The sequence below is a fragment of the Erwinia sp. S43 genome, from assembly GCF_016624745.1.
Taxonomy (GTDB): domain Bacteria; phylum Pseudomonadota; class Gammaproteobacteria; order Enterobacterales; family Enterobacteriaceae; genus Erwinia; species Erwinia coffeiphila.
The window spans coordinates 344267-400916 of sequence record NZ_JACVTX010000002.1 but is presented as its reverse complement, the minus strand read 5'-3'; the positions used below and the strand labels follow the sequence as shown (position 1 = coordinate 400916).

The window sequence follows — 56650 nt, the reverse complement described above, 5'->3', positions numbered from 1 at the left end:
AGATCACTCACTACAGTGGATAGTGAATTGACGATCTTCTCTCTACAGTGGTTAATTAATCAGGATTTGCGGCCCTTGCGGATCTTCTCCAGCAGCTCCAGCTCTTCACGGGAGAGCATCACCATCTCCCCTTCTTTCTCTGTGCTGTCCGGGATGTCATCAAACTCGTCTTCGCCAATGTCAGGCAGACTGAGCGGGATGTCCGCCGGGCGCAGCTTTGGCCGTCTGTAGTGGATAACAAAGTACACCACCTTGCCGCGCTTCACTTCGGTATAGTCGAGGTAGCCAATTTCTTTCAGCTGCTCCATCGCCTTACGCACCGTGGCATTCTGCGTGATCGTTCGCGAGGTCAGATTCAGCCTTGCCCGCAGGCGGGCCATAGAGATCGGTGCCGGTGACGGCGGCAGGCTTTCAATAAACGTATAGAGTGCCTGCGCGGACTCTTTACGCGAAAGTTCATTGATCGCCCTGAGCTGCAGCAGCACCTTTTTATCAAACTGATACAGCTCAAAGATCTTCGGATCGGCCTGGAGCGTTACCGAGTCATTTTTGGTGCTGTACTTCGCCGACTGAACCAGGTGAGTCACGTAGTACTCCCCTTCCTTGCTACTGAAAGCAATGGTGTTGGTCGCAATGCGCGTCAGAGACGCATCCAGACGGCTTCTGAGCCGCGCAGAGGACCTTACCGAGGGTATCCCACAGAGTTTGGCAAAATCGATGAACGGCAGCGTTACGCTGTCTCCCAGCACCTTGTATTTAGCAAACGCATGAATGATCCCGACCCAGGTCTTAAAATCGTTGTCCATATCCAGTCGGGCACCGGTGATCTTTATATTCTCATACCCTTCCGACTTGACGATCGACAGCTGCTTTAACTCTTCCGTGACGTCCATCGTCGACATCTGGTTCTTACGCCCGCGCGCGGTGGATTTCAGCGTGGGAACAAACAGCCCCAGCCGCATCAGTGCCACGGGCTGCACGGTATTGTTGGTGTTAGGCGTGAGGTTGATAACTTCGCCGGTGCGTTTATCCGTTTCACTGAAAGCGTCGGCTATCATTTTGTTTTCTGGATCTTTATCCGGCATTTTTCACATTCCGTAAACTCACAGGCGAGGATCGCGATTACTGGTTACAGTGGATACTAACACTCACTATAGCGGATGTTCTACTCGCTACAGAGGTTTTATTACTTATCACAGTGGTTAGTTTACTCACCACAGTGGATAACAACCCCCTCCAGGAGCAGGTGTGGCGCGGCCTGAGCGCATGCAGGGATCTTTATGGTTCTTATAAGGTTCTTTATGGATCTTGTTACTGGATCTAAGCAGTGGATAAAATTACGTTATTTCAGGTCTGAAAACTGTGGAAAAGATCCGGTAACTGCCGATCCAGATTTACCTGCTCACTTAACAACCCTTTACTGGCGCATTTCTGCACGAAAACAGACTTATCAGAGTTATTCACCGTGATTTTTACCCTTTCCTCACTACAGTGGTTTTGATCTACTCTCTTCAGCCGTTAACCGACTCTCTACAGCGGTTGTTTTACTCACCGTAGCGGTTATTTTACTCCTTACAGTGGATAACGATCGGGTCTGAGGCCAGACAGGACAAGGGCTGTGAGGGTGCGGGGATCTTCTTGGATCTATTTATGATCTATTCAGGATCTAATTATTGGATCTGGCCTGTGAATAACGGGGAAAAAATGCACAGTTCTGGTGTGAATATGAGTATAACAACGATCTTTTCTTTCAGTCATCCATTTAGAGATAAAAGCCACCTTTATGTTGATAATTATCTTCGTATGTAGGATTATTGATTTTAAGACGATAAGCTACATAAGTGGAGACATTGATGAATATGGATTCGCATCAGACTGAAAAGATCGCCCAGCGGGCAGGTAAAATGCTGACTTCTCTGACTGAACACATTCAGGCACAGAAAGAAGAAATGCGTGAGAACGAATACTTTCAGGTCTACGCCAAAGCCGCACTGGCAAAACTGCCTAAACTGACTCGTGCAAACGTTGATTACGCCGTCAGTGAAATGGAAGAAAGCGGTTATGCTTTTGACAAACGCGCTGCAGGATCGTCAACGAAGTATGCGATGACTATCCAGAATATTGTGGATATCTATCAGCACCGTGGCGTTCCTAAATACCGTGACCGTCATGCAGAAGCGCTGACCGTATTCGTCGGCAACCTGAAAGGCGGCGTGTCAAAAACCGTCTCCACCGTTTCTCTGGCACATGCGATGCGTGCTCACCCTCACCTTCTGTTTGAAGATCTGCGCATTCTGGTTATCGATCTCGATCCTCAGTCTTCAGCTACCATGTTCCTTAACCACACAAGGGCTGTGGGTATTGTGGAAACCACTTCCGCACAGGCGATGTTACAGAACGTCAGCCGTGAAGAGCTGCTGGAAGAATTTATCGTCAGCTCAGTCGTGCCCGGTGTCGATGTACTGCCCGCCTCGATTGACGATGCTTTCATTGCTTCCGGTTGGGAAGGTCTGTGTAGTGAACATCTGCCAGGCCAGAATCCGCACGCCGTTCTGCGGGAAAATGTCATCGACAAATTAAAGTCAGATTATGACTTTATTTTTGTTGATAGTGGACCCCATCTTGATGCGTTTCTGAAAAATGCCATTGCCGCTGCGGATCTGTTAATGACTCCGGTGCCACCGGCGCAGGTTGATTTTCACTCAACGCTTAAATACCTGACACGTTTGCCAGAGCTGGTCAGCATTATTGAATCCTCCGGCTGCGGTTGTCGCCTGCTCGGCAATATTGGTTTTATGTCCAAACTGTCTAACAAACCGGATCACAAAGTTTGTCATAGCCTGGCAAAAGAGATTTTCGGCGGCGATATGCTGGACGTTGCCCTTCCCCGCCTTGATGGCTTCGAACGCTGCGGCGAATCCTTCGATACCGTTATTTCTGCCAACCCGGCGACCTACATCGGCAGCAGCGAGGCGTTAAAAAATGCCCGTGCCGCAGCCGAAGACTTCGCCAAAGCGGTCTTTGATCGCATTGAATTTATTCGCATTAACTGAGGTGCCTGATGAACATTAAACGAAATACTATCGGGCGCACCTTCAGTGCGCCGGTATTAAACAGCGAACCGCAAGCAGAACCGGTCAAACAGATATTTACGCTGTCATCAGGCAAAAAAGCCGTTTTTACCCGCGTTACCGTTGCGGCAGCGGATGTCGCCAGCAAAACGTTCGTGGTTCAGGAAACCAACGGACGTGACCAGGCCGCGCTGACGCCTGAATCCCTTGAAGGAATTACCCGTACGCTGCGGCTACAGCAATTTTTCCCGGCGATTGGCGTGCGCAAAGGTGAGACGATTGAGATCCTTGATGGATCGCGCCGTCGTGCATCTGCCATTCTGTGTAACGTCGGGCTGGATGTACTGGTCACCGATGTACCGCTGACCGCTGCCGAAGCCCGGAACCTGGCGCAGGATATTCAGACCGCGCGCGAACACAACATTCGCGAAGTTGGCCTTCGTCTGCTGGCGCTGAAGGAAAGTGGACTGACTCAGAAAGAGATCGCCGAGGATGAGAACCTGTCACAGGCAAAAGTGACCCGTGCACTGCAGGCTGCCAGCGTTTCTGCTGAGCTGCTGTCCATTTTCCCGGTGCAGTCTGAGCTGACCTACGGCGATTACAAGAACCTGCTGGCTGCGGAAGAGATGCTGGCCACCATGGATATTTCCATACCCGAACTGCTGGATAATATTGGCAGTGCGGTAGAAAACATCCGCGCTCAGACATCTCTGGCTGAAGATGAAGTGAAGAATAAAATCATCGCGGAAATCAGAAAGGAAGCAGCCTTACTGGTGATGACCCCGGAGAAGGATAAGGTTATCACCACGCCGCTGTGGGACTTCAGCGACAAGAACCGCTATGCGCGTAAAAAGACGCGTGGACGCACCTTTAGCTATGAGTTCAATCGCCTGCCAACCGATCTGCAGAGTGCGATAGACAGCGCCATCGCTGCGGTACTGGCTAAGCATTTGAAGAACTGATTTTCATTCTTCCCTGCATCGGCAACTCCAGAGAGGGTCAATGATGCAGGGTGTTTCTACTGATTTCCCGTCATTGAATTTCACGCCTTTCTCCCCATCGATTTCACTATTAATTTGCTGTTTTTAAAGGAATTTCACTTTGAATTTCACGGTGAAATCTCCATGATTTCACTGCCTCAAACCTCAAACCTCAAACCTCAAACCTCAAACCTCAAAGAACAAAGAAGATAGAGCTGAGTATCAGGTATCAGGTATCAGGTTTTTAATATTGAGGTACTAAGTATCGAAAACCAAGAATTGAGCATCAAGCGTAAGGATTCAGGCGCAGATTTAATTATAAGTTCTTGCATGTAAAAACATAAAAATTAACTGCCTGACTGAGTAAGCGTATAGCTCCAGTAAACGAGTAAATCGTATTACGCCATGGCTTATCTTATGCCGCTCAGAACTCTTCCCGCATTGATAAATGTACCCCCTTGCAAGCTCCGAAGGATGGAAATATTAACGTTAAAAAAGCACTAGCGTGCATAGTAAATTGAGCGGGTTGAGCGAACATACTGAGGAGCTGAGGAGCTGAGGAGCTGAGGAGCTGAGGAGCTGAGGAGCTGAAGAGCTGAAGAGCTGAAGAGCTGAGGAGCTGAGGAGCTGAGGAGCTGGAGGGATAAGTTTGCGATCGCAGGAGGTATTATGCCGAAGAAAGAAGATAAAAAAGAGAACCGGAAGTAGGTTAAACCAACCGGAACTGCCTCCTGCCTGAGAGGTTGTCGTGGCTAAGCAGGGGGCAATATCCGGCTGGCTTTTAAGGGTTGAGAGCGCACAGTTCGTTCCAGTAGCTAAAGCGAATATGGCGCTTCAGTTCCCGGCTGAGGTTAAACAGATTCACGAATCCTCCTCTGTTGACTAGCGTTTAGCACTATCGCGACGCGGTCTGACAACCACGTCTGCAATCTGAGTGTCTTCTGAAACGTCAACCACCAGACGAACCGCCGCCGCAACGGATTCCGGCGTGCTGTAAGCCAGGGGATCGATAGCGGCAAAATCACCGGCACGCTCGCGGCTTTTGCGGTTCATTGGGGTGTCGGTCGGGCCTGGTGACACTGTCGCAACGCGCACGCCGTTTTCGCTCTCTTCAGTGCGCAGGGCATGGGCCAGGGCATTCAATGCAAATTTACTGGCCGAATAGACCGCGTGCCCGGCGAGTGCCAGCGTGCCGGAACCTGAATTGATAAACACCACCTGGCCCTGCTCTTTTCGCAGCAAAGGCAATGCCAGTCGGGTCAGTTCTGCAGGGGCAAAAAGGTTGATAGAAAACTGTTTCTGCCACTGCTCGGGAGTGGCCTGCTCCACGCTCAGCCTTTCCGAAATCGCCGCTGAATGAACCAGTACGGCAACAGATGACAGGCGATCGGTAAAGTTTTTCAGAGCCTGATTATCGAGAAGGTCCAGCTCTACGGCTTCGATATGCTGGATTTGCTGTAGCTCAGCCAGCGCTTCAGCCGAGCGCCCGATGGCGTAAACCTGATGGTCGGTTGCCAGATCGCGCGCGATGGCCAGGCCGATACCACTGGTAGCTCCGGTGACAATCGCCACCGGACGGGAAGATGCAGTCGTCATATTCACTCCTTGTCATAAATGACAGTGACGCTACCATTCACACCGGCTCAGAGCGAGAGACTTATTCTGCTTTGGATACCCGCCAGGCGGGAATGATATTGCCCGCTCAGCACGGGCTAAAACCGGCGACCAGCGTATCGATCGCCAGCCGTAGACGCTGTGGCATTGCGGCGGTTTTTAACCATACCGCAGAGATGGGTAGCCCTTGAGCCTGGCTCTGCGGAAGCAGCTCAATCAGTTCACCATCACGGATATGTTCACCGACCAGCCACTGCGGCAGCTGCGCAATCCCGTATCCGTCCAGTACCGCACGGTAAACTGCGCTCAGCGTGCTAAACCGCAGGCCCTCTTCGGGCTGCCACCAGAACGGTTTTCCGTCGCTGTCTTTTAGGATCCACGACTGGGTACGTCCCTGCTCCGGCAGCGTAATATGCCGATGTTTTGCCAGTTCGCTGAGCGAGGCCGGTATGCCAGAGGCCTGAAGATAGTCCGGTGAGGCACACAGCTGCATCTGCTGTACCCCAAGCTGGCGGGAAGTGAGATCGCTGTGATGACCGGGGCTGCCGATGCGCACAGCCAGATCGATTCCCGATTCTGCAAGGTCCACTCGCCGGGTGGAAAAGTGCATATCAAGCGTGAGTCCGGGCCAGCGACGCGTCAGCGGCAGCAGCAGCGGCATCACCTGCTTCTCGCCAAACAGCGGCGGAGCGGCGACCCGCAGGCAGCCGGTGGGGACGGAGGCGTGCGCGGTGAGTCGGTTTTCTGCGGCATCAAGATCGGCAAGGATACGCAGACAGTCCTGATAAAATCGCTGACCCTCGCTGGTTAACGACAGCGTGCGCGTGGTGCGTAAAAAGAGCTTAACCTGCAATCGCGCTTCGAGCCGGGCTATTGCCTTGCCTACCGTGGACCGCGACTGACCAAGCTGCTCTGCCGCCAGGCTGAATCCGCCCGCCTGTGCCGCCTGTACAAACGCCCTGATACCACTGAGTCTGTCTCCGGGGATCATGGTCACCTCTGGGTTATGGACGACATCAATTCGCCAGTATGACGAATTATCAGCGCAGATGGCGAAAAAAATACACGTTAACCTTGTGCTGACCGATTTCGCTTCACAGGAACGCACAATGACCGATCGAATAAACCATACGCCCCGACAACAGATTGGATTAATCACCGGGATCTGCATCGCCAGCTTCGCCGGCTGTCTTGACTTCACTATTGTTAATACCGCTCTGCCCGCCATCCAGCAGCATTTCCCTGCCGGGCTTGACGGTGTGCAGTGGGTGATGACGCTGTTCGTGATTGCGCTCTGCTGCTGTATGGTACTGGCCACCAGACTGGCCGATCGCTATGGGAAACGCGAAGTGCTGTACGGCGGCATGCTGTTGTTCACCCTGGCTTCACTGAGTGCCGGGCTGGCAGTCAGTCTGCCGATGCTGGTCGTCAGCCGGTTGATTCAGGGAGCCGGTTGCGCGGTGCTGTATACCGCAACGGCGGCGATACTGGTTGAGTCGATAGCAGAATCACAGCGCGGGCGGGCGCTGGGTCTGCTGTTTGCCGCCAACGGATTGGGTCTGACGCTAGGGCCGGTTGCGGGCGGCGGGCTGGTTGCGGGCGGCGGGCTGGTTGAGCTGCTGGGCTGGCGGGCGGTGTTTCTGATCAATGTTCCACTGATGGCGTTCAGTTATTTTTGCTGTTTAGGAAAGATAGCCGTGAAGCCGGGTTCGAAAACCCAGTCTGTCGATTATCCGGGCTGGATAATGCTGATCGGCGTACTGCTCCCGCTCCTGTTGCTGACGGTCTATATCAGTCACTGGGGGCTGTTCAGCCCTGCTTCGTTGCTGCTGCTGGCGGTCTCACTCATATCGCTGTTGCTGTTTAACCGCTATGAGCGCCGGGCTACCAGTCCTCTCATTCAGCTGGGTGTTCTCAGGAATCGACTGTTCCGCCGCGCCTGCGGGCTTTCCATTCTGCTGGCAGTGTTCTACTGCTCTGCCTTCCTGCTGATGCCGTTTAAGCTGCTGGAACTGTATTCACTGAGCGCGGCGCAGCTGGGCGTGATGCTGCTGCCGGTGACGCTGGTGATGGCACTGGTCTCACCGCTGACGGGAAAGTTAAGCGACCGCTTCGGCCCGTGGCCGGTGCTGGCGGCGGGATTTGTTATGCTGGCATTGTCGGGGATTTTGCAAAGTCGATTATCCGCACCGCCGTCGCTCTCGATGACCGTTGTGGCCTTTGTGCTGATGGGCGCGGGCTGGGGCGCAATCCTCGGGCCATCCGTTGCTGCCGCACTGGCTGCGCTGCCTGAGGCGTTGCACGGTCAGGGAATAGGGATTTCATGGACGCTGCACAATCTTGGCGGGGCGCTGGGTTTAACGATCGCCACGCAGATCTATCAACGACTGGGAACGGAAACCGGTTACAGCTGGGTCATGGTTATTTTGGCGCTGTTGTCACTACTGGGGGCGGGGCTGGCATTTGTTTCATGGCGCAGCACCCGCCGGAAACTGGCTGATGCTGCTACCGGTGCTGAGTAGGAACTCAACCGGAGATAGTTTTCGCCGCAAAGCGCTTACGTAATTTTTGCAGCTTAGGCGGGATCACGGCCAGGCAGTAGCGGTTTTCCTGGCCTTCACCGGCCCAGTAGTCCTGATGATAATCCTCTGCCGGATACCATGGCGCGTCATCTTCAATCGTGGTGACGATGGGATCGCTGTGATCGGCCTGCGCACGGACAATCGCGGCGCGGGCTTCTTCTTCCTGAGCCGGGTTCGTCGGGAAGATAGCAGAACGATACTGCGTGCCGATATCGTTACCCTGGCGGTTCAGCTGGGTTGGATCGTGTGTGGCAAAGCTGATATCCAGCAAATCGCCATAGCTGATCTGCTGCGGGTCAAAGCCAATACGGATGGCTTCGGCATGGCCGGTGTCGCCATTGCACACCTGACGATAGGTCGGGTCGACCGTATGGCCGCCAATATAGCCGCTCTCAATAGATTCGACGCCAGCGATCTGTTTAAACACGGCTTCGGTACACCAGAAACAGCCGCCTGCGATAGTTGCGTATTCAGTTGCCATTATTTTACTCCTTCAGGGAAATCCCCGTTTATCAGCCTTTCTATATAAGAGCAGCCAGCGTCATTTACAAGTCAGCGGCCACGCTTTTTTCACTCAGCCTGGCCGACTGGGGAAAAATCTCCAGCTGCAGATGTAATGCATTGCAGGCTCGCAGCAGGGTATCAATATGACACACCCCGGTTTTTTCCAGGCGGGAAATAGCCGACTGCGTGGTGCCACAGATCTCGGCCAGATGCTGCTGGTTGATGCCCTGTGCACTGCGAACACTGCGGATAACGATGCCAAAGTCGGCGGGCGTTCTGATTTTCATTCGCACTCATCCTGCTGTGGGTGAGTACACATTATAGCAGTGATGCGATAAAGCGAATTTATAGCAGTACCGCTATATAGAGTGAATAATCGTAAAAAGATAGCCATTACGGGCTTTCTGCTTAGTTCATTTAGGAATGGGTTATAACGGTTGGTTATTGGCTGTGGTGCGGTGAAGCAAAGAAAATGGAGCTAATTTATAACATATTGATTTATGTCAATACAGTGTTAAGAAAGGTGTATTTTGAATAACTCACTGACCGCACTGCTGGCCGAAACGCTTCTCTCCCGCCATCCCGGAGACGCGGAGCGGCAAAACGCCCGTGAAGGCGCGAAGGATTATTTTGCCTGCCTGTTCCCGGTACTGTACGGCAGCGTGGTCGACAGCGGACTTGAGCCGGTTATCCGGGTCTTCCCCGCGCTGCATTCAAAGGAAAACCTGGCTCTGCAGCTGGGCTACATCAGCCACGCGCTGGATTTCGACGACTATCATCCTGCTTTTCGTGGCCATCCGACCACGGTCGTGCTGTCAACGCTGCTGGCGCTGAGCAAGGCCTCCCCGACGGTGAGTATTGATGCCTTCCTCGATGCCTATGTGGTGGGCGTCGAGCTGGCGGGCAGACTGGGTAAAGCCATCGGCACTCGGCACTACAGCGCCGGTTTCCACAGCACCGGTACCCTCGGCACCATTGCCGCCGCCGGTGCGGCCTGTCGCCTGCTGAACCTGAGCGTCCGCACCACGCAGATTGCCCTCGGCCTGGCGGTTACTCAGGCTTCCGGTTTACGCAGCCAGTTTGGCTCTGCGGCAAAGCCGCTGCACGCCGGACTGTCGGCGCGCAGCGCGGTGAACAGCGTGCAGCTGGCTCAGGCTGGTTTTGGCGGTCAGCCGGATGGCGTGCTGGAAAGCTTCCTGCAGATCCTGGGTTTCGATGCCGCACAGCCGGAACAGCTGCTGGCGGAGTGGGGCAATCCGTGGCGCATTATCGCGCCGGGCCTGGAATTTAAACGCTATCCCACCTGCGGCGGCACGCACAGTGCGGCTGAAGCGGCGTTCGTTTTGCGTCAGCAGCTGGAGGAAAGAGGGCAGGGCGCTGTCGCTCAGATCATTGACCACATTGAGGTCAGCTTCCCTCCGGGGGCCGATACCGCGCCGAATATCATCGCACCGAAAAACGGCGTGGAAGCGCGCTTCAGCCTGGAGTATGTCATTGCCGATGCACTGATCAACGGATCGGTGGCGCTGGAAAACTACACCGAAGCGCCGGTAAAGGCCGATATCGCCGAACTGGCGGCGCGCGTCAGTCGCCACCCGGACCCGACGGCACCTGCCGATGAGCTGGACCCCGATCGCCGTTTCCATCGTGTGACGCTGTTTCTTAACGATGGCAGCCAGCTCAGCCACTGCGTCACCCGGCAGGAAACCGCTGCCGCCTATACCGACGTGGAGGCAAAACTCCGCAACAGTCTCAGCGCGCTGCCTGCGCTTCTGGCGCAGGGCGTGTTTAACGATGCACAGCTTGGCAGCGACGCCGCACTGCATCGTCTCATTTCATTGCTCAGCAAATAACGAATAAGGGTTTCTCATGTCCGTAGAAAAAACCGCATCACGCCAGCTGCGCCTCGGCCTGTTTGTCCAGGCGCTGGGCCACCATGTAGGTGGCTGGCGCGCAGAAGGCGCTAAAGGCTCGCCGACCGACGTGGACTGGTTCACCTGGATCGCCAAAAAAGGCGAAGAGGGCCGTTTTGATATGTTCTTCGTCGGCGATGCGCTGGCCACCAGCGTTCACCGCCTGCCGTCGACTATGTCGCGCCTGGAGCCGCTGACGCTGCTCTCCGCGCTGGCGGTGCAGACGAAACACATCGGCCTGGCGGCGACCGCCTCCACCACCTTCGATGAGCCGTTCCACCTTGCGCGCGCGCTGTCCTCCGTCGACCATATCAGCCGTGGACGCGGTGCGTGGAACGTGGTGACCTCGTTCTCTACCGATGCGGCACGCAACTTCAGCCGCACCGATCTGCCTTCACACGCAGAGCGTTACGACATTGCCCGCGAATTCCTCGATGTCACCTTCAAGCTGTGGAACGGCTGGGAAGAGGGCGCTATCGTGCGCGAGAAGGATACAGGCCGTTACTCTGACGAAGCCAAAATTCATGCCGCGAACCACAAAGGCAGATACTTCCAGGTGCAGGGCCCGCTGAACATCGCCCGTTCACCGCAGGGACGCCCGGTGATCATCGAAGCCGGTTCATCCCCTGCCGGGCAGAAACTGGCGGCAGAAACCGCCGAAGTGGTGTTTACCGCCGCGGCATCGCTGGAAGAGGGCCAGGCCTTCTACCGTAGCCAGAAACAGTTCGTGCGTGAAGCCGGTCGTCACCCGGACCATCTGCTGATCCTGCCGGGCGTGATGCCGATCGTCGGCCGTACCCGCGAAGAAGCGCAGGAAACCTGGAACCAGCTGAACGAACTGGTGGATATTGATAACGGCATCGAACAGCTGTCGGCGCGTTTCGGCGTGGATATGACCGCTTATCCGCTGGATGGCCCGGTGCCGGAGATTGGCGGAACCGAAGGCGGCCAGAGCCGCGTTAAGCTGCTGACCGAACTCGCCGCGCGTGAAAATCTGACCCTGCGCCAGCTGGCCGCCGTAGCGGCCGGTTCGCGCGGTCACCGCGTGATTGTCGGTACGGCGTCTGATATCGCTGATGACTTCCAGCAGTGGCTGGAGCAGGAAGGGGCGGACGGCTTCAACATCATGCCAGCCGTGCTTCCAAACCAGCTGGAGCTGTTTGTGGAGCTGGTGGTGCCTGAACTTCAGCGCCGTGGCCTGTTCCGTACCGAATACCAGTTCTCTACCCTGCGTGAAAACCTCGGCCTGCCGTCGCCGGAAGAAAATTTTGCTGCCGTGCCCACACTGGCGACTGAGAAGGAATAAACCATGAAAAAAACATTACTGACCGCCGCCGTTCTGAGCCTCTTCCCACTGACCTCTGCGCTGGCCGCAGACCAGGACGTGGCCTTCAGCAGCAGCGTCAAGCCAAAGGCGGATGCTGCCCTGCACGCCACGCTGCCCGCCGATATCCTGAAGAAAGGCTTTATCGTCGCGGGTACCAACCCGAACACGCCGCCGACCACCTTCTATCAGGCGGATAATAAAACCCTCGCCGGGCGCGAAATCGACATCGTCAGCGCGGTGGCCGATCGTCTGGGGATTGCGGTTCACTGGCGCGATACCGGCGGCTTTGACAACATCATTCCTGGCCTGAAGTCCGGGCGTTACGATCTGGCCGCGTCTAATATCGACGCCAATAAAAAGCGTTTGCAGCAGGTGGATTTCGTCGGCTATTACAACGCCTCCAAGCTGGCGCTGATTTCGCGTAAGGATGCTGAACTGGGGCCGTTTAACACCTTCCAGGAACTGTGCGGTAAAACCGTCGGTGCCGGTGCGGGCACCTCGCAGGTGACGCGCCTGCAGCAGGCGAGCGATGCCTGTAAAGCCGATGGTAAACCGGAAATCACCATCCCGATCTTCCCGGATCGCCCGGCGGGCGTGCAGGCGGTGATCAGCGGCCGCGTGCCGATGTTCTTCGGCCCGTATGAAGGCCTGCGCTATCAGGCCAGCCACGTGAAAGCGCTGGCGCTGGCGGGCGAGATCACCATCGAAGACACCATCGTGTCGATTGCCCTGCCGAAAGAATCGCCACTGGAAAAACCGGTTCAGGCAGCACTGAACTCGCTGATCGCGGACGGTACTTATCAGCAGATCCTCGATAAGTGGGAAATCGGTTTTGGCGCGGTGAAAAGCGCCGGTCTGAATGAAGAGATCGCCAAATGAGTCTGCGGCCTGACGAAGACAGCGCAGGCCTGCGGATAGTCGGGCATCGTCACTACGGGCGCTGGTTCAGCGCTCTGATCGTACTGCTGCTGGTGGCGCTGATGGGATCGTCGGTGGTCAGCAATCCCCGTTTCGAATGGGACGTGGTGGCGGAAAATCTGACGGAAGCGTCGATTATCAGCGGCGTGCTGATGACCATCAAGCTGACGGTGATCTCGGTGCTGTTTGGTTTCGCGGGCGGGACGATTCTGGCGCTGATGCGCCTCTCTGCCAACCCGGTGCTGGCGTGGGTCAGCTGGGTCTATACCTGGTTTTTCCGCGCGGTGCCGATGCTGGTTCAGCTGTTCCTGTGGTACAACATCGCCGCGCTCTATCCGAAGCTGTCGCTCTCTCTGCCGTTTGTCGGCGAAGTGTGGACCGCCACCACTAATGAAATCATCAGCCCGTTCAGCGCGGCGGTGATTGCGCTGGTGATGCACCAGTCGGCCTATGCGGCGGAGATCATCCGCGCCGGTATTCAGAGCGTGAATCCGGGCCAGCTGGAAGCGGCGAAAGCGCTGGGCTATCGTCCGGGGCAGATTTTCCGTCAGACGGTACTGCCGCAGGCGATGCGTACCATTCTGCCGCCTGCCGGTAATGAAGTGATCGGTCAGCTGAAAACCACCGCCGTGGTGTCGGTGATTGCCCTGCAGGACGTGCTCTACTCGGCGCAGATTATCTATCAGCGCACCTACGAGGTGATCCCGCTGCTGCTGGTGGCCACCGGCTGGTATTTACTGATGACCTCGGTGCTGTCCGTCGGCCAGTACTATGTTGAAGCCTGGTTCAGCCGCGGCAACGCACCGGTGAAACGCAGCTGGTTCCGCCGCACGGCAAACGTAGAGGAGCACCAGTCATGAGTGAACCCATCCGACTGCGCGGCATCCGCAAACAGTTTTCCGGCAAAACGGTGCTGCACGATATCAATCTGGATATCGCCGCAGGATCGGTAACGGTGATCCTCGGGCCGTCCGGCTCGGGGAAATCGACGCTGCTGCGCTGCATTAACCATCTGGAAAAACTCGATGCCGGCACTATCCACGTCGGCGAAGCGCTGGTTGGCTATCGCCGCAAAGGCCAGCATCTGGTTGAGCTGGCGGAGCATCAGGTAGCCCTGCAACGGCAGAGCATCGGCATGGTGTTTCAGCAGTTCAACCTGTTCCCGCACCGTACCGTGCTGCAAAACGTGATGGACGCGCCGCTGCGTATCCGCAAGGAGAAACGCACGGTAGTGGAAGCGCGTGCGCTGAAGCTGCTCGATCAGGTCGGGCTGGCACATCGCGTCAGCGCCTGGCCGCGTGAGCTTTCCGGCGGTCAGCAGCAGCGTGTGGCGATTGCCCGTGCGCTGGCCATGGAACCGGGTGTGATGCTGTTTGATGAGCCGACCTCGGCGCTGGACCCGGAACTGGTGGGCGAAGTGCTACAGGTGATGAAACAGCTGGCGCACTCGGGCATCACCATGGTGGTGGTCACCCATGAGATCGGTTTTGCCCGCGAAGTGGCGGATAACATCGTGTTTATGGATAACGGCGCGATTGTCGAAAGCGGGGATGCGCGCACGCTGCTGGACAGTCCACAGCATCCGCGTCTACGCGAGTTTCTCGCCAGCGTGCTGTAGTTTTTTGCCCGGCAGGGCAGGGGAGGGGCGTAACCGTCGCAGCAAGCGTATGACGGTTACGCCGTTCGCAGATTTTACAGCAGTTCGTAATCGTTAAACTCCAGCGGCGTTTCACCGCCGTTGGTGAGTTCCACCTGGCCCGCCCCGGTGAGGAACGCATCACCACGATGCACCCAGATCTCCTTAACGCGGTTCGGTTTACCCGGCTCCGCCAGCAGTAAACGCCCTTCGGTAAAGAACACTCTCACTCCCGGCCCGTGCTGCTCATACTGCGGTGCCACTTCACCCGGCTGTAGCCGAACCTTCCAGCCCTTCACCGTTTTCTCATCCAGTACCGGATGGAACAGCGGGCTGTCCGGGCGCGTGGCACCGCCAAAGTTCTGCGGGCCATTTTGTTTAATCTCAAACGACACCTGATGATTGAGGGTGTTGTCGGTATTGCTGACCTTGTCCTCATCCGATTTTCCCTGATGCTGGCCAAACTTCACGTCGCCGGTCTTCATCCAGTGATCTTTGGCCGGATGATCCGGGTACGAGATGTGCACCATGCTGCCGCTGACGTGGGTGTTCACGTAATCCAGGTGCTGCTCGTGAAACTCGGTGGATTGTCCCGGACGGATCATTACCCGCATCACGGTGACGTACTGGTTTTCCATAATCACGTGGTGCAGCGGTTCCAGATCGGTGGCGATCGCTTTTTCCGCCGCAGAGGCGGCCGGAATGGCACTCAGAACCAGCCCGCCAACAAACAGCGCCTCAATCAGCGTTTTCATTTTAAACGTCATCATAGCTCCTTACAGGGGTAAATAAGACCGATGGCATCACTCAACCAGGGTGACCCAGTTAGCGCCTTTGCCGGTGGGATAGCGGCCAAGCAGCGTCAGCGCGCCGGTGGACGAATTGATGGCATACAGCGACAGCTGCTCCGATTTCTGCCCGGACTCAATCAGGAAGCGGCCGCTGTTATCGATGGCAAAGCCGCGCGGCTGTGCTTCGGTTTTAATGCTTTGCAGCCGGGTCAGATGACCATCACCGGCATCGACCGAGAACGACGTCAGCGTGCTGCTGGTGCGCTCGGTGGAGTAGAGAAAGCGACCGTCCGGCGTCAGATGAATATCCGCCTGCCAGATGCGCGGCTTGTGCGACGGCGGCAGGTCGTCATCGCCGGTTAACGGGCGTGCTTCGCCGCGCTGCATATCCTCATCCGGCGAGATGGACGATACGTCTTCGTGCGCCGTCGCGCGGCCCGCATCGTCCAGGGTGACGCGGGTGATATTGCCTGCCATCTCGTTCAGGATGTACATATTGCGCTGTCCCTGCTTATCGCGCAGTGGGGCGATAACAAAGTGACGCGGCCCGGTTGCGGCCTCGTGCTGGATATTGATAAACGGCGGATCGAGCGGCGTGACTTTCCCGGTTGCGCCGTCAAAGCGGTACTGCAACAGCTGGTCGGTGCCAAGCTGGGTGACGTACAGATGGCGGTTTTCCACATCCACCTGCACCGCATGGGCGCGTTTGCCGGTGTGGACCACCTGTACCGGCTTCTCCACCACGTTGCCCGCGCTGTCGATCGCGTTGATGCTGAACAGATCGCCGCCGAATGAAGCGCTGAGCAGGTAGTGCCCCTGCCTGTCGGTAGACAGATACGCCATGCTCTCCGGCAGCGGGGTTTCGCTGGCTTTCAGCAGCGTGCCGTCGGGCTGGATATGATAGGCCACGACGCGGTATGGCTTGCTGCGCACCGAGACGTAGAGCATTTTCTTATCCGGCGAGACGACGGACGACATCGCTTTTTCTCCAGCGGGGAAGGTGCCCGTTGATTCGAGCGCCGGTTTGGTTTTATCCAGCTTATAGCCGGTCACCGTGCCGCTCGCGGCGTTAGACACATACACCAGGCTCTGCGCCTGGGCGCTGGCTGCGGCGCAGGAGAAGGCCAACAGCATGGCTGCATACAAAGGTTTGTTCATTGGGGGTTCCTTGCCTGTTTTTGTAGGGTACAGCTCAGGGCTTACCAGCGGGTGCTGAACACCTCGCACAACTCCGCGACCGCCGCCTGGCTCAACGGTTCCGGTTTATCGGCAGAAAGCAGCCACAGGCGGGCGGTTTCTTCCAGCTCTTCCAGCGCGGCGGTGGCGGTGGCCACGCTCTTGCCCCAGATAACTGGTCCGAGGCGCTCCAGCATCACGCCACGCACTTCCAGCGCCAGGCGAGCCACCTGCTCGGCGACGTCCGCTGCGCCGGGGCGCTGGTAGCGGATCAACGGGATGCGGCCCACTTTCATCACCTGATAGGGGGTGATCGGCGGCAGAATGCTCTCCTGCTGCCAGACGCCCGCCAGCGTCAGGCCCACCAGATGGGTAGAATGGGTATGAACCACCGCTCCCGCCTCCGTGTTACGATCATAAACCTGGCGGTGCAGCTGCAGGGTTTTCGACGGTTTATCCCCGGACACCCACTCACCGCTGGTGCTGACCTTGGCAATCTTTGCCGGGTCGAGGCGGCCGAGGCAGGCATCCGTTGGAGTAATCAGCCAGCCGTCTTCCAGGCGGGCGCTGATGTTGCCGGCGGTGCCGACGGTGTAGCCGCGCTGAAACAGGTTGGCACCGGCCCAGCAGATCTCTTCACGAAGTTGGTTTTCATTACTCATAATCATTCCCTGCACAATGGATTAACGGTCGGTCGTCAGCGGTTTACCCAGCTGGCCGTCGGTTTTCAGATCCAGCGGTTCTACTTTCCCCATGATGAACAGGAAGTTGAATGCGCCGAACAGACAGATACCACCGGCAACCAGCAGCGGTATCACAAAGGAGCCGTGGCTCAGCGTCAGCATCAGACCGGTGAACGATGCGGTGACGATGCCTGCCAGGTTTCCGGCGAAGTTCTGGATGCCGCCCAGCGTGCCCACGTAGCCGGAAGACGGTGCCACATCGGCCGGTAACGTCCAGATATTGGCAGCGGTAAAGGCCAGACCGGCATAGGTCAGCGAGAACAGCACCAGAATCACCGTAATGCTGTTGGTGAAGGCGGCGAAGGCGATAACCGAGGAGAGCAGCATCCCGGCAATCAGACAGGTTTTACGTGCGGTGGTCAGCGAGAAGCCTTTGCGGTACAGCCAGTCGGAACAGACGCCGCCGAGCAGACTACCCGGGATACCCATCAGTGCCGGAATCGCGCCCAGCGTACCCAGCTCTTTCAGCGAAAAGCCGTGCGCGATGGTCAGATAGGTCGGGAACCAGGTGACGAAGAAGTAGGTGGCAAAGTTCATGCAGAAGAAGCCAATCATCATGCCCCACACGGTGCGGTAGCGGAACAGCGCTTTGATGCTGACTTTCTCGCTCTTGTCCACCACGTGTACGCTGCGATCTTCCAGCAGGTTCTGGCGCTCCTGCTCGTTCAGCCCCTTCATATCTTCCGGTTCGCGGTAGAAGGCCAGCCAGATAACCATCCAGATCAGGCCAATCGCGCCGGTGACGATAAACGACGTTTCCCAGTTCCAGGTGCTGATCAGCCAGGCGACCAGCGGCAGAGCGATGGCGCTACCGGCACGCGGGCCTGCATCGAAGATGCCGCTGGCGGTGGCGCGTTCTTTCTTGGCAAACCAGGAATACACCACTTTGGCACAGCCCGGATAGCCGCCGGATTCCCCGATGCCCAGCAGCAGACGTGCGCCAAACAGCGAGGCAAAACCGCGACCGAAAGCGGTAAAGACGGTAAACATCGACCACCAGCCGACGGCGATAGCCAGACCGGCACGAGCCCCCAGGCGGTCAATCAGACGACCGGCCGGGATCTGCATCAGGGCATAGGTCCAGAAGAAAGCGCCGAGGATCAGGCCCATACTGGTATCATCCAGTCCGAGGTCGGCTTTGATGTGCGGCGCGGCGATGGCCAGGTTAATGCGGTCTATGTAGTTGATGGCGATAGCAAAAAAGCAAAATGTTATCATCAGCCAACGGATCTTTGGGTATCTACGCATGGTGAATTCCTTTATTATCTTGATGTTATTTGACCTGGCGTGCGCACGCGGGTAAGTCGTTTGTTACAGATTAATTGTTATCGCCTGGTGATAAAATACCGGTATCTGATAACATGTCGTTAAAAGTAAGCGATTACAAAATACAGTCAAGCCAAAAGTAAGCGCTTTCAAAATGAATCGTCAGTTGTCTGCAAATTTTGTGGACGAGGTCACTAATTTCAGTCTGGAGTTCTAACATGTCCGATAAGTCCCTTCTGCCTGGCCGCGTGTCGCTGGAAGATGTCGCAAAGCGATCCGGCGTATCGACCGCAACCGTCTCCCGCGTGCTGAACGGCAGCACCACGGTCAAAGCGGCACGGCGCGAGGCGGTAGAACGCGCCTGCGAGGAACTGGGATATGTGATTAACCGGGCGGCGCGCACCCTGGCCTCGCGCCGCAGCATGACCATCGGTGCCGTGGTGCCGACGCTGGCGACGGAAACCTTTTCGCGCCCGCTGGCGACCTTTCAGCAGAAAATTCACCAGTCCGGCTACACGCTGCTGCTGGCCAACTCTGATTTTGACCCGAATACCGAGCTGAAAGAGGTGAACAAGCTGGTGGAGTACGGTATCGATGCGCTGATGCTGGTGGGTAACTCACACCATCCCCGCCTGTGGGAGCGCATTGAGCAGCAGAATATCCCCTGTATCCAGACTTTTTCGGTGGACCAGCGCTATCCCAGCGTCGGCTATGACAACGAACAGGCGGCGGAAGAGCTGACCACGCACCTGCTGGGGCTGGGGCATCAGCGTTTTGCGGTGATTGTTGGTACGCCGCCGTCGAACGATCGCGTTTCCGATCGTATCAGCGGCACCCGGCAGGCGCTGGCTAAGGCCGGGCTGGCGCTGGCGGAGGAGAATCTGGTGAACAGCGCGTTCACCATGAACGATGCGCGGCAGGCGATGTTCCGTCTGCTGGACGGCCCGACGCCGCCGACGGCGGTGATCTGCGGGAATGACCTGCTGGCGTTTGGCGCGATGCGCGGGGCGGCGGAGCGTTATCTGCGCATCCCGAACGATATTTCGATCACCGGCTTTAACGACTATGAGTATTCAGAGCATCTGGAGCACCCGCTGACCACCATGCGGGTGGAGCTGGACCGCATCGGCGAGCATGCGGCCGACTATCTGCTGGCCGCGCTGAATGGCGAAGAGGCCCCGCGCCAGACACTGCTGAAGCCGGAACTGATCGTGCGCAGCAGCACCGGATCGGCCCCGCGTCAGCCTCGCTGAGCGGCTTTCGTTACAGGGCCGCAGAGCACCCGGAACAGGTGTGTCCGTGAGTCACTTTCCGCGCTGAGCTACTCCCGCCAGCTTAACCCCGAGGCCTCGAAGATACGGCGGGCCTCGGCGGAGCGCAGAAATGCCAGCAGCAGCGCGGCATCTTCAGGCTGCTCAGCCTCCCTGAATACCCCGGCGGAGAACGATAGAGTTTTCTCTGCCCCCGGCGGCAGCGGGCCGATAATCTCAATCCCCTCCACGGTCAGCAGCTCGCTGATCTGCTGCACGGCGATATCCGCCTGACCCTCCACCAGCAACCGGGCGGTAAAGCCCTCGGGGATGGTGGTGGCCCGCCGGTTAACCTCGTCGGCGATGCCCAGATTTTCCAGCAGCTGCCGGAAGTAGATGCCGCTGGCCCCGGCCAGTGAATAGCCGACGGAGCGCGCGTTCAGCAGCGCCTCTTTTAGCGCCGCCACGCTGCTGATATCCGGATGCGGCGTGCCGGGCAGGGTAGCGAGGCCAATCTGCGAATCCACCAGCTCAATCCGGCTTGCCGCACGCACCTCGCCTGCGGCTATCAGCCGGTCCAGCGCATCGACGGTGACAATTACCGCATCGGCACGCTGCCCGGCGGCGATGTTTTTTTCAATCACCACCGTTGGCCCCCACGCGATATCCAGCGTAATGTCGGGATACTGCTGCTGCCACAGCGGCAGCAGCCGGTCAACAGCGGCGCGGATGGCCAGCACGCTAAATACGCGCAGCGTTGTTTTCTCGGTCATGGTCTGACTCCTGGTTTTCACAGTTTGCGCAGATAGCTGTCATCCAGCTCGCCCGGTGTGCGAACGCCCAGCAGCGCCAGATCGCGGTCGATTTCATCACGCAGAATGCCCATGGCGTGCTCCACACCTGCCTGCCCGGCAACCACCGTCGCGTAAAGGAAAGGGCGACCGAGGAATACGAAGTCTGCCCCCAGCGCCATTGCCTTCATCACGTCGGTGCCGCGCCGGATGCCGCTGTCGATAATCACCTTCATATCGCCTTTTGCCGCCGCAATTTCCGCCAGCGTATACAGGGGCGGGATGGTGTGGTCGAGCTGACGCCCGCCGTGATTCGATAGGATGACCGCATCCGCGCCGAGATCGCGGGCGATAAACGCATCCTGCGGCGACATCAGTCCCTTAATCACCAGGTTACCGCGCCATTTTTTGCGAATGGCCTCGACGTTTTTCCAGCACAGCTTGTCGCGGGCGTTGGTGTTGCGCACCTTACTGGACATCATCGGCGGGCCGCGTTCGGCATCGGTGTTTTCAAAATGCGGCGCGCCGTGGCGCAGGAAGGTTTGCGCCACCGTACCCAGCAGCCAGCGCGGGTTCATCGCGCTTTCAAACGCCACCTTTGGGGTGATTTTGATCGGCATACTGAAGCCGCTACGGGTGTTGTGCTCGCGGTTGCCGAGCATCGGCGTATCGCCGGTCACCACCAGCGTCTGATACCCGGCAGCCTCCACGCGGTCCACCAGCCGGTCGATGCGCGGCTGATCCCCGGCCAGATAGGCCTGGAACCAGGCGTCCGGGTTGGCGGCGTGCACGTCTTCCAGCTTCACCAGCGACGAGGCGCTGAGGATCATCGGCACGTTCATGCTGCGGGCGGCGCGGGCGAGGGCGATATCGGCCTGATAGGCGACAAAGGACGCGCCGCCCAGCGGGGCCACGCCGAACGGGTGCTGATAGCGGTGGCCAAACAGATTCACCGACTGGTCGCGGCCGGAAACGTCGCGGAACATCCGTGGAATAAATTTAAAGCGCTGATAGGCATCAAAATTTCCGGCAATGCCCTGGCCGGTTTCCACCCCGCCCGCCACGTACTGATAAATCATATTCGGCAGGCGGCGGCGCGCGTGGCGCTCAAAGTCATCCAGCGCCAGCAGATCGCGAAACTGGCGCGGCAGCTTTTTTGCCACGGACGGGCTGACCGCCGCGCTGTGCGGCACGGCAGCGGTCGGGAGAGATGATGAGTTTGCAGGCGTTGTCATAGGGCGTTCTCACTGTCCATTTTTAGCGTTGTTGCCGGGCCAGGTGGCAGAGCAACCTGTTGCGTGGGGTATTAATTTTTGTAAGCGCTTTCAATTTTGCTGCCTTGCACATAAAATTTCAACACCGTACGAGCGATGCCAACCTGTTTTTATGTGATCGGTATCACTTTACAGAAACAATTGTAAGCCCTTACATTAAGACTGTACCCCGACAGACTGGAGTTGAAATGACATCGCGAATTGTTTTACTGCATGCCACCCCGGTGGCCATGGAGCCGATCCACACTGCCTTCGCCGAAATCTGGCCGCAGGCGGAAACCATCAATCTGCTGGATGACGGCCTGTCGATTGACCGCGCCCGCAGCCCGGAGCTCACCGAGGCGATGATCGACCGCTTTGTGCGCCTGGGCGAATACGCAGCGGATATGCAGGCCGACGGCATTCTGATCACCTGCTCGGCGTTTGGCCCGGCGATTGACCGGCTGGCGGAAAAACTGACCATTCCGGTGCTGCGCCCGAACGAGGCGATGTTCCGTCAGGCCATCGCGCAGGGCAGCGATATCGGCATGCTGGCCACCTTTGGCCCGGCGGTGGAAACCATGACCGCAGAATTTGACGAGTACGTGGCGCGCACCGGTTCGGCCGCGCGGCTGACCACCGTGCTGGTGCCGGAGGCCATCGATCTGCTGAAAAAAGGCGATGCGCAGAGCCATAATCGGCTGGTGGCCGCACGTGCCGCTGAGCTGGCGCACTGCGACGTGATTATGCTGGCGCACTTTTCCACCTCGCGTGCCGCCGCCGCCGTCCGCGAGCAGGTCAGCATCCCTGTGCTGACCGCGCCGCACGCCGCTGCCAGCCTGATGAAGGCCAGCGTAACCGACACCGGGGAGGAGTAAATCATGCTGATTGGAGTGATTGCCGACGATTTTACCGGTGCCAGCGATATTGCCGTGACGCTGTCCAAGGGTCTGGAAGGGGAAGGCGGGCTGCGCACCACGCAGTATCTTGGCGTGCCGTCGGTGCAAGCCGATGCCTCGGTTGAGGCGGGCGTTATCGCGCTGAAAAGCCGTTCGCTGCCGGTGGAAGAGGCGGTGGCGCAGTCGCTGGCCGCCTGCCTCTGGCTGCAGGAACAGGGCTGCGAGCAGATTATTTTTAAATACTGCTCCACCTTCGATTCCACCGACGAGGGGAATATCGGGCCGGTGACCGACGCGCTGGCGGCGCACCTGGAAGCGCAGAGTGTGGTGATGTGCCCGGCGTTTCCGGCGATGGGCCGTACGCTGTATCAGGGGCATCTGTTTGTGCACGACAAGCCGCTGAACGAATCCGGCATGCAACACCATCCGCTGACGCCGATGACCGATGCCGATCTGCGCCGGGTGCTGGCGCGGCAGTCGCAAAACCGCGTCGGGCATATTGGCTGGCAAACGGTCAGCGCGGGCAGCGAGGCGGTACAGGCCGCGCTGGTCGCTCAGGCAGAAGAGGGCAGGGTACTGGTCATTGTCGATGCCATCAGCAATGACGATCTCACCACTATCGGCAACGCCTGCCGGGGAGCCGCGCTGGTGACCGGCGGGTCGGGGATTGCCCGGGCGCTGCCGCATAACTTTATTGCTGACGGGCGGGCGCAGGGGCAGCGCGCGGGCGTGCCGCAGGTGAGCGGCGCGGAAGCGATCCTCGTCGGCAGCTGTTCCGGTGCCACGCGCGGGCAGATCGCCGAGCATGAAAAGCAGCATCCTGTGCTGATGATTGACGTGAAAGAGGTGTTGAGCGGCGCAACGGGTCCGCAGCAGCTGGTGGACTTTATTCAGGCGCATCAGGGCCAGGCTCCGCTGGTCTATTCTTCCGGCGATCCGGAAACGGTACGCCAGCTACAGCAGGAATACGGCCGCGAAAAGATTGCCGAAGCGCTGGATACGCTGTTTGGCCTGACGGCACGGCAGCTGGTAGCCGAAGGCGTACGGCGGCTGGTGGTGGGCGGTGGCGAAACCTCAGGGGCGGTGGTCAGCGCGCTGGATCTTGATGCCTTGACCATTGGTCAGGAGATCGATACCGGCGTTCCGGCGATGGTGTCCGGCGGCGAGCGGCCGATTGCCCTGGCGCTGAAATCAGGCAACTTCGGCGGCAGAGACTTTTTCGCCCGGGCGCTGAAAACGCTGTAACGCCACAGAAACGGAGTAGTCAGCTCTCTGCTCCGTTTCTGCTATATGTATTTTTGTTATTAAATATTAATTTTAATTATTTTTAGGAATTAAAACTGCCTGATAGCGTAAATTTTCTACTAATAACATAATGAAAAGTGGGAAAATTTATGGCGTTCAAAATCAGTCGCGTGGCTGCTGTATTACTTGCCCTGGGAACTCTCACCAATGTGGCAGCAGCAGAGCAGGCGCTCTCTCTGCAAGGCAAAACCATCGGTATCGCCGTGGTCGGCACCCAGCACTTCTGGGATCGTGAGGCCTATAAAGGCGCCACGGAAGAGGTGGAAAAACTGGGTGGTAAGGTAGTGGGTGTTGACGGCGGCCGCGATAACCAGGTGCATGCGGATAACCACGACATCCTGCGCGCGCGCAAGGTGGATGCGGTTATCAGCATCCTCGGCGACAGCTCGGTTGAGCCAAAATTCAAAGCGCTGCGTGATGCCAACATCCCGGTATTTACCGTCGATCACGTCTCGCCGTATTCGGTAAACAACACCACTTCAGATAACTACAGCCTCGGTAGTACCATTGGCCGCTATACGGCGGATGCGCTGGGTGGCAAAGGCACCGTGGCGGTATTCAACGCCTTCTCGAACTCGCTGCGCATCTGCGGCATCCGCTACGATCAGTGGAAATATGTGCTGCAGGACTATCCGGGTATTAAGATCCTCCAGCCGGAGCTGGCCGAACAGTTTGCCAACTCTCCGGAAGATGCACGTAAGAAAACCCTCGAACTGCTGAGCCAGCATCCGAAAGGCACGCTGGATGCCATCCACGTTGCCTGCTGGGATCAGCCGGCCATCGGTATCGTGCAGGCGCTGGAAGAAACCGGCCGCGACAAAGACGTGAAAGTCACCGCGATTGATGCCGGTCCGGACACGCTGGAAATCATGGCCGAGAAAGACAGCCCGTTCGTGGCCAACGTCGCACAGCAGCCACGCCTGATCGGCACCACCTCCGCCGATAATGTCGCCCGCTACTTCGGCGGCGCGAAGCTGCTGCCGCAGACATTCGTACCGGTGCTGCCGGTACAGGGACCGGAAGAGGCAAAGGCGGTCTACAAACAGCTGGGCTACGGCGATCTGAAGGAGTAATCGCGGCGTGACTCAGTCTCTGCACAAGGCCGCCCCGGGCGGCCTGTTTATGCAGCACATCCGCAAAACCTTTGCCGGTGTGACTGCCCTCGACGGGGTTGAACTTCACGTTCACCCCGGTGAAATTCATGGCCTGATCGGTGAGAACGGCGCGGGGAAATCCACGCTGATTAAGATCCTGGCGGGGGTGTATGCCCCGGACAGCGGCGATATCAGCGTCGGGGGCCGACGGCTGGCCAGCGTGACCCCGGCGGCGGTGCAGCAGGAAGGCATCCGCTTTATCCACCAGGAGCTGCATCTGATCCCCCACTTCACTGTGGCGGAGTCGGTGTTTATCGGTCAGGAGCGCTGTCATCGCCTGGGGCGGCTCGATCGCCGGGCGATGCGTGCGGACAGCGAAAAATTCTTTCGTGAGGTGCTGAATATCCGGCTGGACGGCAACCGCCTGATCCGCGACCTGTCGCAGGCCGAGCTGAAGCTGGTGCAGATTGCCCGCGCGCTGATCGACGGTGAAGCCCGGCTGGTGGTGTTCGACGAACCTACCGCGCCGCTGGAAGCGAGGGAAGCGGCACTGCTGTTTGCGGCTATCAAGGCGCTGAAAGCGCGCGGTATTGCAATTATCTACGTTTCCCACTACCTGAATGAGATCACCCAGATTTGTGACCGCGTGACGGTGCTGCGCAATGGTAAACAGGTTGCCACGCTGGACGAGGTCAACGCCGATGACATCGATCGCCTGATTGAGCTGATGGTTGGCCGCGAACTGACCACGCTGTTTGCGCCACCGGCGGAAAAACCGCCGTCAACCACGCCGTGGCTGTCGCTGGAAAACCTCGGCAGCGATGCGTTTCGCCACATCAATTTCCAGCTGGCACCGGGCGAAATTGTCGGCATTGCCGGGCTATCCGGCTCAGGGCGCGAGCAGCTGATCGATGCGCTGTACGGCCTGTATCCGCTGCGCCAGGGCACGCTGCGTATTGCCGGTAAGGCCGTGCGGTTGCGCTCCCCGGTGCAGGCGATTGCCGAGGGGATTGCGCTGGTGCCTCGCGATCGCCGCCATCACGGGCTGATCCAGCCGCTGTCGGTGGCCGACAACATCAATATTGCCTCGCCGGGCAGCCTGTCGCGTTTCGGCTGGGAGCTGAAAGAAAAGGCGCGGCAGAACGCACTGGCGCTGGCGGAAAAGCTGGATATTCGCCCGCGCAACGTGCGCCAGGCGGTACGCTTCCTCAGCGGCGGCAACCAGCAGAAGGTGATTCTGGCCCGCTGGCTGAACAGCCACAGCCAGCTGTTTATCCTTGATGAGCCGACGCTGGGCGTTGACGTTGGTGCGCGCGCCGAAATCTACCATCTGACCCGGCAGCTGGCCGATAAAGGGCGCTGCGTGCTGGTCTCCTCCAGCGATGCCAGCGAGCTGATTGGCCTTTGCGATCGCCTGCTGGTGATGCGCCGTGGCGAAATCGTGGCCGAAGTGCCTACCCATAATCTGACCCAGGACGGGCTGCTGGCGCTGACCAGCGGCGGCAGTGAACAGGAAGCCCCGTAATGAGCGATCTCTCTCAGCCAGGCCTGCGGCGCAGGCTGGCCTTTCCCATCGATAAAATTCCGCTGCTGCTGTTTGCCGCGCTGCTGGTGTTCTTCTGCTTCCAGGCACCGTGGTTCCTCAGCTGGCAGAACGCCAGCGTGATCCTGAAACAGACCGCGCCGCTGGCCATTCTCTGCTTTGGCCTGGCCTGCGTGATTATCGGCGGCGGTGATGATGTGGTTTCCGGCGGCATCGATCTGTCGCTGCCGGCCATTTCGGTGCTGGCGGTGGCGATAATCAGTATCGGCGTACAGATCGAAGCGAATATCTTTCTGCTGGCGCTGCTTGCGGTCGCCGCCGCGCTGCTGGCCGGGCTGGTGAATGCACTGATGGTGGTAAGGGTGGGCCTGCCGCCGCTGCTGGCAACGCTGGCCAGTTCGGTGGCGATCGTCGGCCTGACCAACTATCTGACCCGCCAGCGCCGTATCAGCATTGACGCGCCGTGGCTGGTGGCCTTCCGCGACGGAACGCTGCTGGGTCTGCCGTGGGCGGTGTGGTTTATGCTGGCGGTGTTTGTACTGTACCAGTTTGTGGTGCATCACAGCCGCTGGGGGCAGCATCTGCAGGCCAGCGGCGGCAGCCGGGAAGCCGCCGAGCTGGCCGGGCTGCCGGTGAACGCATTAATACTGCGTTCCTATCTGCTGGCGGCGGCTGCCGCCGCGCTGGCCGCGCTGACGCTGCTGGCACGGGGTTCCGGCAGTTCGCCCGGTGCCGAAGAGCCGCTGCTGCTGGAAATGGTGCTGGCGACCTTTATCGGCACCGCGTTTTCCCGCCGCCGGGTGGTTACCGTGTGGGGCGCGCTGCTGGGGGCGCTGCTGGTCAATGCGCTCTCCAACGGGCTGGCGCTGATGCGGGTGGATATTTTCTGGGTGGGGACGGTGAAGGGCGTGCTGATCCTGATGGTCCTGGCCGCCGCGGCCGTGCAGCGTCGGGGGCAGCCATGAGCAAATCAACACAGGTATTAACCGCGCGCACCGCCTCTCAGGGCGGCAGCCTGCTTTCACTGCTGGCCCGCTACGGATTCCAGCTGATCCTGCTGCTGTTTATCCTGTTTTTCGCCCTCAACAGCCCGGTATTTTTAACCGCGGATAACCTGGCCAACATCCTGCAGGGGAACGCCATTCTGCTGATCGTCGCGCTGGCGATGACGCTGGTGGTGATTTCGGGCGGCATCGATCTGTCGGTGGGCGTGGCGCTGGACTTCGGTGCGGCGTTTGCGCTGGTGGCGCTGAAAACCTGGGGCTGGCCGTGGCAGGGGGCGGTGCTGGCCGCACTGGCCGGAGGGGCGCTGGTCGGTCTGGTGAATGCCATTCTGATCCTCGGTTTCCGGGTGAAGCCGTTTCTGGCTACGCTGGGCACCTGGTTTATCGGCAGCAGCCTTGAGCGGGTGCTGACCGACGGCGGCGGGCCGATTGCCTATCGCCGCATGGCCGCCGAATACCATGAGATCGCGGTCGGTTCGCTGTGGGGCATCGCCATTCCGGTAGTGATTGCCGTGGCGCTGATGCTGATCTGCTATCTGCTGCTGGAGCGCACGCTGTTCGGCAAGCACATCCACGCCGTGGGCCTCAACCCGGTCGCCTCACTGAATGCCGGGGTGAACGTTAAGCGCAACCTGCTGTGGGTGCTGATCGCCAGTTCTGTGCTGTGCGCCATCGGCGGGATTATTCTGTCCGCGAACCTGCGGCAGTTCAGCCCGCTGGCCGGGCAGTCCTATCTGCTGGATGCCATCGCAGCGGTGTTTATCGGCACCGCATTCCATGCGCAGGGCAGGCCGAACGTGCCCGGAACGCTGGTGGGCGTGCTGTTCCTCGGCCTGGTGGCCAACGGTCTGAACCTGATGGGGCTGGATTTTATTCTGAAAGACGCACTGAACGGTCTGGTGCTGCTGGTGGCGCTGGTGCTCTCCTTCTGGCAGGGCAGGCTGCGACAGTCGCAACAGTGGCGAAAAAAGGAGGCGGCATGAGCCAGTTTGACGCGGTATTTGTCGGGTTAACCACGCTGGATATCGCCGGACGCCCCATTCGCGGCATTCCGTCCGGCGGCGGCGTGGAGTTTATTGAACAAATCCGCCTGAGTCCGGCGGGCACCGCCTGCGGGGCGGTAATGAACGCCGCAAAGCTGGGCATTCATACTGCAGTAGTGGCCTGCCTCGGCGACGATGAAAAAGGGGATTTTATCGCCGGGGTCTGGCGGCGGCTGGGCATTGACGGCTCGCTTATCCAGCGCACCCAGGCCAGCGAAACCTCGGCGACGATTCTGGCGATCCGCCCCAACGGCGAACGCCCGGCGCTGCACTGTCGCGGCGCGTCGGACCATCTGTTTATCGACGAGGCGGATTTCCCCCGGGTGTGCAATGCGCGTTTTCTGCACCTCGGCGGCAGCGGCCTGCTGGCGGCGATGGATAACGGCCAGAGCGCGAAACTGCTGGCCTGGGCGCATCAGCACGGCGTGACGACCAGCTTCGATCTGATTGCGCCAAATGAACAGACGCTGGATCTGCTGACGCCGATGCTGCCGTATATTGACTACTTTATGCCGTCGATGGAGGAGGCCGCGCAGATTTCCGGGCAGCAGGAGCCTGAGGACATCGCCCGCTTCTTCCTCGATCGCGGCGTAGGTACCTGTATCTTTAAGGACGGCGCGCGGGGATCGTGGGTGTTTGGCCGTGGCGGCCAGCTGCGCATTCCGGCCTGGCAGGTCAGGGTGGTGGATACCACCGGCTGCGGCGACAGCTACTGCGGCGGCTTTATTGCCGGGCTGGCGAAGGGGCTGGATGTTGAACAGGCCTGTCGGGTCGGCAGCGCGGTGGCCTCGCTGGTCGCCAGCGGCCTGGGTTCGGATGCGGGCGTGGTGGACTGGGAAACCACCCGGGCCTTTATGGCCACCACGCCCACGCTACCATTATCAGGCTGACGGCCAGCGATAGTGCAGGGGTTCGCCGCTGAGGAAGCGTTGTAAATCAGCGGCGATCATCGCGGTATGCTTCACCAGCGTTTCCCGGGTCGCTCCGGCGATATGCGGGGTGATCACCACGTTATCAAACTCGGTAATAAACGGATGATCGCGCCAGATCGGTTCGCTGGCGAACACGTCCAGCGCCGCTCCGGCAATGCGTTTTTCACGCAGGGCGACAATCAGATCCTCTTCGACGACCACCGCCGCGCGTGAGGTGTTAATCAGCCGCGCTTCCGGCTTCATCAGCCCCAGCAGGCGCTGGTCAATCAGTCCGGTGGTCTGCGGCGTCACCGTCAGATGCAGGCTGACGTAGTCGGACCCGGCAAACAGCTCCTCCAGCGTGGCTTTGCGCACTCCCGGTTCGTCAATATCCTCTGCCGCCACGCGCGGATCGGCCACCAGCAGCGACATGCCGAACGCCCGCGCCAGGCGACCGACGCGCTGGCCGATGCTGCCGTAGCCCACCAGCCCCAGCGTTTTATTGCGCAGCTCGCCGCCCTTGAACACCTCGTACGGACTGGATTTATCCACGTCCCACACCACGTCCTGGCGCAGCCCCTGCTGAGTGGCGTTGCTGCCCTGGGTGGCGCGGGTGAATTCACCACGCTTCAGCGCGCCGTGCGCCTGCGGGATATGCCGCGCCAGGCTGAGCATCAGTCCCAGCGTCAGCTCGGCTGCGGCATCGGCATTGCGCCCCGGGGTGTAAAGTACCGGAATATTGCGTGCCGCCGCCGCCTTCAGATCGACGTTAACCGGATTGGCGCGGGTGCAGGCAATCAGCTTCAGCTGCGGGCAGGCGTCAATCACCCGGGCGGTAATGTCGTCGTAGCTGACAATCAGCACATCGGCGTCCTGGCCGTGGGCAATCAGGGCGTCTTCGCTCAGTTTGCTGTCGCCCGACGCCCAGCCGGTCACCACCAGATCGCCGTACTGGCGGAAGGCATCAAGGGAACCGGCATACTCGGCGGTAAAGAGAATTTTCATAAATCGGCTGAATCCTGTGCAAGTTGAGTTAAGGCGTCATCCCGCGCCTGCCAGACCGGCAGCAGCTGTTCGCGCAGCTGGCGGAAGACCGGGAACAGGCGCTGATACTGAATATGCGATCGCGCATCCGGGTGCCAGATCTGGCGATCCCCCGGCTGTAGCGACTCGGCGCTGACCGGCTGACCGAGCGCCATGGCCGCCAGGATCGCCGCACCGCGCGCGCCGGGTTCACTCTGCGGGCTGACGATCACCCGGCGGCCGGTGCAGTCGGCGATAATCTGTAGCCAGAACGGCGACGCCGTACCGCCTCCGGCCAGATAAAGATCGCCGCCCGGCGGGTAGTCGCTGAGCACGTCGGTAATCGCCCACGCCAGCCCCTCAAAGACCGCACGCAGCAGGTGCGCGTTGGTGGTGTCCTGGCTGATGCCGAAGAAACCGGCGCGGGCAACCGGGCTGTAAAACGGTGCGCGCTCGCCGTTGAGGTACGGCTGATAAAACACGCCGCCGCTGCCGGGGGAGAGGGCGCTGATTTCTGCGCCCAGCTCGCTGAAGCTGCGGTTGGCGGCCAGATGGCTGATGGCCCAGTCGAGGTTCGGCGTGCCCGACTGCATGGCGAACAGATTCAGGAACTGACCCTTCCAGGCGTGGCTGACAAAGCGGGTTTTGCGGCTGACCTGAGTCAGATCGTGACAGACGATGCCGGTACAGCAGGTGGTGCCCAGCAGGGTGAAAACGTCGCCGTCGTGCACCGCACCGATGCCGAGCGCGCAGGCGGAAACGTCCAGCGCCCCGGCGGCAACCGGCGTACCGGCGGGCAGCCCGGTGGCGGCTGCGGCTGCGGTGCTCAGCTCCCCGGCCAGATCGTGCGGGGCCAGCAGCGGCGGGAACAGCGGGCGCAGATTTTCAATGCCCAGCTCGCTCAGGACCGTATCGGAAAGCGTACCCTGATGCAGATCCAGCAGCGAGGTGCCGGCATCGGTCAGCTCCAGGTTGGCGCGGCCGGTCAGGCGAAAACGAATCCAGTCCTTGGCGAAGAAAAACCACTGTGCATCTTCAAGCCGCTCCGGCTGATGCTGCTGCAGCCAGCGCAGCTGCAGGCTGCTGTTGCAGGGCAGCAGGCGACTGCCGCACAGCTCGAACAGCGTCTCTTCCAGCCCGTCACGCGCGGAGAGTTCGCGAATGGAGGACGCGGAGCGCGTATCGCTCCACAGCAGCGCATCGCGCAGCGGCTGGCCCTGTTTATCAATCAGCCATGCGCCTTCGCCCTGGCCGGACAGCCCGATACCGCGCAGCGTCCCTTTTGCCAGCAGCGGCGATGCGGAGAGCGTTTTCAGCGTGCTGACCACGTTCTGCCACAGCGCCTCCATTTGCTGCTCCTGGTGACCGGGGGCGGGGGTCAGCGTGCGGTTGCTGACGGAGGCGACCTCCAGCTGGTTAAAGCGGGCATCAAACAGCACCGACTTGGTTTTAGAGGTGCCAACATCAATGCCGATAAAGTAATCCATAATGCAGCCTTTTTACGGTAAGCCATTCAGCCTGCGGGCAAAAAGCAGTGCCGATCGCGACGCTTCGCAGAAATTTTCTCCATTATTGCCACAGGTTTTCAGAACTCGAAAGACGCAATCAGGCTCCAAATATTCCCTTTGGTTATAAGCCATATCTTTTCAGTCGTTTCCAATAGTTTCCCTGCTGCTTAATATCACCAGGCAATTAGTGCTATCGATAATTCACAAATAAGAATCAGTTTAATTAATCAGCATATTTCGCTGATACGACGGCAGAAAACAGGCAACAGATGATCGTTTTACGCAACGTTTCTAAAATATTTAACGCCCGATCGGGTCCGGTGACCGCCGTTGACAACGTCAATCTGCAGGTAGAGCAGGGCCAGATTTACGGCATTATTGGCTACAGCGGCGCGGGAAAAAGTACGCTGATCCGCCTGCTGAACGGCCTGGAAAAACCGACCTCCGGCAGCGTCGTTGTTGCCGGGCAGGATATCGCCCAGGCCAGCGGTGAAGCGCTGCGCCAGGCGCGGCTGAAAATCAGCATGGTGTTTCAGCATTTCAATCTGCTGTGGTCGCGCACCGTCAGCGAGAATATTGCTTTCTCGCTGCAAATTGCCGGAGCGCCGAAAGCGGCGATCCAGCGCCGGGTGCAGGAACTGATTGAGCTGGTCGGGCTGAACGGTAAAGAGCAGGCCTATCCCTCGCAGCTGAGCGGCGGGCAAAAGCAGCGCGTGGGGATTGCCCGCGCGCTGGCCAACAGCCCGGACGTGCTGCTGTGCGACGAAGCCACCTCGGCACTCGACCCGCAAACCACCGACGCGATCCTCGATCTGCTGCTGGATATTAACCGCCAGCTGAAGCTGACCATCGTGCTGATCACCCATGAGATGCACGTGGTGCGTAAGATCTGCCACCGCGTGGCGGTAATGGAGGCCGGGCGCATCGTGGAAGAGGGCGAAGTGCTGTCGGTGTTTACCCACCCGCAGCAGCCGATTACCCGCCAGTTTGTGAAGCAGACCACCGAATACAGCAGCGCCGATACGCCGTTTAACGCCGATCTGGTGGATGCGGCGGCGGGTGCGGTACTGAAGCTGACCTTTGTCGGCCAGAGCACCCGCCAGCCGATTGTCGGTGAACTGACGCTGAAATACGCGCTGCCGTTCAATATTCTGCACGGAAAAATGACCCAGACCGCCAACGGCACCTTTGGTGAGCTGTGGCTACAGGTTCCGGCCAGCGGCAGCCAGCTGGAGAATATTCTGGCCGACCTGCACGCCCACGCAATTTCAACCGAGGTGGTGAAAAATGTTTGAGTCCCTGTTTCCGCACCTGAAGGTTGACCAGCTGTGGGCCGCCACCGGCGAAACCCTGTATATGACCGCGCTGTCCGGCCTGGCGACCTTTGTGCTGGGTATTGTACTTGGCCTGGCGCTGTTCCTGACCGCGCGCGGCGGGCTGTTCCAGAACCGTGCGGTGTACGGCGCGATTTCCATTCTGGTGAATGTGTTCCGCTCCATTCCGTTCATTATTTTGATTGTGCTGCTGATCCCGTTCACTAAAACGCTGATCGGCACCATCCTTGGTGCTAACGCCGCGCTGCCCGCGCTGATCGTTGGTGCCGCCCCGTTCTACGCCCGCCTGGTGGAGATCGGCCTGCGTGAAGTGGACAAAGGGGTGATTGAGGCTTCCCGCTCGATGGGCGCGAAGCTGAGTACGCTGATTTTCCGCGTGCTGCTGCCGGAGTCCTCACCGGCGCTGGTGTCCGGTATTACCGTGACGCTGATTGCGCTGGTCAGCTACAGCGCGATGGCCGGGGTGATCGGTGCCGGTGGCCTCGGTAACCTGGCGTATCTGGAAGGTTTTCAACGTAACCACGGCGATGTGACGCTGGTGGCGACGGTAATGATTCTGGTGATTGTTTTTATCATCCAGTTTTTAGGTGATGTGCTCACGACACGGCTCGACAAACGTTAACTTTTAGGAAAATCCAAAATGAAAAAAACACTGACGCTGCTGGCTGCAGCAACCCTGGGTGCCCTGAGCCTGAGCGCATGGGCAGACACGCTGACCGTTGGGGCGTCTAACGTGCCGCACGCGGAAATTCTGGAGCAGGCGAAGCCGATTCTGGCGAAGCAGGGTATCGATCTGGAAATCAAACCGTTCCAGGACTACATCCTGCCGAACACCGCGCTGGCCAGCCGCGATATCGATGCCAACTATTTCCAGCACATTCCGTATCTGAACAGCGTGCTGAAAGATCACGCCGGTGATAAGACCTATGATTTCGTCAGCGCCGGTGCGATCCACATCGAGCCTATCGGCATCTACTCGAAGAAGTTCAAATCGCTGAAAGAGCTGCCGGAGAACGGCAAAGTGATCATGCGTGATGCGGTGGCGGAAGAGGGCCGTATCCTGTCCATCTTCGAGAAAGAGGGCGTGATTAAGCTGAAGCCGGGCGTGAACAAGGTGAATGCGCGCATCAGCGACATCGTGGAAAACCCGAAACACCTGAAGTTCCTGCCGAACGTTGAAGGCGCGCTGCTGCCGCAGATGTACAACAACGATGAAGGCGACGCGGTGGTGATCAACGCTAACTACGCGATTGACGCCGGTCTGGACCCGGTGAAAGACCCGATTGCGGTGGAAAGCGGTGAGAACAACCCGTATGCCAACATCATTACCGTGCATCGCGGTGATGAGAACAAGCCGGACATCAAAGCGCTGGTCACCGTGCTGCACTCTAAACAGATCCAGGACTGGATCCGTACCAAATACAAAGGCGCGGTGATCCCGGTTAATAACTGATTTATCACAGCGTAAAGGCCCGGAACAGGGGGGATAATGCTCCTTTGTTTCGGGCTTTTTTATGGAATTTATTTGTTTGGAGATTCAAAAAAAAGTTCATCGGATCGAGGAGGCAGTCTGAATGATTGGGTATTGAGTAAAAAGCGTAACATGTTTCCGTATTGTCAACTTGCAGGTGGCGGTTGTAAACTGTGTTCTGAATGGAACCTGGAGGTAAGGATGTGCATGTTGTTTCAAGAGCTCCTTTTGACGAAGCAGTAAAGCAATTTCTCAACGATCGTATTGCGCTTGAAGATACTTATCGGTTTTTGAAGCGTTTAGTTGCTAATCCGGACGAGATGAAGAAATACTTTGCCAGCCTGGATCGCATGAAATACAGGGATAAATGGTGGGTTATTGATATCGGCGGTAATAACTTACGTATCATGTTTTTTGCCGACTTTGAGCGCGGGAAAATATTCATCAAACATATCTCCACGCATGCCGATTACGACCGGTTAACAAAATATTATCGGGAGAACAAAGTATGATTTTTAGCGATGCAATAAATGCAGCTAATGAGCTTGCCCGCATGGTGCCTTTGCTGGGAGGTAGTACTTCGCGTAAGGATTATGAGGAAGCGCTAATGCTGGTTGAGTATTTGCTTGAAACGCAACCCGACAACCCGCTGGTTGAGATGCTGACGGCGAAAATAACCGCTTATGAGGACCACGCGCCCGAATTCGCCGCGTTTAACGCCCGCATCACAGCCGGAAAAAATGGCGTGTCGCTTCTGCGGGTTCTCATGGATCAGCATGGTCTTGTTCAGTCTGATTTTGAAAACGAGATTGGAAAAAAATCGTTGGTGAGTCGGATTTTGAGCGGTGAACGTTCGCTGACACTGGATCATATGAGAGCGCTGGCTAATCGATTTGGCATCCCCGTATCAGTGTTTGTTGATTGATCGGAATGAGAACATTAGATGAAGTCATTGCGGCTCGATCGCCGGAAAGTCAGAAACGCATTACCGAACTGGCTGATGAACTGATACTGGAAACTGGTCTGCAAACGATCCGTGAAGAATGCCAGTCATCACAAAAAAATGTCGATAAGACCATCGGCGATCGTTAAGTTCGGGCGCTGAGTTTCTATCTGCTGAACGTGTTTCAGAAAATGAATACGTGTGCGCCTTGTATCGTTAAACACTAAAGGCACAATCTTTTTGTGTATATAGTCTACCCTTAATCGCTGGACTCCATAACAAAGTCGGAGAGACAGTGATGAGCAATGATAAACGCAAACCTACCACCAACGATGCCGGTAATCCGGTTGCCAGCGATGAACACTCCCTCTCAGTCGGCCCCGACGGCCCGCTGCTGCTGCATGACCACTATCTGATTGAGCAGATGGCCAATTTTAACCGTGAGCGCATCCCCGAGCGCCAGCCGCATGCCAAGGGCAGCGGGGCGTTTGGCCGTTTTGAAGTGACGGAGGATATCAGCCGCTATACCAAAGCCGCGCTGTTCCAGCCAGGGGTGAAAACCGAGGTGGTGATGCGCTTTTCCACGGTAGCCGGGGAGCGGGGCAGCCCGGATACCTGGCGCGATCCGCGCGGCTTCGCCATCAAGTTCTACACCAGTGAAGGCAACTACGACATGGTGGGGAACAATACCCCGGTGTTCTTTATCCGCGACCCGCTGAAGTTCCAGCATTTTATCCGCTCGCAGAAGCGACGCGCCGATAACAATTTGCGCGATCACGATATGCAGTGGGATTTCTGGACACTGTCGCCTGAATCGGCGCACCAGGTCACCTGGCTGATGGGCGATCGCGGTATCCCGAAAAGCTGGCGGCATATGGACGGCTTTTCCAGCCACACTTATATGTGGGTGAACGCGCAGGGCGAGAAGTTTTGGGTGAAATACCACTTCAAAACCGACCAGGGCGTGGAGTGTCTGCACCAGCAGGAGGCCGATCTGCTGGCCGGGCAGGACGGTGATTATCATACCCGCGATCTGTATGACGCGATCAAACGCAGGGAGTATCCGAGCTGGACGCTGTATATGCAGATTATGCCGTTCGCCGAGGCGGATAATTATCGCTTTAACCCCTTCGATCTGACCAAAGTGTGGCCGCATGCGGATTACCCGCTGATTAAGGTCGGCACGCTCACGCTCGACAGAAATCCGACCGATAACCACGCGCAGATTGAACAGGCGGCCTTCGAGCCGAACAATCTGGTGCCGGGCATCGGCATCAGCCCGGACAAGATGCTGATTGGCCGCATGTTTGCCTATGCGGATGCGCACCGCGCGCGGCTGGGGGTGAACTACAAGCAGATCCCGGTTAACGCACCGCATTCGCCGGTGAACAGCTACAGCAAGGACGGCGCGATGCGCATGAATCCGGTGTCCGACCCGGTTTATGCACCGAACTCCAAAGGCGGCCCGGTGGCCGACGGCCAGCGCTACCCGACGGATTCCACCTGGCATGCTAGCGGCGATATGGTCCATGCACCGTACAGCCTGCATCGTGACGATGACGATTACGGCCAGGCGAACACGCTGATTAATCAGGTGATGGACGATGCCGCCCGCCAGCGGCTGGTGGATAACGTCAGCGGCCATCTGCTCAACGGCGTGGAGGAGCCGGTGCTGTCCCGCGCCTTTGAATACTGGCGCAATATCGACCGTACCATTGGCGATCGCATTGCGCAGCAGGTCACCGTCGAACGCGCCAAACGCCCTTAATCTTCACGGCCTCCTTCGGGAGGCCATTTTTCTGCTGTTTTCTTCAGCGAATAATAACTAACCTTATAATTTTTAAGCATTCGTCTGCAATTTTTTGCAACGTTACACTGCCCCAAAGTGATTTTTTAGTGGGGCGGTCATGATTAAAGTCAGCGGGTTAAATAAGAAGTTTAAGAATTATCAGGCGCTTAACGATATCAGTTTCAGCGTCCGACGTGGCGAAGTGGTGTCGATTATCGGGCCGTCCGGCTCGGGAAAATCCACGCTGTTGCGCAGCCTGAATCTGCTGGTGAAACCCGACAGCGGCCAGCTCACCATCGGTGATGAAACGGTCGATGCCGCGTCCCTGACCCACCGTAGCACTACTCGTTTTCGTCGCCAGAGTGCGATGGTCTTTCAGCACTACAACCTGTTTAAGAACAAAACCGCGCTGGAAAATATCTCCGAAGTGCTGATCTACGGCCGTGGCTATCGCCGGGATGAGGCGCGCGATCGGGGGATGGAACTGCTGACCAGCGTCGGGCTGGCGCATAAAGCCTCGGCTTATCCCATTACGCTGTCCGGCGGTCAGCAGCAGCGCGTCGGCATCGCCCGTGCGCTGAGCCTGGAGCCGGAAGCGCTGCTGCTGGATGAACCCACTTCATCGCTCGACCCGGAGCTGCGGCGCGACATTCTCAACCTGATCGCCAGTCTGGCCGAGCGCTCGCTGACCATGCTGATCGTCACCCATGAAATGAAGTTCGCCCGCGATATTTCACAGCGGATATTTTTTATGGAGCAGGGGCGCATCCTTGAGCAGGGCGCGCCGGATGTGCTGTTTGATCCCGTCACGGAAAACCGCGCGCACCGCTTCCTCCACGAATTTGCCTGATACCACGATAAGGACATCCCGCCATGAATTTTGACGTTGGCTATATGCTGGGGATTATTCCCCAGATCCTGACTTACCTGCCGATCACCCTGTTTATTTCACTGGCTTCCATTGTGCTGGCCACCTTGCTGGGTGCCGGGCTGGCCGTTTTGCTGCGCGGCATCCGTCCGCTGGCGCTGTTCGCCCATCTGTATATCTCCTTTTTCCGCGGTACGCCGGTGCTGGTGCAGCTGCTGATTATCTACTTCGGCCTGCCGCAGCTGTTTCCGGTGCTTAACAGCCTGAGCGCCACGCACGCGGTGATCATCGGTCTGAGCCTGAACAGTGCCGCCTATCTGGCCGAAGTGTTTCGCGCGGCCATCGACTCGGTGGATCGCGGGCAGTGGGAGGCGTCGCTGGCGTCAGGCCTCAGCCACGTCAACGCGGCGAGGCGCATTCTGCTGCCGCAGGCGTGCCGCAATGCCATTCCCGCCGCCGGAAATATCTGGATTGGCCTGATCAAGAACTCGTCGCTGGCCTTTACCCTCGGGGTGAGTGAACTGCTGGCGGGCGGCAAGCTGATCGCCACCGAATCACTGAAATTCTTTGAAGCCTATTTTGCCGTCGGGCTGGTGTACTGGGCGCTGACCATTGTGCTCAGCGCGCTACAGCGGCAGCTGGAACGCTATATCGGCAAGCCATACGTCCTCTGACTAACCGGGAAATAACATCATGAAAGGGTATAAATATGTACTGATTGCCGGCGCGCTGGCACTGCTGAGCGGCTGTGATAATGCCGCCGATAAATCTGCGGAGCAGCCGGTGCTGAGGGTGGGTGCCACGCCGGACGGCTATCCGCACTATTTTAAGCAGGGGAACGAAATCAAAGGCTTCAGCGCTGAGATCCTGCAGGCGGTGGCGGAGAAAATTCACTACAAAATCGAGTGGGTGACCTCCGACTGGGTCGGGGTGCTGGGCTCGCTGGAAACCGGCAAGGTGGATACGGTGGGCAATTTCGCCGACACCCCGGAGCGGCGCAAGAAATATGATTACAGCGTGCCGTATTACTACTCTGCGGCGGCGCTGGCGGTCAGTGTGAATAACAACAGCATCCACGGGCTGAGCGATATGGCCGGGAAAACCGTGGCCGCCGAGCTGGGGTCGAACTATGCCAAAGTGCTGAAAGAGTTTGACCCGGAAAACAAAATCAAGCTGGTGACTTTCGAAGGGTCTGATGTGGTGTTTAACAGCGTGGCGCAGGGCAAGGTGGATGCCTTCGTTTCCGGTCAGGTGATCCTGCTGGGGCAGATCAAACATAAGAATCTGCCGCTGAAAGTGGTCGGTGAAACCTTTGGCGAGAAGCAGGTGGCGCTGCCGTTCCGCAAGGACGCCAGGGGAGAAGAGCTGAAGGCGAAGGTGGATAAAGCGCTGACCGAACTGCGCGCCGACGGCACGCTGAAGAAGATCTCCGAGAAATGGTTTGATACCGATCTCACCGTCAGCACCCAACCGGCTAAGGGGTAAATTATGTCACTGCATCTGGCGCTGTTTCTGGAAACCACCGGCTGTCACTATGCGGGCTGGCGGATGCCCGGCGCGGCAAAACCGAATCCCACCGACTGGCCGCTGATTAAATCACTGGCACAGAAGGCCGAAGCGGCAAAGTTCGATCTGATTTTTATGGCCGACAAGCTGTCAATTGATGATGTGTATGGCGACAGCGTGACCGAAGCGGTTCGCCATCGCGTGACCGAGCGGCCGGAACCGTTCACCGTGCTCTCCGCGCTGGGCGCAGTGACCGATAAAATCGGCCTGGCCGGGACCATTTCCAGCTCGGTGATCCAGCCCTTTGCCGCTGCGCGAACCCTGGCGACGCTGGATCATCTGACCGGCGGGCGTGCAGGTTGGAATGTGGTGACCTCGACCAGCGATGCCGAAGCGGCCAATTTTGGTCAGACGCTGCTGAGCCACGAACAGCGATACGAAAAGGCAGAAGCATTTATCGAAGCGGTCCGCACGCTGTGGGACAGCTGGGCGGATGATGCGATTATCGGCGATCGTGAAAACGGCATCTACGCGGACGGCAGCCGGATTCGCTACGCCGGTATTGATAACGACTGGTTCAGTAGCCGCGGGCCGCTGAATATTTCGCGCCCGCCGCAGGGCCATCCGGTGACGTTTCAGGCCGGTGGTTCAGGGCCGTTTATGGAGCTGGCGGCACGCACGGCGGATGCGGTGTTTGCCGCCGAAAAACCCGATCTGGCCTCGGCACAGGCCTGGTACGCGGCGGTGAAAGCGCGGGTGGTGGCCCACGGTCGAACGCCAGACAGCCTGAAGATCCTGCCCGGGTTACAGCCGGTGATTGGCCGTACGCAGAAGGAGGCCGACGATCTGCTGAATGAGCTTAAGCAGTTGCATCATCCGCTGGCCACGCTGACCCATCTTTCAAACACTATGAACTACGACTGGGCGCAGCACGATCTTGACGGTCCGGTGCCGGATATTGTCGGCCAGCTGGCGAGAAAAGAGCGCTTTGCGCCGATGCTGAGCCATGCGAGAGAGCAGGGGATGACCGTGCGGCAGTTTACCAAATGGGTAGCCGGGTCCGGATTTATCGTGGCGGGAACCGCACAGTCGCTGGCGGCACGTATCGCCGAGTGGTATCAGCAGCGTGCGGTGGATGGTTTTGTGGTGATGCCGCCGTGGATCCCCGAAGCCTCGGACGCCTTTTTCAACGACGTGGTGCCGCTGCTACAAGAGAGGGGCGTGTTCCGCGCAGCGTATCAGGCCGATACGCTGCGCGGTCATTTAGGACTGGAACGCCCGGCGCGTTAATCCACGCCCAGCTTGCTGAGTACTGGCCACTGCAGCATCAGTGTATCCACCAGCGCATTCAGTTCCGCTTCCGTCGCGCCTTCGCGGGCGCGTACGGACATCCCCTGCAGCAGGCAGCCCAGCCAGGCGGAAATGCCTTTCAGGTCCGCCCGCGGGTCCAGCTCGCCGGCCGTCTGACGGTCCTGCAGAAACTCCAGCAGATTCTGTTCCTGGTTGTCGTGCCGCCTGCGCAGCATTTTCGCCACGTCTTCAGAGCTGGCGGAAAGACCGGTTGAGGTGCAGATAAAGAAACAGCCGCCCGGCTTTTCGCTGTCGGTAAAACAGGCCGCCGTTGAGCGGAAGTAGTTTTCCACGCCGCTGGCCACGCAGCTGTCCGGGCAGGAGAGCGCTGCGGCACTTTTACTGGCGAACTTCTCGGTATAGCGATCCACCGCCGCGCGGAACATTCCCTCTTTATTGGTAAATTCAGCATACAGCGTTGGCGCTTTTGCGCCCGTCGCCGCCACCAGATCGGCCAGCGACGTAGCTTCATAGCCATGACGCCAGAACAGCTCCAGCGCGATATCCAGCGCCGCTTCCCGATCGAAGGTTTTCGGCCGTCCCCGGCCTTTACGTGTTGCTGCGTCCTGCTCAGTCGTTGTCATCATTCCTCGCTTAGCATTACCGCACAAATGATTAAATTATCAATCAGTATAAAAACATTGTTAGCCGCTGTCGAGCGGTACGTAATGGCTGATTTCGTCTGGCGTTATGCAAAAAAGTGCTCACTATAAAAATAGTAAATTCAATGAATTAGTTATTAAATTATCGATCGTTAATAAAATGGTGTTGACGATACGCACGACGGAGGATAATATTTAATTATCGATCGTTAATTAATAACGACGCCAACTAACCGAACAGCACAAAATCGAGAGTAAATATTATGAAAACCATTAAAATGACCATCGCTGCAATCGCTCTGGCTTCCGTTTCTTTCACCGGCTTTGCCGCCGATCTGGTTAACAGTGCACCTCAGCAGCAGCAACAGATTGGGGTTGTTTCTGCAGGCGGCGCGTCAAATCTTTCTTCACTGGAAGCGAAACTGGCAGTGAAAGCTGAACAGGCAGGCGCGAAATCTTTCCGAATCACCTCGACTTCTGGCGATAACAAACTGCACGGTACAGCGGTTATCTATCAGTAATTCATCTATCGCAGGAAAAGGCATCAAGGGGACATCATGAACATTCGTAAAACGGCCCTTGTTGCAGTCATCCTGAGCACGGTTTCCGGTGCCAGCCTGGCAGCACAAACAGAGGGTTATCTGACCACGGTGCAACAGCCTTCAACCACCAGTTTTGTAACCGGCAGCACCACGCTGGTTGCACTGACGACCCAGTTGTCGGGCAAGGCCACCGCCGTACCTGCCAGAGCGATTCGCACCGCAGCGTATACGGAACCGAATAGCCTGGTGGGTACCACCATCAGCTATCATTGATATGCACTTCTTATCGGGCGCCGCTTCTTAACAGCGGCGCCTTTCTGTTTTAGCAATTTACGTACTATCCTCGACCCCACTCTATAAGGAATCGATAATGCGTATATTTGGCTGTATCAGCGAAAAAGAAAGTCGATATTCAGACAGCAAAACGCCGTTTTTACCGGGGTATAATTTCCACGAGCGTCATCAGTCCGGGCCTATTCGTGCCAGCGCAGAGGCTATCCTTGATGCCGTTGCCGCGTACGATATGCGTGGCGATCCTCTTTCAAATGCTTTTATGATTTTGCGTGAGTTGCCCGGTAAGCTTTTCTCCAGGAATAAACCGCGTAAGCCACAGGCTGCCTTTGGTCTGCATACCTTCACCCCGCTGGATCGGCAGCCGGACAGTCTGACTTACGGCCTGACCGGGCGGTTCTGGCGACCTGATATGGGCATTATTCCGCTGCGGGATGTGCACAAATTCTTTGCGTTCAACGAGCCCGGCGTGGCCCGCCTGGTGTTACATTTTCAACTATTGCCAGCAGGAGACGACTGGCGGCTACAAACCGAAACGTTTATCAACTGTCCGGACAATGCCACCCGGCTCAAGTTGCTGCCTTACTGGCTGTTAATCCGCACAGCCAGCGGTATTATTCGCAAACGCACGCTTTCTGCTATTCAGCGCCAGCTTTCCCTGCCTTAACGTACTTTCAACGATTCATCATTACCGCATCATTGTCTGATGTGAAAGCACGCAAGCTCAAACAGAAGACCCCACAGATAACGCAGATTGATAGCGTGGTAAATCCAGTGTTCACGGGGCTTTCGCCCCCTGACAAGAATGGATTCTCTCTCTCAAACAGGGGCTTTGTATGACTCAGGTAAAACAGCTGGCGGCGGTGAGCGCATTTTTACAACGCGATCACGGCCATTTTATTAATGGATTGAGCCAGCCGGGGGGAGGTGCTCTGCGCCCGGTTATCGACCCTGCGACAGGGAATGAGGTGGCACGCGTTCACGACGGCTGCGCGGAAGATGTTGCAGCGGCTATGGCGGCGGCTCAGCAGGCATTTCTTGGCAGCTGGTCGGAGATGTCCACGCAGGCGCGGGGGAACCTGATGCTGAAACTGGCCGATGCCATGGAACAGCATCGGGAAGAACTGGCGCAGATAGAAACGCTGTGTTCCGGGAAAACTATCGCGCTGTCTCGCGGCCTGGAAGTGGATCAGGCTGTCGCATTTTTACGTTACTTTGCCGGATGGGCAGGGAAAATTTACGGCGAAACGACCGAGATCTCCCTGCCGTCATTCAACGGAGAAAAGTATCGCGGATTTACCCAGCGTGAACCGCTGGGGGTCGTGGTCGGCATTATTCCCTGGAACTTCTCGATCATGATTGCCATATGGAAGATGGCGGCGGCACTGGTTTGTGGCTGTACCGTGGTGCTGAAACCGAGTGAATTTACTCCGCTGACCATGCTGCGGGTGGCGCAGCTGGCCGCCGACGTCGGCTTCCCTCCGGGCACGATCAACGTTCTCAACGGCAACGGCGGATTGCTGGGACCTTTACTGATCGAACACCCGTTCTGTGCCAAAGTGACCTTTACCGGTTCGGTGCCGACCGGCCGTGCGGTGGGTAACGCCGCCAGCGCGCTGGCGAAACCGGCGACTCTGGAACTGGGCGGTAAAAACGCCGCACTGTTTCTGGCGGATATGTCGGTCAGTGAGATGGTTGACGGTATCATGGAGGCAGGCTATGTGAATCAGGGGCAAATCTGCGCGTCGGCGGAGCGTTTCTACCTGCCCGCAGAGAAAATGGACGAGGTGCTGAGCGCGCTGATCCAGCGGCTTTCTCAGCTGAAAGTGGCTTCGCCGTTCGAGGAAGACTGTCAGGTTGGGCCGCTGGCTAATAAGGCCCATCTGGAGAAAATTCTGAAGATGGTTGCCAGGGCGAAAGAGGATGGCGATGAGATCCTTTACGGTGGATATTCGCCGGACCGTCCTGGCTACTACTTCCTGCCAACGGTGGTGAAAGTCCGCAGTGAAGACTCTACGCTGATGCGTGAGGAAACCTTCGGCCCGGTTGGATCGTTCCTCGCCTATGACGATGAGGAAAAGGTACTCCAGCAGATCAATAACTCGCCGTTCGGCCTCGCCGCCAGCGTCTGGACGCATAATTTCAATAAGGCCATTCGCTATAGCGAGCGCATCCAGGCCGGTATTGTCTGGATAAACATGCATACCTTCCTCGATCCGGCGCTGCCATTTGGTGGAATAAAAAGTTCCGGTAACGGGCGTGAGTTTGGTAGCGCATTTATCAACGACTACACGCGTCTGAAATCGGTCATGATGCGTTATTAATCTTCTCTCCGGGCGATGAACGCATCGCCCGCCTGACTTCAGATAATCTCGGTTGCAAGTCACGCAGTGGTCAGATCGTTGCATTGTGTAGCAGGTAACTGTCATCCAGCAGAGAAAAACTGAACTGACGCTGCGAAGAACAGATCACCCGGCGGTCGCGGGTGACAAAAATCGCTTCAATCTGCGGTGTATCTGCCAGATACATCAGGCTGTTTTCCACGCCCATGCCGTACAGCAGCGTGGTCCAGATATCACCATCAATCGACTCTCGCGATATCACGGTCACGCTGAGCAGTTCGTTATCCAGCGGATAGCCGCTGCGCGGGTCGAGAATATGATGGTAGCGCCGTCCGTCGAGTTCGAAATAGCGCTCATAGACGCCAGAGGTGACTACCGATCGGTTCATCACCTTAATCACGCCAATCAGCGCACCGTCTTCAGCAAAGGGCTGCTTCAGGCCGATGCCCCAGCACCGCTCCGTTTGGTGGCCGAGCGTCTGAATATTGCCACCGAGGTTAATCAGCCCGTAATCCACCTGCTGCTGGCGCAGATAGTCGCGTACTTCATCGGCGATCCAGCCTTTCGCAATCGCCCCGAGGTCAATTTCCATACCGACCTGATGCAGAAACACGCTGTGGCTATCATCGTCGAGGGTTATCCCGTCGGGCCGGGTCAGCGTCAGTAACGCCCTGATTTCATCCTCCGGCGGCACGCTGTTGCCCTGAAAACCAATTTTCCAGCGCTTAACCAGCGGGCCAATGGCAAAATTAAATGCGCTACCGGGCAGCAGGCTGACCCGGTGAGCGCGTTTGATCAGGTGATACACCGGCAGGCTGACGGCCACCGGATGGCGGCCCGCCGCATGATTAATCGCCATCACCTCCGAGTGGGGGCGATTCACGGTCAGCCGGTTTTCCTGCTGTTTAATCAGCCGGAATACCCCGCGAGCCAGCGCTTCATCGTGCTCAAACAGCTTCAGCAGGATCGGGGAACCCATCATCACAGCGGAAAAGGCATATACCCCGTCCACCGGATGTCAGCGCCGCGCCCAGGCGGCGGCGTTACGGCCTGCCAGCGTGCCGAAAATGATGATATCGGCAATCGCGTTACCGCCAATCCGGTTGGCACCGTGGATGCCGCCGACCACTTCACCCGCCGCCCATGCGCCGCCAATCGGCTGCTGCTGAGTATCCAGCACCGCCGTTTCGGTATTGATGGTGATGCCGCCCATGGTGTGATGCACACCGGGGGCAATGCGAATGGCGTAGTACGGTGCCTGATTCAGCGGATGGCGCAGCGCGGTGGTGCGGCCAAAATCTTCATCATTCTGCTGGTCGACGAACTGGTTGTAGCGCCCCAGCGTAGTTTGCAGGGTCTCCTGGTCCATATTCAGCTTCACCGCCAGCTCGTGCGGGGTAGGGGCGCTAACAACAAAGCCTTTGGCGATGTACTCATCGGCGGCTTTGTTGTTGCTGCGCACCTGATTGTCGAAGATTATCCAGGCGCTTTTCTCCGGCAGGGCGATAATCGCCGCCGAGACCTTGTCGCGGGTTTCCATCTCGTTATAGAAACGATGGCCCGCCTGGCTGACCAGAATCGCCCCGCCGCCGCGAATGGCTTCGGAAATCAGGTAGGAGGTGGTTTGCTCCACGGTCGGATGGATCTGAATTTCACCCATATCCACCGTGCCCGCACCAATGTGTTGCAGAATGGCAATGCCGCTGCCGGTGGCACCTTTGTGGTTGGTGGTGACAAAACCATCCAGCTCAGGGCGATATTTCACCACCATTTCCCGATTGGCGCTGAAGCCGCCGGTGGCCACAATCACGCTTTTGGCATTCAGAACACGGGTGTCGTTGTATTCGTCGACCACCTTCACACCGCTGACCACGCCGTTTTCCAGCAGGATCTCTTCCACGGCGGTTTCCAGCAGCACCTCGATATTGCGCTGGTTAATGCCTTTTACCAGGCCGCTAATCAGGAAGCCGCCCACCGCAGAACGATCGGCAGGGCGGTGGGTGCGCTCAACGCTCATACCGCCGGTGATGGTGATGTCGCTGAGTTCGATGTTATTGTCCTTCAGCCATTCAATCGCCCCCGGTGCCCGCTCAACGAATTCTTTCAGCAGCACCGGGTTGTTTTTGAATTTGCCGCCTTTCAGCGTCTCGTCATAGAACAGCGTTTTGCTGTCCTCAATACCTTTCAGCTGCTGATAGTGGGTTTCCGCCGCGTTCATCCCCACCGAAGCTTTAATGGTGTTGCCGCCGATGGTCGGCATCTTCTCAATAATCACCACGTGTGCACCGGCGTCGCTGGCCTGGATCGCCGCCGCCAGCCCGGCACCGCCGCTGCCGATCACCACCACATCGTAGCTCTGCGGTGCCTGCGGGTTGCCGCCTTCTTCGATCACGTGCTCTTTACTGGAGGTGGTCATCGCGCGTGAGACGGCTTTTTTCAGCGCCTCACTCTGGGTGGTCGCTCCGGTGATGGCATCCACGTAGGGGCTGTTGGCCACCAGCATACGGGTACGCAGCTTCTCAAAGGTGGTGGTGAAGTCCACATCGAGCGAGTCATCCGCCACCATCGCGATGTCGGTTATACGGTCGGTATCCAGCGTAACGTTGATTTTCAGCTTCAGCGCTTCGGCTTCCACTTTCTCCTGGTACACGCCGGCTTTGTACTTCCGGCCGCCGGAGCTGACATCGCGGATCATCGCATCCACCAGTGAGAATCGCCACAGCGGTTCAGGAATGTTCAGCGCTTCCCGCTGGGTGCTGTTGATAAACAGCTCCAGCTGCTCGTTTTTAATGATGCGATCGGCCCAGTCCGGGTAGGCGATGCAGGCTTTACCTACCGCCACCAGATCGAAGCCTTTTTCCAGCGCCAGTTCGGCGTCGGCTTTATTCAGCACGCCGCCCACGCCGATAACCGGCACCTTTGCCAGGGTCGCCGTACGGGCGGCAAGATATTTGGTGATCAGCGGAGTAGGATCGTCGCGGTCAACAATCGACGGGCGCAACAGCTGGCCGACGGAGAAATGCACATAGTCAATGCCGCGCTCCGCCAGCTTCTCCAGCAGGTACATCGTATCGTCGAAGCGGATACCGGGCACTTCCAGCTCTTCCGGCGAGAAGCGATAGCCGATGATAAAGGTGGAGTCGGCAAAGCGCCGCACCATCTTATGGGTGATCTCCAGCACCTCCAGCGGGAAGCGGGTGCGATTATCGCGGCTGCCGCCCCATTTATCATCGCGCTGGTTGGAGTTCGGTGAATAGAACTGCTGGATCAGATAGGTATTCGCACCGTGCAGCTCCACGCCGTCAAACCCGGCTTTGATTGCCCGGTTTACCGCATCGCCGAACTTAGTGATCATCACGTCGACTTCTTCTGCGGTCAGCGCCTGTGGGGTCGTTGCGCCTTCACGGGGAGCGGCGATAGCGCTTGGCGCTACCGGCGTTTTTCCGCCGATCAGCTCCGGCTCCACCATGCGGCCACCGTGATAGATCTGCAAAATGGCCTTGGAGCCTTTGGTCTTGATAGCGTGGGCAATTTTTGCCAGACCGGAGATTTTATTATCGCTGTCGATGCCGATAGCGCCGGGGAAAGCCGGCCCTTTGGGGTCGATAAAGCAGGACTCAACGATCACCGTACCAATACTGCCCGCGCGATCGCGGTAGTATTCCACCAGTTCACTGGTGACCGTGCCATCGTAAAAGCCGGTACAGGTGGTCATGGGGGCCATTAACAGACGGTTTTTCAGCACGGCGCCGTTCGGCAGCGTCAGCGGATTAAGAACAGGGCTTAACGTATTCATCAGGTGGGCTCCAAATAAAAATTCTTATAATTCTGTTGCAGGCGACGATTTAAAAAATAGCGATTTAACGGCATCCTGTGGCGAATATAAAATTACTCGGGTGGATAGTTTTTTATTCTAAATTCAACCACCAACAATGAACAGATATTACTGTGCCAAAATAAAATAATTTATTAATTGTTAACCAACAAGAACAAAAAATCAACTTTCAATATACATAAAAATAACTTCAACAAAAACAATATCCTATATGTTGTTTTTGTTGCATGAACTGTATTGTCTATAAAGTAAACGACAGGTTTTCTCTGTTGAGATAAACCTTATTATTGATATTAATATTTCCATTTAATTTCGCGGGAATAGCAAAAGTAAACGAAATATAACAATGCATGATTTTATCTGATGGCGGATGGCTCCCTTGATACCCGGGTTACCCGCATAAAAAAATTAAAAAATAAACAGAATATCGGCTATAAAGTATGTGGATACTTCACTCAAACTCATCAACCTGCAGATAAAAACTATGAAACAGACATCGTCGGTTAGTGAAACCGCTGCTGCCCCTCCGGCCGCAACGGGAAATAAAAAACGCCTGATTATGATGTTCCTGCCCGTTCTCGTGGCGGTACTGCTGCTACTGATGCCGGTGCCTGAGGGGCTGGAGCCTTATGCATGGCACTTCTTCGCGATTTTTGTTGGTGTGATTGTCGGCCTGATTTTCGAGCCGCTGCCCGGGGCGGTGATCGGGCTGACCGGGGTGGTGGCCATCGCTTTGTTCAGTCCGTGGGTGCTGTTCAGCCCGGCGGAACTGGCCGATCCGAATTTCAAAACCGCCACCCAGGCGTTTAAGTGGGCGGTCAGCGGCTTCGGCAACTCTACGGTATGGCTGATTTTTGGCGCGTTTATGTTTGCCGCAGGCTATGACAAAACGCAGTTTGGCCGTCGGCTGGCGCTGATCCTGGTGAAATACCTGGGCCGTCGCAGCCTGACGCTGGGCTACGCCATAACCTTCGCCGACCTGCTGCTGGCCCCGTTTACGCCGTCCAACACCGCGCGTAGCGGCGGGACTATCTATCCGATTATCGCCAACCTGCCGCCGCTGTACGGCTCCAAACCCAACGACCCCAGCGCGCGTAAGATCGGTTCCTATCTGATGTGGGTGGCGATCACCGCAGCCTGTATCACCAGCTCGATGTTCCTCTCCGCCCTAGCACCGAACCTGCTGGCGCTGGCGCTGGTGAAAAGCGTTATCGGCTTTGATATCTCCTGGGGCATGTGGTTTATCGCCTTCCTGCCGCTGGGCGTACTGCTTCTGCTGACTATGCCGCTGATGGCCTACTGGCTCTATCCGCCGGAGGTAAAATTCAACGATGAGGTGCCGCGCTGGGCCACCAGCGAACTGGAAAAACTGGGCAAACTGTCGCGCAATGAAATCCTGCTGCTGGTGTTTGTGGTGTCGGCGCTGCTAATGTGGATCTTCGCCACGGCGTGGATTGAACCGGCGATGGCCGCGCTGCTGGTGGTGGTGCTGATGCTGTGGACCGGAGTGCTGAACTGGAATGATATCACCAGCAATAAACCGGCGTGGAACACCTTCGCCTGGTTCGCCACGCTGGTGGCGCTGGCCGACGGTCTGGCGCGCGTGGGCTTTATCGCCTGGCTGGGTAAGCAGGGTGGTCTGCTGCTCCACGGCTACGATCCGCAGGTGTCGGCGGTGGTATTGATGATCGCCTTCTATCTGCTGCACTATCTGTTTGCCAGCACCACCGCGCACACCACCGCGCTGCTGCCCGCGATGCTGACCATTGCCGCCTCCATTCCGGGGATCAATATGCCGGTATTCTGCCTGATGATGTGTACCTCACTGGGCGTAATGGGGATTATCACGCCGTACGGCACCGGACCCAGCCCGATTTATTACGGTAGCGGCTATCTGCCGACCAAAGACTACTGGCGAATGGGCACCATCTTCGGACTGTTCTTCCTGTGCGCACTGATGCTGATCGGCTATCCGTGGATGGTAATGATGTTCTGATCTGGCACAGAAGTCATGGTTATTATCCCCAACTCCCTATAACATTCTCACTAAACCTGCCGGCCCCGCATCTCCCCGGGCCGGCCAGATAATAAAACCATAATGAAATATCGCCAGTGACGTTGCGGGTAGTTCAGCGATGTTGCGCGGCTACTTATCATTAAGTGAGAGCAAAATGTCGAAAAAACCGTTCCATTATCAGACCCCGTTCCCTCTTGCCAAAGAGGATACCGAATACTATCTGCTCACCCGCGATCACGTTTCCGTCAGTGAATTCGACGGTCAGTCTATTTTAAAAGTGGAACCGCAGGCCCTGACGCTACTGGCGCAGCATGCCTTCCACGACGCCTCCTTTATGCTGCGCCCGGCGCACCAGCGTCAGGTGGCCGCGATGCTGGCCGATCCGGAAGCCAGCCAGAATGACCGCTACGTGGCGCTGCAGTTTTTGCGCAACTCCGAAATTGCCGCCAAGGGCATTCTGCCGACCTGTCAGGACACCGGTACGGCGATTATTATGGGTAAAAAAGGGCAGCGCGTGTGGACCGGCGGCGGCGATGAGGCCGCACTGGCGCAGGGGGTGTACAACACCTACACCGAAGACAACCTGCGCTATTCGCAGAATGCCGCGCTGGATATGTACCGTGAGGTGAACACCGGCACCAACCTGCCCGCGCAGATCGATCTCTACAGCGTTGATGGCGATGAATACAAATTCCTGTGCATGGCCAAAGGCGGCGGATCGGCCAATAAAACCTACCTCTATCAGGAAACCAAAGCTCTGCTGACGCCCGGGAAACTGAAAAACTTCCTTACCGAGAAAATGCGCAGCCTGGGTACTGCGGCCTGCCCGCCGTACCATATTGCCTTTGTGATTGGCGGTACGTCGGCCGACAGCACGCTGAAAACCGTGAAGCTGGCCTCGACCCACTATTACGACCAGCTGCCCACCGAAGGCAACGAGCACGGCCAGGCGTTCCGCGACGTGGCGCTGGAGCAGGAGCTGCTGCTGGCGGCGCAGCAGCTGGGGCTGGGTGCGCAGTTTGGCGGTAAATACTTCGCCCACGATATCCGCGTGATCCGCCTGCCGCGCCACGGTGCATCCTGCCCGGTGGCGATGGCGGTATCCTGTTCCGCCGACCGTAATATCAAGGCGAAAATCAACCGCGACGGTATCTGGATTGAGAAGATGGAGCAGAATCCGGGCCAGTATATACCGGAAGAACTGCGCCAGCAGGGCGAGGGCGATGTGGTGCAGGTGGATCTGAACCGCCCGATGAAGGAGATCCTCGCCCAACTGTCTGAGTATCCGGTATCGACCCGCCTGTCACTCAGCGGCACCATTATCGTCGGGCGCGATATCGCCCACGCCAAGCTGAAAGAGCGAATTGATAACGGCGAAGGGCTGCCGCAGTACATTAAGGATCACCCGGTGTACTACGCGGGTCCGGCCAAAACGCCGGAAGGCTATGCCTCCGGTTCGCTGGGGCCGACCACCGCCGGGCGCATGGACTCCTACGTTGACCTGCTACAGGCCAACGGCGGCAGTATGATCATGCTGGCGAAGGGTAACCGCAGTCAGCAGGTAACGGATGCCTGCCAGAAACACGGCGGCTTCTACCTCGGCAGTATCGGCGGCCCGGCTGCGGTGCTGGCGCAGCAGAGTATTAAAAGTCTGGAGTGCGTCGAATACCCTGAGCTGGGTATGGAGGCTATCTGGAAAATTGAAGTCGAAAACTTCCCGGCCTTTATCCTGGTCGATGATAAAGGCAACGACTTCTTCCAGCAGATCCACAATCAGTGTGACACCTGCGTGAAGTAATCGCGTAAAAAAAGTCACCCCCTCGCTTTGAAGGGGGTGACGCATCGCCTGACCTCACAAGCAATCACGTAACACCCGTGCTTAACAGGGCGCAGCTTCAGCGTTAAGCTCTGTCCCGTTACCTTTACGTCTATTTCAACACGTCAATCCGTGGTGGTACTGCGCCATCAGCAGCGCCGCGGCCGCCAGCAGGCGGCGGTCCTCCCCGGCCGCAAACTGAAACTCCATCCCCACGGGAATGCCGTCCGGCGTCTGCGCCAGCGGCAGGCTGATGCAGGGCAGTCCAACGACCGTAGCCGGTTCGCAGTTGGCGATCAGCTGGCGGAACAGCGCATTGGCCTGCGCGACCGGCGGCGGCAGCAAAGGCACCGTGGGAAACACCAGACCGTCTAAGCGATGCTGCTGAAAAACGGCCTGATAGCGGGCAATCAGCAGCGGCTTCCAGTGGTTAAGTGCTTCCTGATAGCGTTCGGGGCCGATGGTTTCGGCATCCGCCACCAGCGCCTGCACGTCGGGGCTGGCGATGGCGCTTTTCAGCTGGTCAAAACTGTAGCGGCTGCCGCGCTGTTGCAGATAGCGCGGCAGGTCGCGCAGCATCTCAAACGAAGCCATCGGGTATCCCGCCTGTACCGCCAGCTCCCCGGCCTGTTCAATGTTCACCTCAACCAGCGTGACGCCGAGATCGCGTAACCGGTGCAGCACCGTCTCCGCCGCCGCCGCAACGACCGGTTCGCAGCCGAGCCAGAAGTGCGCGCGGGGTACGCCCAGCCGCAGGTCGGCCAGCATCACGGCGGGTAGGGCGGATTCACCGCTGATAACGGCATCCAGCGCCAGCACGTCGTCCATACGCTGAGCGATAATACCGGCGGTGTCCCGGCTGGGGGATATGGGGGCGATCCCCTGCTGCGGATAGCGCGCGAGCGAAGGGCGAAAGCCAATCAGCCCGCAGAACGAGGCCGGAAGCCGCACCGATGCGCCGGTATCGGTGCCGATGCTGGCCGTAACAATCCCGGCCGCCACGGCGGCAGCGCTGCCGCTGGAAGAACCGCCCACCACGCGACCCGGCAGGAAGGGATGCAGCACATCGCCCCGGGCCGCATTCAGCCCGCTGGTGCCGGAGGCCAGCTCGTGCATGCTGGCCTTACCGATGATAATCGCCCCGGCACGCTGTAAGCGCGTCACCAGCTCCGCGCTGCGGTTGACCGGCTCCTCCGCCAGCAGCGCGGTGCCGATGCTGGTCGGCATTCCGGCAACATCGATATTGTCTTTCACCACCAGCGGGAAACCGGCGAGCGGGGCGCTCGCGTCGTTGCTGCCTGCCGCCGCCGCTGCCAGCGCCGGTTCCGCAGCCAGCCAGCTCAGGCTGTTCAGGTGGCGCTGCTTAAAGGCCTGTAGCAGCGCCTGATGCAGTCGTTCGTCGGAAGCGGCCATGGCTTACACCAGCGCCTGCGGGCGTTCGCTGCCCTTCACCGTCGCGCGATGCATCACGCGGCGATAGGCGACATCGTCATACGGCGTGGCCTGGTGCATGGTACAGCGGTTGTCCCAGATCAGCAGATCGTGCGCCTGCCACTTGTGGCGATAGACAAACTGCTCGCTAACGGCGTGGGCATTCAGCCGCGCCAGCAGCGCTTCACTCTCTTCCGGCGACAGGCCGACGATCTCTTTCACGATATCCTGGCCGACAAACAGCGACGGACGGCCGGTTTCCTGATGGCGACGCACCAGCGGGTGGATTACGTCCGGGGTGGCGGCTTTCTGCACCTCGGTCAGCGGTTCACGATCGGCGAAGGCTTTGGCGTAGTAGGTGGAATAGGAGTGCACCGCGCTCAGCGGCTGAATCAGGCGTTTAGTTTCTTCATCCAGCGCGTCATAGGCGGCAAACATGGAGGAAAACAGCGTATCCGCACCAACCGGCGGTACTTCCACCGCGTGCAGCACCGAGCCGAAGCAGGGCACATCGTAATAGGACCAGTCAGAGTGCCAGTTCCAGCCCTCTTTATGGTTGCCGATCGCCTTACCGTCCTGCTTAACGTTGGACAGCACATACAGCTCGGGGTACGGCGTGGTCAGATACTGGCTCAGCACGTGAACCTGTAGCTCGCCGAACTCGCGGGCAAAGGCCACGTGCTGCGACTCGCTGACCGGTTGCTGGCGCAGGAGCAGCACCGAGTGGGTGTTCAGCGCATCGCGCAGGGCGGCAAAGGTCTCAGCATCGATCGGCTGGGTGGCATCAACGTTCAGCACTTCCATGCCGATATGTTCGGTTAACGGACGAAGTTCTAACATGACTAATCTCCTCAAGCGTTACTGACGATAGCTGGGGTCAAGGTTGTCCAGCAGACGGATAAAGGCGGGCCACTCGCGTTCACCACGCAGGCGGATATCCCCTTCACATTGATTAAACTGGCGTGCGGCCTTCTCCGAAACGGCTTCCGGCGGCAGCAGCAGCTGGCTACCGCTGCCCTGCGCCATCAGCTGAATGCGCGCGGCGCGTTCGAAGTAGTAAGCGAGCATAAAGGCTTCGGGAATGGTGCGACCGGCGGCGAGAATGCCGTGGTTGCGCAGCACCATTACCTGATGCGGGCCGAGGTCGCGCACCAGCCGCTCGCGCTCATCGGTATCCAGCGCCACGCCCTCATAGGCGTGATAGCCAAGGCGATTCCAGAAGTGCATGGCAAACTGGCTGACCGGCTGTAAACCCTCTTCGAGCGCCGAGACGGCGGTGGCCGCATCGGAATGGGTATGCAGTACGCAGATGGCATCTTCCCGCGCCGCGTGGATCGCGCTGTGGATGACGAACCCGGCGCGGTTTACCTCATAGTCACTCGGTTCCAGCGCGTTGCCTTCCAGATCGATCTTAATCAGGCTGGAGGCGGTCACCTCAGAGAAAAACAGTCCGTAGGGGTTGATCAGAAAATGGTGTTCCGGCCCCGGCAGGCGTACGGAAATATGGTTGTAAATCAGATCGTCCATCTTGAAATGCGCGATCAGCCGGTAGCAGGCGGCAAGCTGTACGCGAAGTTGCTGTTCGGATTGAGTCATGATTATTTCCACCAGATGAAGGTCGTGTCGATCCAGGCCAACAGGCCGTAGAGTGCGATACTGACCAGAGAAGAAACGACGACGGCAGCCCATACGGTCAGCAGATCCACCTGCTGCGTGGACTGGAAGATGGTCCAGCCGATGCCCTGATACGCGCCGAGCATTTCGGCGACAATCGCCACGATAATGCTGCGCACCAGCCCCACGCGCAGGCCGCTGACGATGCTGGGCAGCGCGGCGGGCAGCTGCAGTTTGCGCATAATGGTCAGGCGGCTGGCACCGAAGCTGCGCATCAGATTGATCATCTGCGGGTCGGCCTGTTTCAGGCCGTGCAGGCTGTTGACCAGGATGACAAAGCTGACGGCGAGCACCACCAGCACGATTTTGGACAGCGCCCCCATACCAAACCAGATCAGCGCCAGCGGTATCCAGGCCACGGTCGGCACCGAGTTAATCGCCACCGCCAGCGGCATCAGAATCGCCTCCAGCGGGCGAAAAATCGTCATCAGCATGGCCAGCAGCAGACCGGCCAGCAGGCCAAGCGCAAAGCCGCTCAACGCCTCCACCAGCGTCCAGCCCATAGACACCCACAGGCTGTTGCCGCTGCTAAAAATGGCCAGCACGATACTGTGCAGCGAAGGCAGCACAAACGGCTGAATATGAAACAGCCAGATGCTGCCTTCCCACAGCAGGATCAGGCTGAGTACGCCGAAGAACGGCGGCAGAAGTTTGCGTATCACGGTTATTTCCCCCACCAGGCCAGTTTGTTCTC

General features: G+C 58.1%; 53 protein-coding genes and 1 pseudogene (1 of these 54 only partly in view). 33 read left to right on the top strand and 21 right to left on the bottom strand.

Translation table 11 applies throughout. The features are described from left to right. Positions 1-59: 59 nt before the first annotated feature. On the bottom strand, positions 60-1085 hold the full coding sequence (locus IBT47_RS04055) for a RepB family plasmid replication initiator protein (RefSeq protein ID WP_105591681.1): 1026 nt from the start codon (positions 1083-1085) through the stop codon (positions 60-62). Between the two features lie 774 nt (positions 1086-1859). On the opposite strand from IBT47_RS04055, the gene IBT47_RS04050 reads away from it, so the two are divergent. Next, positions 1860-3053 (top strand): AAA family ATPase, encoded by a 1194-nt coding sequence (locus IBT47_RS04050; protein WP_200559394.1) that lies wholly within the window; start codon positions 1860-1862, stop codon positions 3051-3053. 8 nt (positions 3054-3061) lie between these two features. Further along, the gene (locus IBT47_RS04045; RefSeq protein ID WP_200559260.1) at positions 3062-4033 is read left to right on the top strand and encodes a ParB family protein; all 972 of its coding nucleotides are present in this window, start codon (positions 3062-3064) and stop codon (positions 4031-4033) included. Positions 4034-4933: 900 nt separating this feature from the next. On the opposite strand, the gene IBT47_RS04040 is transcribed toward IBT47_RS04045, so the two are convergent. Together IBT47_RS04040 and IBT47_RS04035 are read right to left on the bottom strand one after the other, a co-directional pair. Next, a complete protein-coding gene (locus IBT47_RS04040) occupies positions 4934-5647 on the bottom strand; it encodes an SDR family oxidoreductase (RefSeq protein WP_200559259.1) in 714 nt (237 codons plus the stop codon). A gap of 106 nt (positions 5648-5753) precedes the next feature. Then, positions 5754-6656: a LysR family transcriptional regulator gene (locus IBT47_RS04035; protein WP_200559258.1), complete on the bottom strand. Its 903-nt coding sequence runs from the start codon at positions 6654-6656 to the stop codon at positions 5754-5756. Between the two features lie 118 nt (positions 6657-6774). Between IBT47_RS04035 and IBT47_RS04030 the strand changes: the two genes are divergently transcribed. After that, positions 6775-8187 carry an MFS transporter gene (locus IBT47_RS04030; protein ID WP_200559257.1) on the top strand — a complete coding sequence of 471 codons (1413 nt, stop codon included), beginning with the start codon at positions 6775-6777 and terminating at the stop codon, positions 8185-8187. A 4-nt stretch (positions 8188-8191) separates the two neighbouring features. Here IBT47_RS04030 and msrA read toward each other — a convergent pair whose 3' ends face one another. Beyond that, positions 8192-8728, bottom strand: coding sequence for a peptide-methionine (S)-S-oxide reductase MsrA (gene msrA, locus IBT47_RS04025; protein WP_105591676.1), 537 nt, complete (start codon positions 8726-8728; stop codon positions 8192-8194). Positions 8729-8792: 64 nt separating this feature from the next. Next, positions 8793-9038 carry a helix-turn-helix domain-containing protein gene (locus IBT47_RS04020; RefSeq protein WP_105591675.1) on the bottom strand — a complete coding sequence of 82 codons (246 nt, stop codon included), beginning with the start codon at positions 9036-9038 and terminating at the stop codon, positions 8793-8795. Positions 9039-9281: 243 nt separating this feature from the next. Between IBT47_RS04020 and IBT47_RS04015 the strand changes: the two genes are divergently transcribed. From IBT47_RS04015 to IBT47_RS03995, 5 genes are read left to right on the top strand one after another with little or no spacing between them, the layout of a single operon-like run. Continuing rightward, positions 9282-10604 carry an MmgE/PrpD family protein gene (locus IBT47_RS04015; RefSeq protein WP_200559256.1) on the top strand — a complete coding sequence of 441 codons (1323 nt, stop codon included), beginning with the start codon at positions 9282-9284 and terminating at the stop codon, positions 10602-10604. Positions 10605-10620: 16 nt separating this feature from the next. Next, on the top strand, positions 10621-11970 hold the full coding sequence (locus IBT47_RS04010) for an LLM class flavin-dependent oxidoreductase (protein ID WP_200559255.1): 1350 nt from the start codon (positions 10621-10623) through the stop codon (positions 11968-11970). Between the two features lie 3 nt (positions 11971-11973). Continuing rightward, on the top strand, positions 11974-12870 hold the full coding sequence (locus tag IBT47_RS04005; RefSeq protein ID WP_105591672.1) for an ABC transporter substrate-binding protein: 897 nt from the start codon (positions 11974-11976) through the stop codon (positions 12868-12870). Then, on the top strand, positions 12867-13769 hold the full coding sequence (locus IBT47_RS04000; RefSeq protein ID WP_200559254.1) for an amino acid ABC transporter permease: 903 nt from the start codon (positions 12867-12869) through the stop codon (positions 13767-13769). The genes IBT47_RS04005 and IBT47_RS04000 overlap by 4 nt, the downstream gene beginning before the upstream one ends. Then, the gene (locus tag IBT47_RS03995; RefSeq protein WP_200559253.1) at positions 13766-14527 is read left to right on the top strand and encodes an amino acid ABC transporter ATP-binding protein; all 762 of its coding nucleotides are present in this window, start codon (positions 13766-13768) and stop codon (positions 14525-14527) included. Before IBT47_RS04000 ends, IBT47_RS03995 begins: the two co-directional genes overlap by 4 nt. Before the next feature lie 74 nt (positions 14528-14601). On the opposite strand, the gene IBT47_RS03990 is transcribed toward IBT47_RS03995, so the two are convergent. Genes IBT47_RS03990 through IBT47_RS03975 form a run of 4 tightly spaced genes read right to left on the bottom strand, consistent with a single transcriptional unit; the run spans position 14602 to position 18503 of the window. Continuing rightward, on the bottom strand, positions 14602-15315 hold the full coding sequence (locus IBT47_RS03990) for a hypothetical protein (RefSeq protein WP_234471685.1): 714 nt from the start codon (positions 15313-15315) through the stop codon (positions 14602-14604). 33 nt (positions 15316-15348) lie between these two features. Further along, positions 15349-16494, bottom strand: coding sequence for a beta-propeller fold lactonase family protein (locus IBT47_RS03985; RefSeq protein WP_200559252.1), 1146 nt, complete (start codon positions 16492-16494; stop codon positions 15349-15351). 41 nt (positions 16495-16535) lie between these two features. Then, positions 16536-17174: an aldolase gene (locus IBT47_RS03980; protein ID WP_200559251.1), complete on the bottom strand. Its 639-nt coding sequence runs from the start codon at positions 17172-17174 to the stop codon at positions 16536-16538. A 21-nt stretch (positions 17175-17195) separates the two neighbouring features. After that, entirely contained in the window at positions 17196-18503 is a 1308-nt protein-coding gene (locus IBT47_RS03975) for an MFS transporter (protein ID WP_105591667.1), read from the bottom strand. 236 nt (positions 18504-18739) lie between these two features. Here IBT47_RS03975 and IBT47_RS03970 point away from each other — a divergent pair, with 236 nt between their 5' ends. Then, positions 18740-19774: a LacI family DNA-binding transcriptional regulator gene (locus IBT47_RS03970; RefSeq protein ID WP_200559250.1), complete on the top strand. Its 1035-nt coding sequence runs from the start codon at positions 18740-18742 to the stop codon at positions 19772-19774. Between the two features lie 68 nt (positions 19775-19842). On the opposite strand, the gene IBT47_RS03965 is transcribed toward IBT47_RS03970, so the two are convergent. Together IBT47_RS03965 and IBT47_RS03960 are read right to left on the bottom strand one after the other, a co-directional pair. Then, on the bottom strand, positions 19843-20544 hold the full coding sequence (locus tag IBT47_RS03965; RefSeq protein ID WP_200559249.1) for a substrate-binding domain-containing protein: 702 nt from the start codon (positions 20542-20544) through the stop codon (positions 19843-19845). 17 nt (positions 20545-20561) lie between these two features. Beyond that, positions 20562-21797, bottom strand: a complete 1236-nt coding sequence (locus tag IBT47_RS03960; protein ID WP_200545021.1) for an alpha-hydroxy acid oxidase — start codon at positions 21795-21797, stop codon at positions 20562-20564. Between the two features lie 227 nt (positions 21798-22024). On the opposite strand from IBT47_RS03960, the gene IBT47_RS03955 reads away from it, so the two are divergent. From IBT47_RS03955 to IBT47_RS03925, 7 genes are all read left to right on the top strand, one after another. Next, complete coding sequence (locus IBT47_RS03955; protein WP_200559248.1) at positions 22025-22693, top strand: aspartate/glutamate racemase family protein; 669 nt, start codon at positions 22025-22027, stop codon at positions 22691-22693. 3 nt (positions 22694-22696) lie between these two features. After that, positions 22697-23959: a 3-oxo-tetronate kinase gene (gene otnK, locus IBT47_RS03950; RefSeq protein WP_200559247.1), complete on the top strand. Its 1263-nt coding sequence runs from the start codon at positions 22697-22699 to the stop codon at positions 23957-23959. A gap of 149 nt (positions 23960-24108) precedes the next feature. Further along, positions 24109-25092, top strand: coding sequence for a sugar ABC transporter substrate-binding protein (locus tag IBT47_RS03945; RefSeq protein WP_200559246.1), 984 nt, complete (start codon positions 24109-24111; stop codon positions 25090-25092). A 49-nt stretch (positions 25093-25141) separates the two neighbouring features. Next, positions 25142-26638, top strand: a complete 1497-nt coding sequence (locus IBT47_RS03940; protein ID WP_200559392.1) for a sugar ABC transporter ATP-binding protein — start codon at positions 25142-25144, stop codon at positions 26636-26638. Further along, entirely contained in the window at positions 26638-27621 is a 984-nt protein-coding gene (locus IBT47_RS03935) for an ABC transporter permease (RefSeq protein WP_200559245.1), read from the top strand. The genes IBT47_RS03940 and IBT47_RS03935 overlap by 1 nt, the downstream gene beginning before the upstream one ends. Continuing rightward, complete coding sequence (locus IBT47_RS03930) at positions 27618-28643, top strand: ABC transporter permease (RefSeq protein WP_200559244.1); 1026 nt, start codon at positions 27618-27620, stop codon at positions 28641-28643. Before IBT47_RS03935 ends, IBT47_RS03930 begins: the two co-directional genes overlap by 4 nt. Further along, positions 28640-29593 carry a carbohydrate kinase family protein gene (locus IBT47_RS03925; protein ID WP_200559243.1) on the top strand — a complete coding sequence of 318 codons (954 nt, stop codon included), beginning with the start codon at positions 28640-28642 and terminating at the stop codon, positions 29591-29593. Before IBT47_RS03930 ends, IBT47_RS03925 begins: the two co-directional genes overlap by 4 nt. Here the strand turns inward: IBT47_RS03925 and IBT47_RS03920 are convergent. Both IBT47_RS03920 and IBT47_RS03915 read right to left on the bottom strand, forming a co-directional pair. Further along, positions 29585-30619, bottom strand: coding sequence for a 2-hydroxyacid dehydrogenase (locus IBT47_RS03920; protein ID WP_200559242.1), 1035 nt, complete (start codon positions 30617-30619; stop codon positions 29585-29587). The two genes, IBT47_RS03925 and IBT47_RS03920, sit on opposite strands and share 9 nt — an antisense overlap. After that, entirely contained in the window at positions 30616-32124 is a 1509-nt protein-coding gene (locus tag IBT47_RS03915; protein WP_200559241.1) for an FGGY-family carbohydrate kinase, read from the bottom strand. Before IBT47_RS03915 ends, IBT47_RS03920 begins: the two co-directional genes overlap by 4 nt. Positions 32125-32414: 290 nt before the next feature. On the opposite strand from IBT47_RS03915, the gene IBT47_RS03910 reads away from it, so the two are divergent. The 11 genes and pseudogenes from IBT47_RS03910 (at position 32415) to IBT47_RS03860 (ending at position 41346) form a co-directional block, all read left to right on the top strand. Then, on the top strand, positions 32415-33440 hold the full coding sequence (locus IBT47_RS03910) for a methionine ABC transporter ATP-binding protein (RefSeq protein WP_105591655.1): 1026 nt from the start codon (positions 32415-32417) through the stop codon (positions 33438-33440). Continuing rightward, the gene (locus IBT47_RS03905; RefSeq protein ID WP_105591654.1) at positions 33433-34101 is read left to right on the top strand and encodes a methionine ABC transporter permease; all 669 of its coding nucleotides are present in this window, start codon (positions 33433-33435) and stop codon (positions 34099-34101) included. Before IBT47_RS03910 ends, IBT47_RS03905 begins: the two co-directional genes overlap by 8 nt. An 18-nt stretch (positions 34102-34119) precedes the next feature. Further along, on the top strand, positions 34120-34932 hold the full coding sequence (locus tag IBT47_RS03900) for a MetQ/NlpA family ABC transporter substrate-binding protein (protein ID WP_105591653.1): 813 nt from the start codon (positions 34120-34122) through the stop codon (positions 34930-34932). 221 nt (positions 34933-35153) lie between these two features. Beyond that, on the top strand, positions 35154-35462 hold the full coding sequence (locus IBT47_RS03895) for a type II toxin-antitoxin system HigB family toxin (RefSeq protein WP_200559390.1): 309 nt from the start codon (positions 35154-35156) through the stop codon (positions 35460-35462). Beyond that, positions 35459-35875 carry a type II toxin-antitoxin system HigA family antitoxin gene (locus IBT47_RS03890; RefSeq protein ID WP_200559240.1) on the top strand — a complete coding sequence of 139 codons (417 nt, stop codon included), beginning with the start codon at positions 35459-35461 and terminating at the stop codon, positions 35873-35875. Before IBT47_RS03895 ends, IBT47_RS03890 begins: the two co-directional genes overlap by 4 nt. A 5-nt stretch (positions 35876-35880) precedes the next feature. Further along, positions 35881-36033, top strand: a pseudogene (locus tag IBT47_RS03885) (transcriptional regulator); the annotation flags it as partial. Between the two features lie 158 nt (positions 36034-36191). Further along, positions 36192-37661, top strand: a complete 1470-nt coding sequence (locus IBT47_RS03880; protein WP_200559239.1) for a catalase — start codon at positions 36192-36194, stop codon at positions 37659-37661. Positions 37662-37800: 139 nt separating this feature from the next. Next, positions 37801-38532 carry an amino acid ABC transporter ATP-binding protein gene (locus tag IBT47_RS03875; RefSeq protein ID WP_200559238.1) on the top strand — a complete coding sequence of 244 codons (732 nt, stop codon included), beginning with the start codon at positions 37801-37803 and terminating at the stop codon, positions 38530-38532. A 23-nt stretch (positions 38533-38555) separates the two neighbouring features. Beyond that, positions 38556-39224: an amino acid ABC transporter permease gene (locus tag IBT47_RS03870; RefSeq protein ID WP_200559237.1), complete on the top strand. Its 669-nt coding sequence runs from the start codon at positions 38556-38558 to the stop codon at positions 39222-39224. Between the two features lie 19 nt (positions 39225-39243). Then, positions 39244-40035 (top strand): amino acid ABC transporter substrate-binding protein, encoded by a 792-nt coding sequence (locus IBT47_RS03865; protein ID WP_200559236.1) that lies wholly within the window; start codon positions 39244-39246, stop codon positions 40033-40035. Positions 40036-40038: 3 nt separating this feature from the next. Then, positions 40039-41346 (top strand): NtaA/DmoA family FMN-dependent monooxygenase, encoded by a 1308-nt coding sequence (locus IBT47_RS03860; RefSeq protein ID WP_234471683.1) that lies wholly within the window; start codon positions 40039-40041, stop codon positions 41344-41346. On the opposite strand, the gene IBT47_RS03855 is transcribed toward IBT47_RS03860, so the two are convergent. Then, positions 41343-41993, bottom strand: a complete 651-nt coding sequence (locus tag IBT47_RS03855; protein ID WP_280523270.1) for a TetR/AcrR family transcriptional regulator — start codon at positions 41991-41993, stop codon at positions 41343-41345. The genes IBT47_RS03860 and IBT47_RS03855 overlap by 4 nt on opposite strands. Before the next feature lie 278 nt (positions 41994-42271). On the opposite strand from IBT47_RS03855, the gene IBT47_RS03850 reads away from it, so the two are divergent. From IBT47_RS03850 to IBT47_RS03835, 4 genes are all read left to right on the top strand, one after another. Further along, positions 42272-42529: a YdgH/BhsA/McbA-like domain containing protein gene (locus IBT47_RS03850; RefSeq protein ID WP_105591645.1), complete on the top strand. Its 258-nt coding sequence runs from the start codon at positions 42272-42274 to the stop codon at positions 42527-42529. Between the two features lie 36 nt (positions 42530-42565). Continuing rightward, positions 42566-42823 carry a hypothetical protein gene (locus IBT47_RS03845; protein ID WP_105591644.1) on the top strand — a complete coding sequence of 86 codons (258 nt, stop codon included), beginning with the start codon at positions 42566-42568 and terminating at the stop codon, positions 42821-42823. A gap of 97 nt (positions 42824-42920) precedes the next feature. Then, positions 42921-43508 (top strand): hypothetical protein, encoded by a 588-nt coding sequence (locus tag IBT47_RS03840; RefSeq protein ID WP_200559235.1) that lies wholly within the window; start codon positions 42921-42923, stop codon positions 43506-43508. A 169-nt stretch (positions 43509-43677) separates the two neighbouring features. Next, on the top strand, positions 43678-45165 hold the full coding sequence (locus IBT47_RS03835; protein ID WP_200559234.1) for an aldehyde dehydrogenase family protein: 1488 nt from the start codon (positions 43678-43680) through the stop codon (positions 45163-45165). A 70-nt stretch (positions 45166-45235) separates the two neighbouring features. On the opposite strand, the gene IBT47_RS03830 is transcribed toward IBT47_RS03835, so the two are convergent. Together IBT47_RS03830 and IBT47_RS03825 are read right to left on the bottom strand one after the other, a co-directional pair. After that, a complete protein-coding gene (locus IBT47_RS03830) occupies positions 45236-46165 on the bottom strand; it encodes an FAD:protein FMN transferase (protein ID WP_200559233.1) in 930 nt (309 codons plus the stop codon). Positions 46166-46201: 36 nt separating this feature from the next. Next, a complete protein-coding gene (locus IBT47_RS03825) occupies positions 46202-48979 on the bottom strand; it encodes a flavocytochrome c (RefSeq protein WP_200559232.1) in 2778 nt (925 codons plus the stop codon). A gap of 523 nt (positions 48980-49502) precedes the next feature. Here IBT47_RS03825 and IBT47_RS03820 point away from each other — a divergent pair. Together IBT47_RS03820 and fumA are read left to right on the top strand one after the other, a co-directional pair. Beyond that, positions 49503-51014 carry an anion permease gene (locus tag IBT47_RS03820; RefSeq protein ID WP_105592001.1) on the top strand — a complete coding sequence of 504 codons (1512 nt, stop codon included), beginning with the start codon at positions 49503-49505 and terminating at the stop codon, positions 51012-51014. Positions 51015-51189: 175 nt separating this feature from the next. Beyond that, entirely contained in the window at positions 51190-52833 is a 1644-nt protein-coding gene (gene fumA / locus IBT47_RS03815; RefSeq protein ID WP_200545044.1) for a class I fumarate hydratase FumA, read from the top strand. Between the two features lie 135 nt (positions 52834-52968). Here fumA and IBT47_RS03810 read toward each other — a convergent pair whose 3' ends face one another. The 5 genes in view from IBT47_RS03810 to IBT47_RS03790 are tightly spaced (at most 18 nt apart) and all read right to left on the bottom strand, a layout consistent with a single transcriptional unit that may run on beyond the window. Next, the gene (locus IBT47_RS03810) at positions 52969-54264 is read right to left on the bottom strand and encodes an amidase family protein (protein ID WP_200559231.1); all 1296 of its coding nucleotides are present in this window, start codon (positions 54262-54264) and stop codon (positions 52969-52971) included. 3 nt (positions 54265-54267) lie between these two features. Then, positions 54268-55122 carry a TauD/TfdA family dioxygenase gene (locus IBT47_RS03805; RefSeq protein WP_200559230.1) on the bottom strand — a complete coding sequence of 285 codons (855 nt, stop codon included), beginning with the start codon at positions 55120-55122 and terminating at the stop codon, positions 54268-54270. Between the two features lie 18 nt (positions 55123-55140). Then, positions 55141-55878, bottom strand: coding sequence for a class II aldolase/adducin family protein (locus tag IBT47_RS03800; protein ID WP_200559229.1), 738 nt, complete (start codon positions 55876-55878; stop codon positions 55141-55143). Between the two features lie 2 nt (positions 55879-55880). Continuing rightward, a complete protein-coding gene (locus tag IBT47_RS03795) occupies positions 55881-56618 on the bottom strand; it encodes an ABC transporter permease (protein ID WP_244913696.1) in 738 nt (245 codons plus the stop codon). 2 nt (positions 56619-56620) lie between these two features. Next, positions 56621-56650 carry the final stretch of an ABC transporter permease gene (locus IBT47_RS03790; protein WP_200559228.1) on the bottom strand. 717 nt of this gene lie beyond the right edge of the window, so only the last 30 of its 747 coding nucleotides appear in the window; the start codon falls outside the window, past its right edge; the stop codon is at positions 56621-56623.

Excerpts from the sequence above, each read along its gene's own strand:
- IBT47_RS04055 (WP_105591681.1), bottom strand. The coding sequence starts at position 1,085 with ATGCCGGATAAAGATCCAGAAAACAAAATGATAGCCGACGCTTTCAGT.
- IBT47_RS04050 (WP_200559394.1), top strand. The coding sequence starts at position 1,860 with ATGGATTCGCATCAGACTGAAAAGATCGCCCAGCGGGCAGGTAAAATG.
- IBT47_RS04045 (WP_200559260.1), top strand. The coding sequence starts at position 3,062 with ATGAACATTAAACGAAATACTATCGGGCGCACCTTCAGTGCGCCGGTA.
- IBT47_RS04040 (WP_200559259.1), bottom strand. The coding sequence starts at position 5,647 with ATGACGACTGCATCTTCCCGTCCGGTGGCGATTGTCACCGGAGCTACC.
- IBT47_RS04035 (WP_200559258.1), bottom strand. The coding sequence starts at position 6,656 with ATGATCCCCGGAGACAGACTCAGTGGTATCAGGGCGTTTGTACAGGCG.
- IBT47_RS04030 (WP_200559257.1), top strand. The coding sequence starts at position 6,775 with ATGACCGATCGAATAAACCATACGCCCCGACAACAGATTGGATTAATC.
- msrA (WP_105591676.1), bottom strand. The coding sequence starts at position 8,728 with ATGGCAACTGAATACGCAACTATCGCAGGCGGCTGTTTCTGGTGTACC.
- IBT47_RS04020 (WP_105591675.1), bottom strand. The coding sequence starts at position 9,038 with ATGAAAATCAGAACGCCCGCCGACTTTGGCATCGTTATCCGCAGTGTT.
- IBT47_RS04010 (WP_200559255.1), top strand. The coding sequence starts at position 10,621 with ATGTCCGTAGAAAAAACCGCATCACGCCAGCTGCGCCTCGGCCTGTTT.
- IBT47_RS04005 (WP_105591672.1), top strand. The coding sequence starts at position 11,974 with ATGAAAAAAACATTACTGACCGCCGCCGTTCTGAGCCTCTTCCCACTG.
- IBT47_RS04000 (WP_200559254.1), top strand. The coding sequence starts at position 12,867 with ATGAGTCTGCGGCCTGACGAAGACAGCGCAGGCCTGCGGATAGTCGGG.
- IBT47_RS03995 (WP_200559253.1), top strand. The coding sequence starts at position 13,766 with ATGAGTGAACCCATCCGACTGCGCGGCATCCGCAAACAGTTTTCCGGC.
- IBT47_RS03990 (WP_234471685.1), bottom strand. The coding sequence starts at position 15,315 with ATGATGACGTTTAAAATGAAAACGCTGATTGAGGCGCTGTTTGTTGGC.
- IBT47_RS03985 (WP_200559252.1), bottom strand. The coding sequence starts at position 16,494 with ATGAACAAACCTTTGTATGCAGCCATGCTGTTGGCCTTCTCCTGCGCC.
- IBT47_RS03980 (WP_200559251.1), bottom strand. The coding sequence starts at position 17,174 with ATGAGTAATGAAAACCAACTTCGTGAAGAGATCTGCTGGGCCGGTGCC.
- IBT47_RS03975 (WP_105591667.1), bottom strand. The coding sequence starts at position 18,503 with ATGCGTAGATACCCAAAGATCCGTTGGCTGATGATAACATTTTGCTTT.
- IBT47_RS03970 (WP_200559250.1), top strand. The coding sequence starts at position 18,740 with ATGTCCGATAAGTCCCTTCTGCCTGGCCGCGTGTCGCTGGAAGATGTC.
- IBT47_RS03965 (WP_200559249.1), bottom strand. The coding sequence starts at position 20,544 with ATGACCGAGAAAACAACGCTGCGCGTATTTAGCGTGCTGGCCATCCGC.
- IBT47_RS03960 (WP_200545021.1), bottom strand. The coding sequence starts at position 21,797 with ATGACAACGCCTGCAAACTCATCATCTCTCCCGACCGCTGCCGTGCCG.
- IBT47_RS03955 (WP_200559248.1), top strand. The coding sequence starts at position 22,025 with ATGACATCGCGAATTGTTTTACTGCATGCCACCCCGGTGGCCATGGAG.
- otnK (WP_200559247.1), top strand. The coding sequence starts at position 22,697 with ATGCTGATTGGAGTGATTGCCGACGATTTTACCGGTGCCAGCGATATT.
- IBT47_RS03945 (WP_200559246.1), top strand. The coding sequence starts at position 24,109 with ATGGCGTTCAAAATCAGTCGCGTGGCTGCTGTATTACTTGCCCTGGGA.
- IBT47_RS03940 (WP_200559392.1), top strand. The coding sequence starts at position 25,142 with ATGCAGCACATCCGCAAAACCTTTGCCGGTGTGACTGCCCTCGACGGG.
- IBT47_RS03935 (WP_200559245.1), top strand. The coding sequence starts at position 26,638 with ATGAGCGATCTCTCTCAGCCAGGCCTGCGGCGCAGGCTGGCCTTTCCC.
- IBT47_RS03930 (WP_200559244.1), top strand. The coding sequence starts at position 27,618 with ATGAGCAAATCAACACAGGTATTAACCGCGCGCACCGCCTCTCAGGGC.
- IBT47_RS03925 (WP_200559243.1), top strand. The coding sequence starts at position 28,640 with ATGAGCCAGTTTGACGCGGTATTTGTCGGGTTAACCACGCTGGATATC.
- IBT47_RS03920 (WP_200559242.1), bottom strand. The coding sequence starts at position 30,619 with ATGAAAATTCTCTTTACCGCCGAGTATGCCGGTTCCCTTGATGCCTTC.
- IBT47_RS03915 (WP_200559241.1), bottom strand. The coding sequence starts at position 32,124 with ATGGATTACTTTATCGGCATTGATGTTGGCACCTCTAAAACCAAGTCG.
- IBT47_RS03910 (WP_105591655.1), top strand. The coding sequence starts at position 32,415 with ATGATCGTTTTACGCAACGTTTCTAAAATATTTAACGCCCGATCGGGT.
- IBT47_RS03905 (WP_105591654.1), top strand. The coding sequence starts at position 33,433 with ATGTTTGAGTCCCTGTTTCCGCACCTGAAGGTTGACCAGCTGTGGGCC.
- IBT47_RS03900 (WP_105591653.1), top strand. The coding sequence starts at position 34,120 with ATGAAAAAAACACTGACGCTGCTGGCTGCAGCAACCCTGGGTGCCCTG.
- IBT47_RS03890 (WP_200559240.1), top strand. The coding sequence starts at position 35,459 with ATGATTTTTAGCGATGCAATAAATGCAGCTAATGAGCTTGCCCGCATG.
- IBT47_RS03880 (WP_200559239.1), top strand. The coding sequence starts at position 36,192 with ATGAGCAATGATAAACGCAAACCTACCACCAACGATGCCGGTAATCCG.
- IBT47_RS03875 (WP_200559238.1), top strand. The coding sequence starts at position 37,801 with ATGATTAAAGTCAGCGGGTTAAATAAGAAGTTTAAGAATTATCAGGCG.
- IBT47_RS03870 (WP_200559237.1), top strand. The coding sequence starts at position 38,556 with ATGAATTTTGACGTTGGCTATATGCTGGGGATTATTCCCCAGATCCTG.
- IBT47_RS03865 (WP_200559236.1), top strand. The coding sequence starts at position 39,244 with ATGAAAGGGTATAAATATGTACTGATTGCCGGCGCGCTGGCACTGCTG.
- IBT47_RS03860 (WP_234471683.1), top strand. The coding sequence starts at position 40,039 with ATGTCACTGCATCTGGCGCTGTTTCTGGAAACCACCGGCTGTCACTAT.
- IBT47_RS03855 (WP_280523270.1), bottom strand. The coding sequence starts at position 41,993 with ATGATGACAACGACTGAGCAGGACGCAGCAACACGTAAAGGCCGGGGA.
- IBT47_RS03850 (WP_105591645.1), top strand. The coding sequence starts at position 42,272 with ATGAAAACCATTAAAATGACCATCGCTGCAATCGCTCTGGCTTCCGTT.
- IBT47_RS03845 (WP_105591644.1), top strand. The coding sequence starts at position 42,566 with ATGAACATTCGTAAAACGGCCCTTGTTGCAGTCATCCTGAGCACGGTT.
- IBT47_RS03840 (WP_200559235.1), top strand. The coding sequence starts at position 42,921 with ATGCGTATATTTGGCTGTATCAGCGAAAAAGAAAGTCGATATTCAGAC.
- IBT47_RS03835 (WP_200559234.1), top strand. The coding sequence starts at position 43,678 with ATGACTCAGGTAAAACAGCTGGCGGCGGTGAGCGCATTTTTACAACGC.
- IBT47_RS03830 (WP_200559233.1), bottom strand. The coding sequence starts at position 46,165 with ATGATGGGTTCCCCGATCCTGCTGAAGCTGTTTGAGCACGATGAAGCG.
- IBT47_RS03825 (WP_200559232.1), bottom strand. The coding sequence starts at position 48,979 with ATGAATACGTTAAGCCCTGTTCTTAATCCGCTGACGCTGCCGAACGGC.
- IBT47_RS03820 (WP_105592001.1), top strand. The coding sequence starts at position 49,503 with ATGAAACAGACATCGTCGGTTAGTGAAACCGCTGCTGCCCCTCCGGCC.
- fumA (WP_200545044.1), top strand. The coding sequence starts at position 51,190 with ATGTCGAAAAAACCGTTCCATTATCAGACCCCGTTCCCTCTTGCCAAA.
- IBT47_RS03810 (WP_200559231.1), bottom strand. The coding sequence starts at position 54,264 with ATGGCCGCTTCCGACGAACGACTGCATCAGGCGCTGCTACAGGCCTTT.
- IBT47_RS03805 (WP_200559230.1), bottom strand. The coding sequence starts at position 55,122 with ATGTTAGAACTTCGTCCGTTAACCGAACATATCGGCATGGAAGTGCTG.
- IBT47_RS03800 (WP_200559229.1), bottom strand. The coding sequence starts at position 55,878 with ATGACTCAATCCGAACAGCAACTTCGCGTACAGCTTGCCGCCTGCTAC.